Genomic DNA, 57,671 nt, shown 5'->3' with positions numbered 1-57,671 from the left:
AGTGCCGGCGGCAATCGCCTGATGGTCCTCAAGGCTGTTGCCGATGATGGGAAAAAGCGCGCGCGAGATGCGGGCGGTCTCCTCCGTCCGACAATGGGAGAGATAGCGGGCAAGCCAGGGCAGCAGGCGGGGCAGGTAGGACCAGCGCAGGAAAAGCGGACTGTCGGAATCGAGCAGCATGGCCGGCGCCTTGCGCGGCAGGCCGGGGACGGTGACCGGCACCACGGCGCAGGAGGCGAGCACGCCGCCATTGCCGTGCGAGGTGCCTTCGCCGGGCGCGGCGCGGTCGACAAGCGTGACGTCGTGTCCGTCGCGGGCCAGCCAGAGCGCTGTGCTCGCGCCGACGATGCCAGCGCCAATGACGACAATCCTCAACCGTTCGCTGCCGTGCCGCTGCACCAAGTCTCTCCCCAGCAGATTGTCACAAGTGTCACGTGGGCAGGCCGTATTGTCAACGATTTATCGACAAATTGTTTGTAATATTGCCGTCCAGTGGCATCTGACGCGGATGCGGGGTGGCCGAACCATGTTGAGGGGCAGTCGGGTAGAGCTCTTGACGCAGGGTTGCCGGCACGCCCTTTCTATGAAGTCCGGGCGGTATGCCTGACGGGAGGGTCGACATGAAAGTTGAAGGCGGCAAGGCGCTCTATGGCGCGGCGGTGGGGATACTGATGCTGGAGGCGCGGTTTCCGCGTATTCCCGGCGACATGGGCAACGCGCTGACCTGGCCGTTTCCCGTCCACTACCGGATCGTGCGTGACGCGACGCCCGACCGGGCGGTGCGGCAGGGCGCGCGAGGGCTTCTGGATGCGTTCATCGCCGCCGGGCGGGATCTGGTCGCCGACGGCGTCGACGGCATCACAACCAATTGCGGGTTCCTGTCACTCTTCCAGCGCGACCTGCAGGCGGCGCTGGGCGTGCCGGTGGCCGCGTCCTCGCTGATGCAGGTGCCGCTGGTCGACCGCCTGCTGCCTCCGGGAAAGCGGGCCGGCATCCTGACGATCTCGGCCTCCTCGTTGACGGCCGCGCATCTGGAGGCGGCGGGTTGCGCGCCGGATACGCCGGTGATGGGTACGGAGGGCGGGAGCGAGTTTACCCGCGCCATTCTCGACAACGAGACAAGCCTCGACGTGGAAGCGGCACGTGCCGACAATATCGAGGCGGCGCGCCTGTTCGCCTCGCGGCATCCGGAAGTCGGGGCGATCGTGCTCGAATGCACCAACATGGTGCCCTATGCGGCGGATATCCGTGCGGCGACCGGTCTGCCGGTTTACTCCATCGAGAGCTTCGTCACCTGGTTCCACTCCGGCCTCGTCCCCAGGCGGCATGGCTACGCCTGATGGAGAGTTGCCCCGATGCGGCTGCCTGCCGTAGCTTGGGGAGACGTAATCCAGGCGGGAATTTCATGACAGACAGTTCACAGGCCGAAAGCCAGGGCGAAGACGTTGCGCGCGGCGGTATCGGTCCGGTCGTTTCAGCGGCCCACCTGGCCTCCGGCGCCATGCCGGCGCTTTCCGAGGTCGAGTTCGCGGTGACCATGATGGTCAATGCCTATCATCGCTGGATGGTGCGCTGCATGGCGGCTGCCGGCGCCCCCGGCATGAGCCCGCTCGACACATTGGTGCTGCACTCGGTCAATCATCGCGGCCGGCCGAAGTCGCTCGCCGATATCTGCCTGGTGCTCAATATCGAGGATACGCACACAGTCACCTACGCCCTGAAGAAGCTGGCTGCGGCCGGTCTGGTGGAGACCGGCAAGCGCGGCAAGGAGAAAACGGTGGCGATCACCCGGGCGGGCGAGAAGACCTGCATGGAATACCGGCGGCTGCGCGAGGCACTGCTGGTCGGGCCGGTGAAAGGGCTCGGCATGGACGAGGTGGAACTGTCGCGGCTTGCCGCAACACTGCGCTCGGTTTCGGGGCATTACGACCAGGCCGCACGCGCCGCCGCCGCAATGTAGTCGGCATTCCCGATCGCGGCCGAGTGCAATTCTCAGGCGACGTTGCTGCGGCGTTCGGGTGCGGCCTCTTCCCCGGCGGTTGCCTCGGTTTCGGGCGAAATGCCGCCGGCAACGTCCAGGGCAGGAGGCTCCTGTTCCGGCAGTGCGGTTTTCGCCTCGCCAAGAGCGGGCGGCAACAGCAGCGCGTCGCGCTTTGCCTGCTGGGCCAGCGCTGCATTGTGGTGGGCGGTCTTGTCGGACAGGTCCATCGGCCGACCGAAGAGGAACCCTTGCACCTTGTCGCAGCCGGCGGCGCGCAGCAGGGTCACCTGGTCCTCGTTCTCCACGCCCTCGGCGGTGATGGTGACGCCGAGCGACCGTCCAAGACCGACGATGGAGGCGATGATCGCGTCGGTCGTCGGGTTCTTGCCGACCGTGGCGACGAAGGAGCGATCGATCTTGATCGTGTCGAAGGGAAAGCGGGACAGGTAGCTGAGGCTCGAATAGCCGGTGCCGAAGTCGTCCATTGCCACGGACGCCCCCATCTGGCGAATACTGGAAAGCGTTTTGACGACGGCCTCCGTGTCGGAGATCAGAAGACTTTCGGTGATCTCAATTTCCAGGCGCTCGGGCGCCAGGCCGCTTGCCTTCAGTGCATCTGCGACCCGCTGTTCCGTCTTGCCGGGACTGAACTGGGCCGGCGACACATTGACGGCAACCGTCAGCGAGGTATCACGCCAGCGGGCGGCTTCATGGCAGGCCCGGTTCAGCACCCATGAGCCGATTTCCTCGATGAGGCCCGCATCTTCGGCAATCGGGATGAACACGGTGGGTGAAATCGTGCCGCGCTCGGGGTGCTCCCAGCGCAGCAGGGTCTCATAGCCGGTCAGGCGCAGGTCCGAGAGCGAGAACTGCGGCTGGTAGAGCAGGCGGAACTCGTCCTGCTTCAAGGCGTTGCGCAGGTCCGCCTCCAGCATCTTGCGCTTCTGCGCATCGGCATCCATGTCGGGCGAGTACCAGACATAGGTCGACCTTCCGGAATGCTTGGCGCGGTAAAGGGCAAGGTCCGCGCAATGGAGCAGGCGGGACGACCGCCATGCGGCCTCCGTTGCCTGCGCGACGCCGATTGAGAGCGAAATCTGTATGTCCTTGCCGTCGATGCGGGTCGGTATCTTGGTCGCGGCGATCATCGTGGCGGCAAGCTTTGTGACGGCCTTGCGCGTGCTGTCGCGGGCGATCAGCACCGCGAACTCGTCTCCGGACAGGCGGGCCACCAGGTGGTCGCCGAAGACACTGGACAGCCGGTCGGCAATCACCTGCAGGAAGAGGTCGCCTGCGGCGTGACCATGCGTGTCGTTGACATCCTTGAACTTGTCGACGTCGATCAGCATCACGGCGATATTGGTCGCCTTGGCATGCGCCAGGCGCAAGGCCTCGTTGAGCTTGGTGCTGAACACCGTCCGGTTCGGCAGCCCTGTCAGGGCATCGTGATGGGCAAGGAACTGGATGGTCTTGCTGGCATGCAGCCGGTCGCGGAACCGGCTCCAGACGAAGAAGGCGGCAAGGCCCATGGCGGCGAAGACCATCGCCATCATCACCGCGATGCCGATGCGTATGACGTCGTTGAGGAACAGGCCGGTCATCTCCTGGTTATAGGAGAGGATCATCGCGCCCGTGACGGCGTGGTTCTCCCGGATCGGCACCGCCAGCAATGTTGTCCCGTCACGCCTGCCCAGATAGTTCGAGGGCACGTCGACAGGCAGTGCCGTGTTGCCCAGGACACCGGACAGAAGCCGGTCGACGCGCGGCATCATCTGCGCGATCTGCGGTTCCGGCAGGCGCGGCAGGATGGTGCTGGTGTCGACCGCAGGGGCCTTTTCGTCGAACCAGACGATTGCCACGGTGGCGACGAGCTCGTTGCCTTCCAGGTGGCCCATGAACTCCGTGACGGTCAATTCCGTCGAGGGCGGTGCTGGGTGGAAGCGAATGGCCGGTGCGCGTCGCGCGGCGCGGTCTCCCTCCAGGCTGTCGATGGAGAGGCGGAGGGGCTGTTCGGCGAGCGGCTTGGAGTTTTGTTCGGCCGCATCGATCCGGCGCTGCTGCATGTAGTCCTGCAGATCGCGCTCGATCCGGCGTGTCGCTTCCTGCGCATCGCGCGTGTAGATGGCCTGGGAGAAGAAAACATTGGCAGTGTGGATCGCCGCGGCAAAGCCAACAACGACGGTAAATCCCGTCAGAATTCCGAGAAGTGTTCGAAAGTTGCGCAAACCGCCCATCCTCGCGCGCTGCCTGTCTGGCCTTGCCGCCTTGGTCCTGTCGGATCATCGCATTACAAAGTTTCCAGACATTGAATCGTGACCGCCGTGGTGGTGTCCCTGCGGTGTTGCGCAAGCCGAAAATGACGGAGAAGCGTCCATGGTTGATGAACAGATGCGCAGCGAAACGGATTCCATGGGGTCGGTCGAGGTGCCGGCGGACCGGTACTGGGGCGCGCAGACCGAGCGCGCGCGCCATCACTTCGCCATCGGGCGGGATCCTTTTCCGCTGGAAATCATTCGCGCGGTCGCCGAGATCAAGCGTGCGGCAGCGGGCGCCAATGCGGAAATCGGCGTGCTTGACGGGCGCCTTTCCGAACTCATCCGCACAGCGGCCGACGAAATCATCGCCGGGCGGCACGACGGCGAGTTTCCGCTGCATGTGTGGATGACCGGCTCCGGCACCCAGGCCAACATGAATGTCAACGAAGTGATCTCCAACCGTGCGATCGAACTCGCCGGAGGCGCGCGCGGGAGCAAGGATCCGGTTCATCCGAACGACCACGTCAACCGGTCGCAGTCCTCCAACGATGTGATCCCGACGGCGCTCAACGTGGCGGCGGCGGTCATGATCGCCTCCCGGCTGCTGCCGGCCCTGGCAATCCTGCGTGAGGGGCTGGCGGGCAAGGCGCGGCAATGGCGTGATGTCGTCAAGATTGGCCGGACGCACATGCAGGACGCGGTGCCGATGACGCTGGGCCAGGAGTTCGCCGGTTATGTCGGCATGCTCGACGACAATGTCGAGCGACTTGCCTTCGCGCAGAAGGGGCTGATGCGGCTGGCGATCGGCGGCACGGCGGTCGGAACCGGACTGAACGCACCGGCGGGTTTCGACACGAAAGTGGCGAGCGAACTGGCGTCTCGTACCGGCCTGCCGTTCGAGGCGGCGGCCAACAAGTTCGCCGTGATGGGCGCGCATGACGCCATGGTGATGGCCTCGGGCACGCTGCGCGTGCTCGCGGTCTCGCTGCACAAGATCGCCAATGACATCCGTCTGCTGGCCTGCGGGCCGCGCGCCGGTTTTGCCGAACTGGTGTTGCCGGAGAACGAGCCCGGCTCCTCGATCATGCCCGGCAAGGTCAACCCGACCCAGTGCGAGGCCCTGGCGATGCTCACCATCCAGGTGATGGGCCTGGATGCGGCCACCGGCTTTGCCGGCGCAGGTGGCCTGCTCGACATGAATGTCTACAAGCCGATGATCGGAGCGAACGTCATCGAGTCCTGCCGCATGCTTGCCGACGGCATGGAACATTTCGCAAAGTTCGCGGTTGCAGGCATGGAGGCCAATGAAAGCCGGCTGCGCGAGACGGTTGACCGGTCGCTGATGCTGGTGACGGCGCTGACGCCGGAAATCGGCTACGACAAGGCGGCGGCCATCGCCCATCATGCCCATCACGAGGGGCTGACCCTGAGGGAGGCGGCGCTGGCGCTCGGGCATATCGACGCGGCGCGGTTCGACCGGATTGTCGATCCCGCCTCGATGACCGGCGGGATGCCGGATATCGGCTGAGGGCAGGTGGCGCTGCCTCGCGGCCCGGCGTGGCCGATTTCAGGGTGAATGTGCTAGAAGGCGATAACCGCGGTGGGGCGAGTCGGGATCGACACGCGCCTGCCGGCCATTTGAAAGAGGTATCCATGGACGGTCGGGTGGTGCTTGTCACGGCTGCGGGCAGCGGCATGGGCGCGGAAATCGCGCGCAAGGTCGCAGGTCTTGGCGCGCGCGTCGCGATCCTGTCGGCCAGCGGCAAGGGGGCGGCGCTGGCGGAGGAACTGGGCGGGCTCGGCCATACCGGGTCGAACCTTGTGGCCGACGACCTTGCCGCGTTCGTCGCGGCGGCGATCGAGCGCTACGGACGCATCGATGCGGTGGTGAACAGCGCCGGGCACGGCCCGAAGGGCGATATCCTGTCGATCACCGACGAGGACTGGCACCTGGGCATGGACTACTACCTGATGAACGTCATCCGCATGTGCCGGCTGGTGACGCCGCACTTCCAGCGCCAGGGCGCGGGCGCGGTGGTCAACATCTCCACCTATGCCACGTTCGAACCCGAGGCGATGTTTCCGACCTCGGGCGTCTTTCGCGCCGGACTGGCCGCTTTCACCAAGCTTTATTGCGACAAGTATGCTGCCGATGGCATTCGCATGAACAACGTCCTGCCGGGCTTCATCGACAGCCTTCCGGAGAAGGAGGACCGGCGCGAGAGGATCCCCATGGGGCGCTACGGCACGGTCAGCGAGGTGGCGGAAACCGTCGCCTTCCTGCTGTCCGACGGGGCCGGTTACATCACCGGCCAGAACCTGCGCGTCGATGGCGGCATCACGCGGTCGGTCTGAGGCTCCGGACAGGCGATGAACATCTGGTCTGCGATCAGTGCGGTGGCGGCGGCGATCGGTTCGGGCGGCGCCCAGATGGTCGACCGGATCGTGCAGTTCCTTGTCTCCGTCGGCGAAGGGCGGGGCGACCGGGCGGTTGCCTTCACGGTCGCGATGATCGCGCTGTCGGCGAAGATGGCAAAGGCGGACGGCGTGGTCACCGGCGACGAGGAGATCGCGTTTCTCGACGTCTTCGACATTCCCGCCGGCGAGGAGCGCAACGTCATCCGCCTGTTCAATCTCGCCAAGCAGGACGTCGCGGGTTTCGAGACCTATGCCGAACGGCTCGCGGCGCTGTTCCCGGGCGACGAGGACATCCGGGTCGATATCCTCGATGCGCTGTTCCACATCGCCAAGGCGGATGGCGTGGTGCACGAGTACGAAGTGGCCTATCTTACGAGAATTGCGGAGATATTCGGCCTTGACGCGCGTGCGTTCGACCAGGTCTTCGCCCGGCATGTGCGGGCCGAGGGGGATCCCTATCCGGTGCTGGGCATTGCGCGCGAGGCGTCCAACGACGAGATCCGGAGCCACTATAGGCGCATGGTCGTGGAGACCCATCCCGACCGGCTGATCGCGCGCGGCGTGCCGGAGGAATTCGTTCGCATCGCCAATGACCGCCTTGCCGCGCTCAACGTGGCCTATGCCAAGATCGCGGCCGAGCGCGGAATGTGACCGACGGAAGCAACATCCGGGGAAAGGAAGAGCGGCGATGATCGATGCGACGACACTTGCGGCCTATGTGGCGATTGTACTGGGCTTCGTCTTCATTCCCGGCCCGGCGACGCTGCTGACGGTTGCGAGGGCGACGAGTTCGGGAACCCGGGTCGGCATCGCGACCGGGGCCGGCGTCGCCGCCGGCGACCTGGTGCATACGGTGATGGCGGTGGTCGGCCTGTCGGCGATCATCGCGACCTCGGCCATGCTGTTCTCGATCATCAAGTATCTGGGCGCGGCCTATCTGATCTATCTCGGCATCCGCGCGCTGTTCGAACGGCCGGCGACCGACCTTGCCGCCGGGATGCGAACCATCGGCGTGGGGGCGGCGTTCCGCCAGGCCATCCTTGCCGAGGTGCTGAATCCGAAGACGGCCCTGTTCTTCCTGGCATTCCTGCCGCAGTTCGTGAAGCCCGGGAACGGGTCGGCGGTGGTGCAGCTCCTCGTGCTCGGGGTGCTGTTCGTGCTGATCGGGCTGTTCAGCACGGTCGTTTTTGCGCTGGCAGCCGGCCGGCTTGGCAACTTCCTGCGACGCAACCCCACCATCCTGAAGTGGCAGGGCAAGGTGGTCGGTGGCATCTACTGTGCGCTCGGGCTCAGGCTCGCCCTGCAGGACCGGTAAAGCCGACGGACGGACAGACAGGTTTCCATGAGCATCAAGACGGACACAGGGTTGCCGGCGCGGTTGCGCCCTTCACCGAACCACAATGAGCGACAGGGCAAGGTGTGCCTGCTCGTTCTTCACTATACCGGCATGAAGACGGCGGATGAGGCGGTGCGCCGGCTTTGCGATCCTTCCGCCGAGGTTTCGGCCCACTACGTGGTCGAGGAGGATGGCGGCATCCTGCAACTGGTGCCGGAAAGCCGGCGGGCCTGGCACGCCGGCAAGTCGTTCTGGAAGGGCGAGCGCGACATCAATTCCCGCTCGATCGGGATCGAGATGATCAATCCCGGCCATGAACACGGCTATCGCCCGTTCCCCGAGGCGCAGGTCGCTGCGGTGGTCGGGCTGTCCCGCGACATATGCGGCCGACACGGCATCCCGGCGGCCGGCGTGCTGGCGCATTCCGATGTGGCGCCGGAGCGCAAGGAGGACCCGGGCGAGCTGTTTCCCTGGGATCGCCTGGCGGCGGCCGGCATCGGCCTGCATGTCGCGCCGGAACCCGTTTCGGGCGGGCGGTTCTTCCAGGAAGGCGACAGCGGCCAGCCGGTGGAGGCGCTGCAGTCGATGCTGGCGCTCTACGGTTTCGAGATGCCGATCAGCGGGACCTTCGACAGCCGCACGCGGCTGGCGGTCGCCGCGTTCCAGAGGCGTCACCGGCGCGCGCGTGTCGACGGCATCGCCGACATGTCGACGATCACCACCCTGCACCGTTTTCTGCAGGAGGTGCCGAACCTCGGCTGACGCGGGGCGGCGATCGTGACAGCTTCGCGCAACCGGGGCAGATCCTCGCCGCCTGCGGGCCACGGGAGCGGGACACCGGCGCCATGAAGCAGCCGCATTGTCCGGCATGTGCATATTTTAGCCAGATTTTATCGATTTTTTTGTAACATTTCGTGATCGTCACGGCCGGATTTTCGTCTTACCGCACCGTCATACCCCCGCCCTCTCAGCAACGACAAACAGTCTTGAAGGTCGGTACATGACGATTTCTCTCGCGCCGCGTCTCGTTTGCGCGCTCTTTCTGGCTCTTACCGCCGCGGCATGCCAGACCGCGTCCGTTTCGACGACAACCGTCGATCCAAAGATCCTGGAGGCCGGCGGCCGCGCCGCGAAATACGATGCGATCATCCGTGCCGAGGCACGCAAGCACGGCGTTCCGGTGAAGCTGGCGCATGCGGTGATCAGTGTCGAAAGCAACTACAATGCCCGTGCACGCGGCCGCGCCGGAGAGATCGGCCTGATGCAGATCAAGCCCCAGACAGCGCGGGGCGAAGGGTTTCGCGGCAGCGCCAAGGCGCTTTACGACCCGAAGACCAACATCACCTACGGCATGCGCTATCTCGCCGGCGCCCACAAGAAGGCCGGCGGCGACGTCTGCGGTACGATCCTGCGCTACAATGCAGGCCACTTCGCCAAGCGCATGAACCCGATCAGCAGCCGTTACTGCTCGAAGGTGAAGCGGCTCCTGGCGCGGGGCTGAGGCCCCCGCCCGCACGCCGCTCAGCGTCCGGGCAGAGCGAGGGCGGCGACAGACGGGGAGGCGGGGATGTCTCCCTCCAGGCGCTCGTCCGGGGAAACTCCGGTGACGATCTCGGCCAGCGAGACCACGCCCGCCCAGACCGGCAGGCGATAGTCCTCCTCGTCATCGACGGGCGGTCCGTCGCGGCGCTTCATGGTGATCTGCTCGACATCGAGCGCCAGCACACCGGTGGCGCCGAACTCCTTCGCGGTCATCGGACGGACCTCGTCCCAGCGACCGGGCAGCAGGCGGTTTGTCAGCGCCACGAGCGCTGCCTCCTTTTCCGCCGCGTTGACCACATGCCGGGCCTGCGCGTGGACCACCACCGAACGGTAGTTCATCGAATGGTGGAAGGCGGAGCGGGCAACGACGATGCCGTCGAGCAGGGTCACCGTCAGGCAGACGGGTGCACGCTCCTCGATGCCCTTGACGATGCGCGTGGCCTTGGCGCCGTGGATATAGAGCTTGCGCCCGATCCTGGCGTGCAGCATCGGGATGACCATCGGCCTGGCATCGGCGATGAAACCGACATGGGCGATGCGGGCCTCGTCGATGACGGCCCATGCTTCAGACGGGTCCGTCACCTCGCGCTTGCCGACCCTGACGCGGGCGTGGCGAGGCAGGGTGGCGCGGTGCTGGCGTCCGATGCTTTTGTCGATTTTCGTCATGACTGGCATTCCCGTGTTTCCCGGCGAGGAATGTGCCATTAAACTGGTTCCAAGGAAGATCCACTTTCAGGATTATCAAAGGACCAGAAAATGCTCGACGGCATTCTGTCGCTTGACCGCAGTCTCCCGGTTCCCTTGCCCGAACAGGTCTATCGCGGCCTGCGAGGGGCAATCGGCGAGGGGCGTTTCTCCACTGGTACACGACTGCCGTCGAGCCGTGTGCTGGCGACTTCTCTCGGCATCTCCCGCAACACGGTCAACGCGGCCTATGAGCTTCTGGCGGCGGAGGGCGTCGTGTCGGTGCGTCCCGGATCGGCTCCGCGCGTCGCGCATCACGGCGCGGCGCGACCGCAGGGCGGGAGCGGAGAAGGAGGTGCGCGGGCAGTCGCACTCTCGCGGCGCGGGCGCGAGATGAGTGCCGATCCCTGGGCCGGCACCGGCCGGCGGCGCGGCGGCCGGCTCGAGCCCGGGTCGCCGGCGCTTGACTGCTTCCCCAAGGATCTATGGGCGCAGACGCTCCGGCGGGCGGCGCGCACGCTTCGCGGCGGAGCGATGTTTTACGAGGAGACAGCCGGATATCCGGCCCTGCGCGAGGCGCTGGCGGAGTATCTGACCCGCGAGCGGGGGGTGCGTGCCACACCTGGTCGGGTCCTCGTCCTGCCGTCGACGCAGGCCAGCCTGCAGCTCGTCGCGCAGTGCCTGGCCGATCCGGGCGATGCCGCCTGGATCGAGGATCCGGGCTATCTCGGCGCGCGCGCCGCGTTTCGCGCCGCCGGGTTGTCGGTGCAGCCGATGCCGGTCGACGGGCAGGGCGGCGATCCCTCGGCGCTTGCCGGCGGACCGTCGCCGAGGCTGATCTACGTCACCCCGTCGCACCAGTATCCGCACGGCATGCGAATGACGCTGGAGCGGCGTGCCATGATCCTCGATGCGGCACGGGCGCATGGCGCCGTCGTGCTGGAGGACGATTATGATAGCGAGTTCCTGTTCTCCGGCCGGCCGCTGGCGGCCATGCAGGGGCTCGGCGCGGATGGCGAGGTGATCTATCTGGGCACCTTCTCCAAGAGCATGCTGCCGGGAGTACGCGTCGCCTACATGGTGGTGCCGGAGCATCTCGCCGGTCCGCTGGCAACGGCGCAGCGGGTGTCCGGGATGCTGGCCAGCGTGGTGACGCAGGCAGCACTGGCCGATTTCATCGTGTCGGGCCGTTATCGGGCGCATCTGAAGCGCATCCAGGGGATCTACCAGGCACGTGGAACCGTTCTTGCCGGCGCGCTGCGGGCAAGCCTCGGCGGACTGGCAAGCGTCGCCGATCCGGTCGGCGGGGTGCAGCTTGCCCTGAGGTTTCGCGATCCCGTCGACGATCTCGAGGTGGCCAGGCGTGTCAATGCGCGCGGCTTCGGTGTTGCATCGCTGTCCTCCTACGGCATTCGCTACCGGCAGAGCGGCCTTGTCATCGGCTTTGCCGGACTGGCGGAGGGGGATGCGCGCGACTGCGCCTCGGCAATCGCGTCGGTGCTGGAGGAGGGCGACCTCGACAAGGCTTGACCGGGCCTGCCTGGACGCCTACCAGTCGCGCGTCAGCCGGCCGGACGGCCGCTCCCGCAAGCGCGGAAACGCCGCGGGGGAGGAAAGTCCGGGCTCCACGGAAAAACGGTGCCGGGTAACGCCCGGCGGGGGCGACCCCAGGGAAAGTGCCACAGAAAGCAAACCGCCCCGGCTTCGGCCGGGGTAAGGGTGAAAGGGTGGGGTAAGAGCCCACCGCGCGACCGGTAACGGAAGCGGCACGGTAAACCCCACCGGGAGCAAAACCGAATAGGGGCGGTGCGGGATCCGCAAGGGTCCCGGCCCTTTTCCAGGCCAGCCGCCCGGGTTGGTTGCGTGAGGCGTCCGGCAACGGGCGTCCCAGATGAATGGTCGTCGCGTGCGGCATTCGTGCCGCGCCATACAAAACCCGGCTTACAGGCCGGCTGACACTTTCCCCTCCCAGTCCTGAAGGCGGATTTTCCTCCGCTTCACGTGGCGCACGCTCCTTCCGGCGATGCCCCGTGGCGCCCGTTCGCGCGCGATGTTCTTGAAACCGTTGGCTTTCAGCCCGGCACCCCTCCCGCACGACCGGATTCGACACCTCTCGCAGGATGCAAAGCCATCGCAACCCAATTTTAAGCTTAACCGTGGATAACCTTTGGACGGTGTTTCGCACACCGTTCGGGAGGGGGCCGAAACCATTGGATTCCATTGACGCCCATGAGGTCCCATGCTATCCCAGATCATCCCGTTTCGAGTTGTGGCGACGGGGCTAAGGCGGCGCACGGATTCGGTTCCTGTGCCGGCGTGCGGTCGGGCCGCAGGCATGGCGCACGGCGCCGATGTGTCCAGGGATCGGGAGTCAGGTGGTGGCCGAACGCAGTGCGTTCGGCGGTGGGGCGAGAGAATCGATGTCCGGCTTCGTGTCGCACTACACAAATCGACTCGACGCCAAGGGGCGGGTCTCCGTTCCTGCCCCCTTTCGCCAGGCTCTCACACGCGACGGTTTCGAAGGTCTCTACTGCTTTCCCTCGCTGCATCAGCCGGCCGTGGATGCGGGCGGGCATCAGCTCGTCAGCGAGATCCAGAAGCGTCTCGACGGCCTGACCACTCTGACCGAGGACCACGACGCCCTGTCAACGGCGCTGTTCGGCGCGAGCGAAACCCTGAAGATCGACGGAGACGGCCGGGTGATGCTGTCCGACATGATCCGCGAGCACGCGGCAGTGACCGACCAGGTGACCTTCGTCGGGCAGGGTTTCAAGTTCCAGATCTGGGAGCCGGAGCGGTTTCGTGCGCATCGCGCCGATGCGATGAAGCGGGCGATGGCCGTCCTGTCCTCGCCGAAGCCTTCGGAGGCGGGGCGATGATGGCGTTGCCGAAGGGTGACGGCGCCCCGCGCCATGTCCCGGTCCTTCTTTCGGAAGTCCTTGTCGCGCTCGGCGACATCGAAGGCTGCACGGTGGTTGACGGCACCTTCGGCGCTGGCGGTTACACGCGCGCCTTCCTTGATGCCGGAGCCAATGTTGTCGCCATCGACCGGGACCCGAACGCAATCGCCGCAGGGCAGGGCCTTGCCGCCGGCAGCGCCGGCAGGCTGACCCTCGTCGAGGGGCGGTTTTCGGAGCTGGATGCGCATGCTCGGGCGAGCGGCCATGCGGGCGTGGATGCGGTGGTGCTCGATCTCGGCGTCTCCTCCATGCAGCTCGACGAGGCGGAGCGGGGGTTCTCCTTCCGCAGCGACGGGCCGCTGGACATGCGCATGGAGCAGCAGGGGCTTTCCGCCGCCGATGTTGTCAACCAAATGCCGCAGCGCGACCTGACCAGGGTGATCGGCATCCTGGGCGAGGAAAAGCGCGCGTCCTCGGTGTCGCGGGCGATTGCCGAGCGACGCAAGGAGCGTCCCTTCGAGCGAACATCCGATCTTGCCGCGGTCGTCGAGAAGGTCGTCGGGCGCTCCTTCAAGGGCAAGCAGATCCATCCGGCGACGCGAACCTTCCAGGCCCTGCGCATCTATGTGAACCGGGAGCTGGACGAGGTCGTCGAGGCGCTGGCCGCCGCCGAGCGGGCGCTGCTGCCCGGCGGGCGGCTGGTTGTCGTCACGTTCCACAGCCTCGAGGACCGGATCGTCAAGCGCTTCCTGGCGGAGCGCAGCAGGACCCGCGCGGGCGGGTCGCGTCACCTGCCGGAGGCGGAAGTGCCGCCGGCGACATTCGAGCTGATCGCCCGCGGCGCGGTCGATCCGTCCGAGGCCGAGGTCGCCGCCAACCCGCGCGCCCGGTCCGCGAAACTGAGGGCCGCGCGGCGCATCGACGCCCCGGCGCGCGAGATCGATCCCCGCGAACTTGGCGCGCCGCGCGTTGCCGCGCCCGGGCAGTGGGAAGAGGTGAGACCATGAGCCGCTACACGAACGTCATCCTTGCCGTGGGCGTGCTGGCAGCCGCCGCCGCCGTCTATGACATGAAGCACGATGCGGAACGCTCGGCCGAGCACGTGGCCGCATTGCAGCGCGAGATCGAGCAGGAGCGCGAACAGCTTCAGCTTCTCAAGGCGGAATGGAGCTTGCTGAACGATCCGAGCCGACTGCAACGGCTTGTCGAGCGCTACAACGAACACCTGTCTCTGGAACCGCTTTCGGTCGAGCAGATCACCCGGATCGAGGATGTACCGGTCAAGCCCGTGCATCTGGCCCCGATCGACAGCAACGCGACGCTCGGCGGTTATGCCGGGTCGGCGCCCGTGGTCCGATAGGAAGGACGATATGGCGGTGACTGATCAGCCCGTATCCTTCCTGCAGCGCCGTGTCGTCGGCGAACGGCATGTGCCGCGCGGACCCTCGACGCATGCGGTGCGCAGCCGGGTGCGCATGGCGATGGTCGTCTTCGCCATGGTTTACATGGCGATCGGCGGCCGGCTGGTGATGCTGGGTATGAGCGAGGAGGCCCGCTCGGTTTCCTATATCTCGGCGCAGGACAGCGTCGCCGCGTCGCGGCCCGATCTCGTCGATCGCAACGGCCAGATCCTGGCAACCGACATCAAGACGGCCTCGCTCTTTGCCGAGCCGCGCAAGATCATCGATGTCGACGAGGCGCTGGAGGGCATCGCCAGCGTGCTGCCGGAACTGGGTACGGATGCGGTTCGCAAGCGCCTCGCCAGCAATGCCGGCTTCATCTGGCTGAAGCGTGAGCTGACCCCGCGCCAGCGCACGATGATCCACGATCTCGGCATTCCGGGCGTCGGTTTCCTTGAGGAAAACAGCCGCTTCTATCCCGGTGGCCCGACCGCAAGCCATATCGTCGGATCGGTCAATGTCGACAACCAGGGCATCTCCGGCATGGAGCTTGCCGTCGACAAGGCCTGGCTTGGCGACCTGCAACAGCTCGGTTTTGCCAGCGACCGGCCGATGGAGCCGGTGAACCTTGCGGTCGATCTGCGGGTCCAGCATGTGGTGCGCGACGAACTGTCGAAGGCGCTGGAGCGCTACCGGGCAATCGCCGGCGTCGGCATCGTGCTCGATGTCGAGACGGGCGAGGTGGTGGCGATGTCGTCGCTGCCGGACTTCGACCCCAACGACCGCGCCCAGGCGCTGGAAAAGGATCGCCTCAACCGGGCGTCCGGCGGCGTCTTCGAGATGGGCTCGGTGTTCAAGGGCTTCACCGTCGCGATGGCGCTCGACAGCGGCCGGGTGACGATGAACGACAGCTTCGACGCGACGCGGCCCCTGCGCGTCGGCGGGCGCACCATTGACGACTTCCACGGCAAGCGGCGGCTCCTGTCGGTGGCGGAAACCTTCATCTACTCGTCCAATATCGGCACCGCCAAGATGATGCTGAGTGCCGGCATCGACGAGCAGAAGGCATTTCTCAAGCGGCTCGGCCTGACAACACGGACGCAGACCGACCTTCCCGAAGTCGCCACGCCCCTGCTGCCGCCGAAATGGAACGAGCTTGCCGCGATCACGATTTCCTTCGGCCACGGTATCTCGGTAACGCCGCTGCAGACGGCGGTGGCGACCGCCGCGCTGGTCAATGGCGGACGGTTGATCCCGCCGACATTCGCTCCGCGCACCCGCGAGGAGGCGGCTGCGCTGGCCGAGCAGGTGGTGACGCCGCAGACCAGCGAAATCATGCGCTACCTGTTCCGGCTCAACGTCCAGTCGGGCTCCGGCCGGCGTGCGGAAGTGCCGGGCTATATGGTCGGCGGCAAGACCGGAACGGCGGAAAAGATCGAGAATGGCCGCTACGTATCCAACAAGCGCCGCAATTCTTTCCTTTCTGCATTTCCCATCGACAAGCCGCGTTACGTTGTCCTGGTGGTGCTTGACGAACCGAAGTCGGAGCGCGAGGGGATCGGCGCGACGGCAGGCCTCAATACGGCGCCGCTGACGGCCGCCATCATTCGCCGCGCGGCACCGATGCTGGGTGTGCTGCCGAACTTCGGAGAGCGGACGGAGACGGTATCGATTTCCTATTGACCGGGCCGGCAGGAACGGGGTCGCACCGCAGTTCCCGCCAGGTCCTGATGACGATGCACAACGGATATTGGCGCTAGACATGCTGTTGAAGGACCTCACCGGCGAACAGGTGCTCGCCGCACCCGAGTTCGAAGTCGAGATCGCCGGATTGTCCGCGGACAGCCGCACCGTGACCGACGGGTTCGTGTTCGCCGCGCTGAAAGGCGCGCGCACGGACGGTACGCGCTTCATAGAGGCTGCCCGCGCTTCGGGCGCCGGCGCGATCCTGGTTGGCCAGGACACGCCGCTTTCGGCGCTCGGCAACGGCGCGGAAAGCTGTCCCGTCATCGTCAGCGACGACCCGCGCCGGACGCTGGCGCTGATGGCCGCCCGCTTCTACGAACGTCAGCCGGAAAAACTGGTGGCGGTCACCGGGACGAGCGGCAAGACATCGGTTGCCGTGTTCGTTCGGCAGATCTTCGCCCATGCCGGGTTCGAGGCCGCGAGCCTTGGCACGATTGGGACGGTGACAAGCCGCGGCGCCCGCTATGGCAGCCTGACGACCCCGGACCCGGTGTCCCTCCACGAGACGCTGGCCCAGCTTGCCGGTGACGGCATCACCCATGCCGCGCTGGAAGCTTCCAGCCACGGGCTCGACCAGCGCCGCCTCGACGGGCTTGAGCTGACGGCAGCGGCCTTCACTAATCTCGGCCGCGACCATCTCGACTATCACCCGGACGTCGAGCATTACCTTGCCGCAAAGATGCGGCTGTTCGACACGCTCCTCGATGCCGAGCGGCCCGTCGTGCTGGAACCGGCCGCGCCGTACGCATGGCGGGTGGCGGCCGCGGCGCGCGAGCGCGGGCACCGTGTCTTCACGGTCGGCGAGGGCGGCGAGGACATTCGGCTTCTCGACATCCGCCATGACGGCTTCGCCCAGATCCTGTCGCTTGAGACCGAGGCGGGTGCATGCGAGGTGCGGTTGCCGCTGGCCGGGCGCTTCCAGGTTTCCAACGCGCTGATCGCGGCGGGGCTGGCGATCTGTTCCGGTGTGCCGATCGACGATGCGCTTGCCGCGCTGGAGGTGCTGGAAGGCGCTCCCGGCCGGTTGGAACTGGTCGGCGAGACCGACGACGGCGCGCTTGTCTTCGTCGACTATGCCCACAAGCCGGATGCGCTCGACACCGCGCTGGCCGCGCTCAGGCCCTTCACCAAGGGGCGGCTTCTGGTGGTGTTCGGCGCCGGCGGGGATCGCGATCCGGGCAAGCGTCCGCTGATGGGCGCGGCGGCGCATCGGCAGGCGGACATCGTCATCGTCACCGACGACAACCCGCGCAGCGAGGATCCGGCGACCATCCGCGCGGCGATCCTCGACGGGGCGCCGGATGCGCTGGAAATCGGCGATCGCCGCGATGCCATTGAGGCCGCGGTCGGCATGCTGCAACCCGGAGACGTCCTTTGCATCGCCGGCAAGGGGCACGAACCCGGCCAGATCGTTGGCGACGAAGTGCTGCCGTTCTCCGACCACGAGGTGGCGCGCGCGGCGCTCGCCGCTGTTGCCGAAAGCGACCTGTTCGGCGCGCTGGAGGATGACGGGCTCGGCCTGGATCTCGACCTCGACGATGCACTGGAACAGGCGCTCGCCGAGACGTTCGAGCCGGAGACGGAAACGGAGGAAGGGGAAGAGGCAGAGCGGGCCGAGCTCCTGATCCCGGGCGGCGATGCCGCAGAGGTCGAGGTGCGGGACGCACCGGACGCAGAGAACGGGCCGGTCAAAAAGGCGGCATTTGCCGACGACGCCCTGCTTGACGAGCTCTTCGCCGAGGAAGATTTCTCCGAAGCCGAAGCCGAAGCCGAAGCCGAAGCCGAAGCCGAAGCCGAAGCCGAAGCCGAAGCCGAAGCCGAAGCCGAAGCCGAAGCCGAAGCCGAAGCCGAAGCCGAAGCCGAAGCCGAAGCCGAAGCCGAAGCCGAAGCCGACGAGTTCCTTGAGGATGCCCCCGGCGGCGAGATCCTCGACGGCGATGCGGATGCGGCCAGGGATGATACGGGCGCCGTCGACACGGACGAGATCGCTGCTGCCGGAGAACCGGAGCCGGGCGGAGCGGACGAGCCCCTTCCGGAGGCCGACGTCTTCGCCGAAGAGGCCGACGGTTTCCTCTCCGAGGACGAGGGCGAAGAAGGCGACGCAGGCGAGCAGGCAGGCGGGCGGGCGGAGCCCGTCGCGGCGACGATGTCGCCGCCAGCCGCGCCGATATTCACCGCTGTTCCCCGTGCCACCGCTCCCCGTGCCACCGCGATTTCGCTGTCAGCACCGGGCGAGCCGGTCGACGCGGAACCGGACCGGCCGCTGTGGCGCCTTGACGAGATGGTCGAGGCCACCGGCGGGGAGTTGCGCGGCACCGGTGTTTCCGACATTTCCGGCATCTCCATCGACAGCCGCAGCATTGCACCGGGCGAGGCCTTCGTGGCGATCGCAGGAGAGCGCTTCGACGGCCATGACTTCGCCGGGATGGCGCTTGCCGCCGGCGCCGGTCTTGCCATCGTGGCACGGGACAGGCTGGACCGACTGCCCGCGGACGGGCGCTATCTCGTCGTCGACGATCCGCTGGAGGCGCTGCGCGACCTGGGGCGTGCCGCGCGGGCCCGGAGCCGGGCGCGGATCGTGGCGGTCACCGGATCCGTCGGCAAGACCAGCACCAAGGACATGCTGAAACTGGCGCTCGACCCGTCGGGACGCACGCATGCCCCTGTCGCCTCCTTCAACAATCACTGGGGCGTGCCGCTGACCCTTGCAAGGATGCCGGCGGACACGGAGTTCGGCGTCTTCGAAATCGGCATGAACCATCCCGGCGAGATCACGCCGCTGGTGCAGATGGTGCGTCCGCATGCGGTGATCGTGACCACCGTCGAGGCGGTTCACCTGGAGTTCTTCGGCTCGCTCGAGCGGATCGCCCAGGCCAAGGCGGAGATCTTCCTCGGCCTGGAACCGGGTGGCCTGGCGCTGCTGAACCGCGACAACAACCAGTTCGACCTGCTGACCTATCTGGCGAAGGCGGCCGGCATTCGCCGCATCGCCACGTTCGGCCGCGCCGGACCGGCGGACGTCGAGGCCGAGCGAATTTCGGCGCAGACCGGCTGCACCTCCATTTCCGGCCATGTGTTTGGCAAGAAGATTGCCTACAAGGTGGGCGCTCCGGGCGAACATCTTGTAACCAACAGTCTTGCGGTGCTGGCCGCCGTTGCGGAACTGGGCGGCGATCTTGCCCGGGCCGGCATGGCGCTGGCCGCGTTTCGCGCGCCGAAAGGGCGCGGGGAACAGGCAAGCCTGCGCCTCGCCGAAGGGCGCGCGACGCTGATCGACGAGAGCTACAACGCCAATCCCGCCTCGATGCGCGCCGCGCTCGGGCTGCTGCGGGAGACGCCGATCGAGCGCAACGGCCGGCGGATCGCGGTGATCGGCGACATGCTCGAGCTCGGCGATGCGGAGAGACAACTTCACGCCGCGTTACGCGGGCCTGTTGCCGAATCCGGTGCAGATCTCGTTTACTGCGCCGGACCGCGCATGCACGCCTTGTGGGAGATGCTGCCGAAGCACCAGCGCGGGGCCTATTCGGAGGAAGCGGCCAGCCTCCAGTCGCTGCTGGTCGAGGATATCCGGCCCGGCGACGTGATCATGATCAAGGGATCGCTCGGCACGCGGATGGGTCCGCTGGTCGAAGCGCTCAAGCGCGAATTCCCCGTCGAGGACGACGGAGCCGAATAGGAACGCCTGATAGATGTTGTATTTCCTCGTCGAGTTTGCCGACCACTTCTCCGCGCTGAACGTGTTCCGCTACATCACGTTCCGGACCGGCGGCGCGATCATGACCGCCATGCTGTTCATCTTCCTGTTCGGGCCGATGATCATCTCGTCGCTCAGGCTGCGCCAGGGGCACGGCCAGCCGATCCGCGCCGACGGCCCGCAGAGCCACCTGCTGACGAAGAAGGGCACGCCGACGATGGGCGGGCTGATGATCCTGTCGGGCATGCTGGTCGCCACGCTGCTGTGGGCGGACCTGCTCAATCCCTATACATGGATCGTGCTCGGCGTGACCGTCGGCTTCGGCGCCATCGGTTTGTACGATGACTATCTCAAGGTGACGAAATCCTCCCACAAGGGGTTCAGCGGACGCAGCCGGCTCGGGCTGGAATTCGTGATCGCCGGTCTGGCGGCGTGGTGCGTGACCCTGCTGGAGGCGGGCGCCTACGGCACGTCCATCGGCTTTCCGTTCTTCAAGGACCTTGCCTTCAACCTGGGCATCTTCTTCATCCCGTTCGCCGCCTTCGTGATGGTCGGAGCGGGCAATGCGGTCAATCTCACCGACGGTCTCGACGGCCTGGCCATCGTGCCGGTGATGATCGCGGCCGCCTCGTTCGGCCTGATCGCGTACCTGTCGGGCAACGCGGTCTTTGCCGAATACCTGCAGATCCACCATGTCGCGGGCTCCGGCGAGCTTGCCGTCCTGTGCGGCGCGGTGATCGGCGCGGGGCTCGGCTTCCTCTGGTTCAACGCCCCTCCGGCGGCCATCTTCATGGGCGACACCGGCTCGCTGGCGCTTGGCGGCATGATCGGCGCCATCGCGGTTGCCACCAAGCACGAGATCGTGCTGGCGATCATCGGCGGGCTGTTCGTGCTGGAAGCGGTCTCGGTGATCGTGCAGGTGGCCTCGTTCAAGCTCACCGGCCGGCGCGTCTTCAAGATGGCGCCGATCCATCATCATTTCGAGCATCTCGGCTGGACCGAGAGCCAGGTCGTGATCCGCTTCTGGATCATCGCGGTGGTTCTCGCCCTGGTCGGTCTTGCCACCCTGAAGCTGAGGTGAGGCAATGATCGCGGTCAGCGGGTTCACGGGCAGGCTTGTCGCCGTCTTCGGCCTTGGAGGGTCGGGGATCGCGACGGCACGTGCGCTCATTGCTGGCGGCGCCGGCGTCGTCGCGTTCGACGACAATCCGGCGGGCTGCGAAACGGCGCGCGCGGCGGGGATCGAGGTTGCCGACCTGCGCCAGGCCGACTGGGCCCGGATCGCGGCGCTGGTATTGGCTCCCGGCGTCCCCCTGACCCATCCGCGCCCGCACTGGAGCGTCGATCTTGCCCGCTCGCACGGCGTCGAGGTGATCGGCGATATCGAGCTTTTTGTCCGCGAGCGCCGCGCGGCCGCTCCGGATGCGCCGCTCGTGGCGATCACCGGCACCAACGGCAAGTCGACGACCACGGCCCTGATCGCCCATGTGCTGAAGGCGGCGGGCCGGGACGTGCAGATGGGCGGCAATATCGGCGTTCCGATCCTCGAACTGGAAGCGCCGCGGGCCGGCCGTATCCACGTGATCGAGTGTTCGTCCTACCAGATCGACCTGGCGCCCTCGCTTGCGCCGTCTGTCGGCGTCCTGCTCAACATCACGCCCGACCATCTGGACCGGCACGGCACGCTTGCCGAGTATGCGGGCGTCAAGGAACGGCTGATCGCCGGCAGCCGCATGGCTGTCGTGGGCGTCGACGACAACCTGAGCGCGGCGATTGCCGACCGGGCCGAGCGGGCGGGAACCGCAACCCTGCGCATCAGCGCGCGCCATCCGCTGGCCGACGGCATCTACGCGCAGGGCAGCACCGTGTGGCTGGCGCAAGCCGCGACGCAGACGCCCTTCACCGATCTTGCCCCGATCACCTCGCTGCGCGGCGCGCACAATGCGCAGAATGCGGCCGCCGCGATCGCGGTGTGCCGCAAGCTCGATCTGTCGGATGCCGAGATTTGCAAGGGGCTGGAGAGCTTTCCCGGGCTTGAACACCGCATGGAAGTGGTGGCGCGCGCCGGCCGCGTGCTCTTCGTCAACGACAGCAAGGCGACCAATGCCGATGCGGCGGAGCGGGCGCTGGCAAGCTATGAGCGGATCTACTGGATCGCAGGCGGGCGCGCAAAGACAGGCGGGATCGACGGCCTGCAGCCGTATTTCGGACGGATCGCCAGGGCCTATCTGATCGGAGAGGCGGCCGAGGAATTCGCCGCCACGCTCGACGGTCACGTGGCCTTCGAGACCTGCGGCACGCTGGCCGCCGCGACCGCCGCCGCCGCGCGCGATGCGAGCCGCGATGCCCACGCCGAGCCGGTGGTGCTGTTGTCGCCAGCCTGTGCCTCCTTCGACCAGTTTCCCAATTTCGAGGCCCGCGGGCGGGCGTTTTCCGAGGCGGCACGGTCCGCCGCCTCGCGCCACGCCGGACAGGAGGTTGCCTGATGGTCAGCCGCGCAGATCGCAGTCCCTTCGCCGAATGGCTCTGGACCGTCGACCGGTATCTCGTTGCCGGCTTCATCATCCTGATGATCGGCGGGATCGTCCTGTCCTTCGCGGCCAGTCCGGCGGTCGCCGAGCGGCTCGGGATCGACAGCTATCATTTCATCAAGCGGCAGGCGATGTTCCTGCTGCCGGCACTGGCGCTGATGCTGGCGATCTCGGCGCTGAGCCCGCGCATGGTGCGCCGCGCTGCGCTGCTGCTCTTTGCGGTCGCGCTGGTGATGATGGTGGCGACGCTCTTCATCGGCATGGAGGCCAAGGGCGCCAGGCGCTGGATCAACCTGCTCGGCTTTTCGATCCAGCCCTCGGAGTTTCTCAAGCCCGCGCTGATCGTTCTGGTTTCCTTCCTGCTCTCGGAAGGCGGCCGCCGGCCCGAGGTTCCCGGAACGCTGTTCTCGCTGCTGCTGTTCATCATGGCGGCCGCCCTGCTTGTCGCCCAGCCCGACTTCGGCCAGACCATGCTGCTGGCCCTGGTCTTTGCGGCGCTGATCTTCCTGAACGGCCTGTCATGGATGGCAATCGTGCCGATCGGCACGCTCGGCGTCGGCGGTCTGGTCGCGGCCTATGTCATGCTCCCCCACGTGCAAAGTCGCGTCGACCGGTTCCTCGATCCGAGTTCGGGCGACACGTTCAACATCGACCGGGCGATCGAGGCCTTCGTCGCCGGCAGCTGGTTCGGCCGCGGACCCGGCGAGGGCACCATCAAGCGCGTCCTGCCGGAAAGCCATACGGATTTCATCTTCGCCGTCGCCGCGGAGGAGTTCGGCATCGTCGTCTGCCTGCTGCTGCTTCTGGTCTTCACCTTCGTGGTGCTGCGCGGGCTCTCGCACGCCGCACAGGACAGCGACCCCTTCGGCCGGCTGGCGACCGCCGGACTGATGGTGCTCTTCGGCATCCAGGCCTGCATCAACATGGCGGTGAACCTCAACCTGATGCCCGCCAAGGGCATGACCCTGCCCTTCATCTCCTATGGCGGCTCCTCGCTGCTGGCGACCGCCATCTCGATGGGTTTCGTCCTGGCCCTGACGCGACGACGTCCGCAAGCCTCACGCTCCGACAGCGTGATCGTTTCGCGGCTGTCTCCCGCCAGTCTGTCGTAGGCGAGGCGTCATGACCCGGACGTTTCTCCTTACCGCCGGCGGCACCGGCGGCCATCTCTTTCCCGCGCAGGCGCTGGCGGGCGAACTGGTCCGGCGCGGCCATGTGGTGGAACTTGCGACCGACCACCGGGTCAGCGACTACGGGTCCGACTTTCCCGCCCGCGCGGTGCATGTGATCTCCTCGGCGACGCTGGGCGGACGGTCGCCTGTGGCGCTCGCACGTACCGCCTGGAAGCTCGGCAAGGGCCTGCTGCAGGCGCGCGCGCTGATCCGGCGGTTGCGGCCCGATGCGGTGGTCGGCTTCGGCGGCTATCCGACCTTCCCGCCGATGTTCGCGGCCTTCCTCGGCGGCGTGCCGAGCGTCCTGCACGAGGCGAACGCGGTGATGGGCCGGGCGAACCGGATGCTTGCCGGTCGCGCGAGCGCGGTGGCGACAAGCTTCCCGCTCGTGGGAGAGGCAGCGGGAGACCACGCGGCCAAGTCGGTTCGCACCGGCAATCCGGTGCGCGAGGCGGTCATCGCGGCAAGCGGCATGGCCTATTCGGTACCGCGCGCCGGAGGACCCTTCGCCCTTCTGGTCTTCGGCGGATCGCAGGGCGCGCGGTTCTTCTCCCAGGTGATGCCGGCGGCGCTGGAGTGCCTCGATCCGGAGACGCGCGGTCGTCTCTCGCTGGTACAGCAGTGCCGCGCGGAAGACATCGACACTGTGCGCGCCGCATGCGACCGGCTCGGCGTGACGGCGGAACTCGCTCCGTTCTTTTCCGACATGCCGGCGCGGATCGCCGGCGCGCATCTGGTGCTGTGCCGGTCGGGCGCCTCCAGCGTCAGCGAGCTGGCCGTGATCGGGCGGCCCTCGGTGCTGGTGCCGTTGCCGCATGCGCTGGACAACGACCAGGGCCGCAATGCGGAGGTGCTGGCGCGCGCCGGCGGTGCCTGGCCGGTCGACCAGGCCGAACTGAGCCCCGAACGGCTCGCGGCGTTGTTTGCCGAGCTGATGGATGCCCCGGAGCGTCTCGCGCAGGCGGCGGAGGCTGCACGCGCTGCGGGCCGGCCGGACGCGGTCTCGCTGCTCGCCGATCTTGTCGAACATGTGGCCGCGAAGACGCCGCTGGACGCGCTTGCGGCACGCGAAACCCAAAACGGAGACGCATCATGAAGATGCCCCAGGACCTCGGTCCGGTTCATTTCATCGGTATCGGCGGCATCGGCATGAGCGGCATCGCCGAAGTGCTGCACATGCTCGGTTACACCGTGCAGGGCTCGGACCTTTCCGAGAGCGCCAATGTCAAGCGGCTGCGCGACAAGGGCATTGCGGTGAAGGTCGGTCATGACGGCGCCAATATCGGCGACGCCCGTGTCGTCGTCGTCTCCTCGGCGATCAAGCGCGACAACCCGGAACTGATCGCCGCGCGCGAGCGGTTCCTGCCGATCGTGCGCCGCGCCGAGATGCTGGCCGAGTTGATGCGCTTCAAGCAGGCGATCGCCATCGGCGGCACGCACGGCAAGACGACGACCACCTCGATCATCGCCGCCGTGCTCGATGCGGGCGGTCTGGATCCGACCGTCATCAATGGCGGCATCATCAACGCCTACGGCACCAATGCCCGCATGGGACAGGGCGACTGGATGGTGGTGGAGGCGGACGAGTCCGATGGCACCTTCGTCAAGCTGCCGGCGGATATCGCCGTTGTCACCAATATCGATCCGGAACATCTCGATCATTACGGCGACTTCGACGGGGTGCGGGACGCCTTCCTGCAATTCGTCGAGAACGTGCCGTTCTACGGTTTCGCGGTGATGTGCCTCGACCATCCGGAAGTGCAGGCGATGGTCGGGCGGATCGAGGATCGCCAGGTCATCACCTATGGCCAGAACCGGCAGGCAGACGTTCGTTTCTTCGACCTGCGCACGCAAGGGGCGGCGTCGGTGTTCTCCGTCGAGCTGCGCGACCGGGTCGCCGGCACCGCCGAGACAGTCGAGGACCTGAGCCTGCCGATGCCCGGCCTGCACAATGTCTCCAACGCGACGGCGGCGATCGCGGTTGCCTGGAAGCTCGGCATCTCGCCCGAGCAGATCCGCAAGGGACTGGCGGCGTTCCGGGGTGTCAAGCGGCGCTTCACCCATACCGGCTCGGTGGACGGGATCGAGGTCTTCGACGACTACGCCCATCATCCGGTGGAAATCCGCGCCGTCCTGTCGGCCGCCCGCGCCGTTGCGCCGGGCAAGGTGGTCGCGGTTGTCCAGCCGCATCGCTACACGCGGCTGGAAAGCCTGTTCGACGAGTTCTCCGCCTGTTTCAACGACGCGGACCATGTGATCTGCGCGCCGGTCTACGCGGCCGGCGAGGCACCGCGCGAGGGCATCGACCATCACGCGCTTGCCAACGGCATTCGCGCCAGCGGCCACCGCAGCGTCCACGCGATTGCCAGCGAGGACGAGCTTGCCGGTACGGTGGCGCGGATCGCGGAGCCGGGCGACTATGTCGTCTGCCTGGGCGCGGGGAGCATCTCGCAATGGGCCCAGGTTCTCCCCGAAGCGCTGGCGGCCGCACGCGGCGGTGCCGGGACATGAGCTTTCCCGATCTCATCGGCAGGCACGGGCTGGACCGCATCGGGCTGCGCGGCAAGCTGACGGCGAACCAGCCGCTTTCGGCGGTGACCTGGTTTCGCGTCGGCGGGCCGGCGCAGCTTCTGTTCCAGCCCGCCGATACGGAAGATCTGGCCAACTTCCTGTCGCACCTGCCGGACGAGGTTCCGGTGCTGCCGATCGGCCTGGGATCGAACCTTTTGGTGCGCGACGGCGGCATTGCGGGCGTCGTGGTCAGGCTCGGCGCGAAGGGGTTCGGCGCGGTCACGGTGGAAGACGACGGAGCGATCCGCGCGGGCGCGGCGGTGCCCGACCGGCGGCTTGCCGAGGCAGCGGCGGAAGCCGGGCAGGGCGGCTTCGCCTTCTATGCCGGTATTCCGGGTGGACTGGGCGGCGCCTTGCGCATGAATGCCGGCGCGCATGGCAGCGAGACCGCCGATGTGATGGTCGAGGTGAGCGGTGTGACGCGGGCCGGGGAGATCGTGCACCTGAGCCGTGCCGATATGGAGTATCGCTACCGGCACAGCGCGCAGCCCGGCGACACGATCTTCACCGAGGCGGTGTTTCGCGGAGAACCGCGCGAGCGCGAGGCGATCCGCGCCGAGATGGCCGACGTCCAGGCCCATCGCGAGGCGGCCCAGCCGATCCGCGAGAAGACCGGCGGCTCGACATTCAAGAACCCGCCGGGACATTCCGCCTGGAAGCTGGTCGATGCGGCAGGCGGTCGCGGGCTGCAGATCGGCGGCGCGCGGATGTCGGACATGCATTGCAATTTCATGATCAACACAGGCGAGGCCTCGGCCGAAGACCTGGAACGGCTCGGCGAAACGGTTCGCGCCCGCGTCCTGGAGACCAGCGGGATCGCGCTGGAATGGGAAATCAAGCGGCTCGGGCTGTGGCCTGACGGGGTCGGGATCTTGCCGTTTCTCGGCACACGACAGGAAGAGGAGGCATCCCATGGCTGAGCGCAAGCATGTCGCGGTGCTGATGGGCGGCTGGTCCGCCGAACGCCCGGTCAGCCTCTGGTCCGGCGAGGGTTGTGCTGCCGCGCTGGAGCGGGCCGGCTACCGGGTGACCCGGGTCGACGTGCAGCGGGATATCGCCGCCGTGCTGCAGGAGCTGAAGCCCGACGTGGCGTTCAACGCCCTGCATGGCCCGTTCGGCGAGGATGGCTGCATCCAGGGGCTGCTGGAGATCCTGGGGATCCCCTACACGCATTCCGGGGTGGCCGCGTCGGCGCTCGCCATGGACAAGCAGAAGGCCAAGGCGGTGATGAAGGCGGCCGGCATTCCGGTCGCAGAACACAAGGTGCTGCACCGGCTGGAAGCGGCCAAGGCACACGCCCTGCCGCCGCCCTATGTCGCCAAGCCGGTGCGCGAGGGCTCGTCCTTCGGCGTGCTGATCGTCAGGGAGAATGCCGAGCACCCGCCGCAGGAGCTCTATCGCGAGGACTGGCCCTATGGCGACATCGTCATGGTGGAGCGCTACATCCCCGGCCGGGAGCTGACCTGCGCGGTGATGGGCAATGTGGCGCTGGGGGTCACCGAGGTGATGCCGCTCGGCCACGGCTTCTACGATTTCGACGCCAAATATGCTCCCGGCGGATCACAACACGTCCTGCCGGCGGAAATTTCACCATTTGTTTACCAAGAAGTACAGAAACTCAGCTTAAGGGCGCATCAGGCACTCGGCTGCAAGGGCGTTACACGGGCAGATTTTCGCTTCGACGAACAGCGAGGCGGCGGCGGCGAGCTGATCTGCCTTGAAGTGAATACACAGCCCGGAATGACCCAGACCTCGCTTGTGCCGGAGATCGCCGCGCATGCCGGGCACTCGTATGAAGACCTGACCAGCTGGATGGTGGAGAACGCAAGTTGCGGACGATAAAGGCAAAACGGGGTGAGGACATGGTCCTGCCGATCGAGGCGGCGCTCGCGCCGCGCGGTCGCGGCGTGCCCCGATTGCATCGGCGTCCCCTGTGGCGCGCCGCCGGCTTTTTGCAGGACCTGCCCGAGTGGACGGGCACGGCCGGGGCGTTGGCGTTTCTCTCGGCAACGGTTTTTTACGCTCTGGTTGTGGGCGGCTACGCGCGCACGGTAAGCGAATCACTGACATCGGCCGCCGGATTCGAGATCGCGGCGGTCAAACTTTCCGGCCAGAAGGAAACCACCGAGTTCGAAATTCTCGAGGCGCTGGAAATCCAGGCCGGCACGTCGCTGGCGCTGTTCGACGCGGCGGCGGCGCGCGAGCGGCTGTCGCGCATCCCGTGGATCGAGACGGTTTCGGTGCAGAAGCTTTATCCGGGCACCCTGCAGGTCAGCATCGACGAGCGCGATGCCTACGCGCTGTGGCAGCGCGGCGACAGCCTGTCGGTGATCGACGCCAAGGGCCAGGTGATCAGCGACGATGTCGACGGGCGCTACGCCAACCTTTTGATGCTGGTCGGCCATGGCGCGCAGTATCGCGGGGCGGAAATCCTCGACGCGCTCGGCGCCGTGCCGGAACTGCGTTCGCGGGTGCGGGCCGCCCGGCTGGTGTCGGACCGCCGCTGGGACCTGCTGCTGGAGAACGGCATCACCGTGCGCCTGCCGGAACATGATGTGGCGCGCGCGCTGGACGACGTGATGCGCATGGACAACGAGACGGGTCTTTTGACCCGGGACATCACCGTCGTCGACATCCGGTTGCCCGACAGGGTGGTCGTGCGGCTGACGGACGAGGCGGCCCTGCGCCGCAAGGCCGAGATGAAGACACGCGGCAAGGTCCGACGGACGGGAGGCGACGCATGAGCCGCCAGAAAACCCCGATCTACCTGCCGCGCATGCGTCCGCTCCCCGGACGCCGTGCGGTCGTCGTGTCGGTTCTCGACATCGGCTCGACCAAGGTCTGCTGCCTGATCGCCAAGCTGAGCCCGCGCAACGACGACTGCGTGCTGCCGGGACGTACCCATGCGATCGAGGTGCTCGGTTACGGCTATCAGCGTTCGCGCGGCCTGAAGTCGGGCGTGGTGGTCGACATGGATGCCGCCGAACAGGCGATCCGCCTGGCGGTGGACGCGGCCGAGCGGATGGCCGGACTGACCGTGGAATCGCTGATCACCAACGTGACCTGCGGACGGCTGCATTCCGAGATCATCACCGCCAGCGTCGGCCTTGCCTCCGATGCGGTGTGCGAGGCGGATATCCAGCGGGTGCTTTCCGCCGGCAGTGCCCACTCGGTCGCCGAGGGGCGGGCCGTCATGCATGCCCTGCCGATCGCCTACACGCTCGACGGCAATCGCGGCATGCGCGACCCGCGCGGCATGATCGGGCGTCGGCTCGGTGTCGACATGCAGGTGGTGACCGCCGAAGTGGCGCCGGTGCGCAATCTGGAGCTTTGCATCAATCGCGGCCATCTGGCGGTCGAGACGATGGTCGCGACGCCTTATGCGAGCGGTCTGTCGACCCTGGTCGAGGACGAGACCGAACTCGGCGTCGCCTGCGTCGACATGGGCGGCGGCACGACGACGCTCTCGGTCTTTGTCGAGGGGCAGATGGTGCACACGGACGCGATCGCCGTCGGCGGCCATCACGTGACGATGGACATCGCGCGGGCGCTGTCGACGCGGCTGGCCGATGCCGAACGCATCAAGACCTTGCAGGGATCGGCCCTGCCCAGCGGTGCCGACGACCGCGATCTGATCATGATCCCGCCGGTCGATGCCGACGGGGACCTGCCGCACCAGATCCCGCGCTCGATGCTGACGCGGGTGATCGTGCCTCGGGTCGAGGAAATCATGGAGCTGGTGCGCGACCGGCTGACCGCCTCCGGCTTCGCCGGACGGGTCGGCAAGCGCATCGTTCTGACCGGTGGCGCGAGCCAGCTCACGGGACTGAGCGATGTCGCGCGCCGGGTGCTCGGCCGTCAGGTTCGGCTCGGACGCCCGCTCGGCGTCGCGGGCCTGCCCGAGGCGGCCAAGGGACCTGCCTTCGCCGCCGCCGTCGGCCTGCTGATCTATCCGCAGGTCGCACAGGTGGAACAGTTCCAGCCGCGCGGCGCGGGCACAAGGTGGACATTGGGATCAAGCACGCTGGCCAGGGTCGGCAACTGGATCCGCGAGAGTTTCTGAGGCGGGCAACTGCCTCGGAAAACGCCGGGCGCACTCCCGGCGGACGACGAGGGAACGAGGATTAGTGAAGGAGCCAGAACGGGTCCTTCAAGGGGTCGCGAGGAAGCCATGACCATCAACTTGAAAATGCCAGATCTTCAGGAACTGAAGCCAAGAATTACGGTGTTCGGCGTCGGTGGCGCCGGTGGCAACGCCGTCAACAACATGATCCAGGCCGGTCTGCTGGGCTGCGACTTCGTCGTGGCCAACACCGACGCCCAGGCGCTGGCCAGCAATCACGCCGAGCGTGTCGTCCAGATGGGCGTTGCCGTGACCGAGGGCCTTGGCGCCGGTTCGCAGCCCGATGTCGGCGCGGCGGCGGCCGAAGAGGTCATCGACGAGATCAACGATCACCTGTCCGGCTCGCACATGGTGTTCATCACCGCGGGCATGGGCGGCGGCACCGGCACCGGCGCTGCTCCGGTGATCGCCCGCGCCGCGCGCGAGATGGGTATACTGACCGTCGGTGTGGTCACCAAACCGTTCCAGTTCGAGGGCGTGCGCCGCATGCGCATCGCCGAAGCCGGGATCACCGAGTTGCAGAAGGCGGTCGACACGCTGATCGTCATCCCCAACCAGAACCTGTTCCGTATCGCCAATGCGCAGACCACCTTCGCCGACGCCTTCGCGATGGCCGACCAGGTGCTCTACTCGGGCGTGGCCTGCATCACCGACCTGATGGTCAAGGAAGGCCTGATCAACCTCGACTTCGCCGATGTGCGCTCGATCATGCGCGGCATGGGCAAGGCGATGATGGGTACCGGCGAGGCCTCGGGCGACCAGCGGGCCATGCAGGCGGCGGAAGCGGCGATCGCCAACCCGCTGCTTGACGAGACCTCGATGAAGGGCGCGCGCGGCCTGTTGATCTCGATCACCGGCGGCAACGACCTGACCCTGTTCGAACTCGACGAGGCGGCAACCCGCATTCGCGAGGAAGTCGATGCGGATGCCAACATTATACTCGGCGCAACCTTCGACGAGAGCCTCGACGGGATCATCCGCGTGTCGGTTGTCGCTACCGGCATCGACAAGGAGCTGCGCGAGGACGTCTCGCCGGCCGAGGCCCGCATGGCGGAACTCACCGAGCGGCTGAAGACGATTTCCGACCCCGCCCCGGCGGCCCGGCCGAAGCCGGCCGTCGCTGCAACGCGGGCGCCCGCCCCGATGCGTGCCGCCGCCGCGGAACGCATCGAGCAGGAACTCGAGATCCCCGAGCCGGTGCAGGCTTCGACCGACCCGGACGTGGAAATCGCGCCGTTCTCGCCGGCTCCCGGCATGATCGGCGAGGACGCTCCGCTGGCCGACTTCGACGAGGCGGACCTGGCCGAGCCGGTTGCCGATGCGCCGGCCGTCGAACCCTATATTCCCCCGGTTGCCGAAAGCGTCGCGCAGCCCTCGCGGATGCCCTCCATCGAGGATTTTCCGCCGGTGGCGCAGCGTGAGATGCGGGCGCATACCCGCGTCGAGGACGACGAGCACCATCACGGCGACGAGCGTCGCCCGATGAGCCTGCTGCGCCGTCTCGCCAGCGGCTTCGGTCGCCACGACGAGGACGAGGAAATGGAGCATGCCGCCGGTGCCGAGCCGGTGCAGGCCCCGCGTGCCCAGCAGCCCGTCGCCCCGGCCCCGCGGCCCGCTCCCGCTCCGGCGCGCGAGCCCCAGGCGGCTCAGCGTCCCGCCCAGGCCCCGGTCCGGCAGCAGGCCCCGGCCCAGCAGCAGGCTCCGGCCATGCGTCCGGCCGCTCCGCGCCCGGCAGCACAGGGCGCGGCCGGCCAGCTTGACCTGACCGGTCGTCCGGCTCCGCAGCCGCGTACCCTGTCGGAAGAAGACCAGCTCGAGATCCCGGCTTTCCTTCGTCGTCAGGCGAACTGACCGGGGCTCGTCCTCACGACCCTCCCTCAACGGGCGATCCGGCTCCTCACCGGATCGCCCGCCGTCGGGAGACTTTCCGAAATTTCCCATATTTTTCAATGTTATGAAATTTAATGAACCGTTACATATCGTAACAAAGCTTTATTTCTTATCCCTCATGCCCTGCCTGTATGGTCAGCCTGCGATTGATCAGGTGCGCGAATCGTGCATCCGCGCCCGGCAGCCTTGAGCACTAGGCATTTTCCGGTCCTGCATCGCTCGCATCAGGGTTTCTAGGCCATTGCAGACAGGACGATCTGGTGATGAAAGTAGGTTCCGACCGGCAGATGACACTTGCCGGATCCGTCTCTCTGCAGGGAATTGGCGTCCATTCCGGCAATCCGGCCGAAGTCACGCTGCATCCCGCCGATGCCGGCACCGGCTTCGTCTTCGTCAACCGTGATCCTGAAAGCGGCCGCGAGGTCGAACTTCCGGCGCATTGGCGCGCCGTTTCCGCCACCGCCCTTTGCACCGTCCTCGGCGATCCGAAGGCCGGTGGCGTTTCGACCGTCGAGCATCTCATGGCCGCCCTGCGCGGGATTGGCGTCGACAATGCCCTGATCGAGATGGACGGGCCGGAAATGCCGATCATGGACGGCAGTTCGGAGGCGTTTGTCACCGCCATCGATTCCGTCGGACTGCGCAAGCTTGCCGCTCCCCGTCGCTATATCCGCATCAAGAAGACCGTGCGCGTCGACCAGGGCAGTGCCTGGTGCGAGCTGCGCCCCTTCGACGGATGCCGCTTCGACGTCACCATCGATTTCGACGCGGCGGTCATCGGCCGCCAGTCGATGGTTCTCGATCTCGAGGCGGAGAACTTCCGCAACGAGCTCTGCCGCGCCCGTACCTTCGGTTCGGTGCAGGATGTGGAGAAGCTTTGGTCGATGGGCTTTGCCCTCGGCTCCTCGCTGGAGAACTCGGTGGCGATCTCCGAGGGTCAGGTCCTGAATCCGGAAGGCACGCGCTGGTCGGACGAGTTCGTTCGACACAAGATGCTCGATGCGGTCGGCGACCTTGCGCTTGCCGGGCTTCCCTTCCTGGGCCTTTACCGCTCCTACAAGGGCGGACACCGGATGAACCACGCCATTCTGGTCGAGCTGTTCGAGAAGGCCGGCAAGGATGCCTTCGAGATCGTCGAGCGCTCTTCGGACCGCACGGCTCCGCCGGTTCACGCCGACGAGCCGCGTCTTGCGGTTGCGCAGGGTGCTTCCTGAGCTGCTGCTTTGCGGCGCTCCGGATGCCGGCCCGTCCCGTTTGCGGCGGCGGCTTCGTCTTCGTGGCCATAAAAAAGCGACAAATGTCCCTCACACGGCGTGACGCGAGCGGGTTTTTTCCGTTACAACACGGCCTGATCGCGGTTTGATGGCGGGCGACGCGGAGCGGATGCTCCGGTCCTGTCCGCCGCCGGGGCAAGTGATCCGGCATGACAGCGCCCGGCAGGATCTGGCGGTGCGGCACGGAAGCGGCGTCAGCGGCCGGAGCGAGTTGAGGAGTGAGTTTACGTGATGGCGGCAGTGCCCATTTCCAACGCGGACGGATCGGTTTCCGGTCGACTGCGCAGAACGACGATTGCCACGCTTGCCGTTGCCGCGCTGATGCTCGGTGCCTGCTCCTCGACCGATGACGAAGATTTCGCGACCAACGACACACCGCCGGAAGTGCTGTTCAACGAAGGCCTGGCGCTGCGCAATGACGGCAAGCTGAGCGACGCGCGGTTGAAATTCCAGGAAGTCGACAAGCTTCATCCCTATTCGGAATATTCCCGCAAATCCCTGATCAACCTTGCCTTTCTGAACTATTCCCTGGGCAAGTTCCCCGAAGCGATCACAGCCGCCAAGCGCTTCACGACGCTGTACCCGGGCAATGAAGACAGCGCCTATGCGCTCTACATCATCGGCCAGTCCTACAACAAGCAGATCCCGGACGTCACGCGCGACCAGGAAATGACCCAGCGCGCGCTGGCCGCCTATGGCGAGCTGATCCAGCGCTATCCGGATTCCGAGTATGCCGAGGATGCCCGCACCAAGATCCGCGTCGCCCAGGACCAGCTGGCCGGCAAGGAGATGGAAGTCGGGCGTTTCTACCTGAAACGGAATCACCAGATTGCGGCGATCAACCGTTTCAAGGTCGTGGTCACCAACTACCAGACCACCCGTCATATCGAAGAGGCGTTGTTCCGGCTTGTCGAGACCTATTACGCCCTGGGCGTGGTCAACGAGGCTCAGACGGCCGCCGCCGTGCTCGGGCACAATTTCCCCGACAGCCAGTGGTACAAGGACGCCTTCAGCCTGCTGAAGACCGGTGGTTATTCGCCGAACGAGGATTCGGGCAGCTGGATCAGCCGCGCTTTCAAGGGCATCTCGCTGTAGCGTTTTCCCGGACGCAGGAATGATCCCGGCGCGGGACGGCTTGCGGGTTTCGTCATTCTGGGCGTTGCGGCGGGGCGCCTCCTGCGGCTACATCTGAAGCGTCATCCTCGCGCGGCGCGCTTTCCGGCGTTGCCGCATCAACCCGGTCCGGTCATCCGCTCGCATGCTCGCCGCGCTTGCCATTCGCGATATCGTCCTGATCGACCGTCTCGACCTGTCCTTCGGCGCCGGCATGTCGGTGCTGACGGGCGAGACGGGTGCAGGCAAATCCATTCTCCTCGACGCGCTCAGCCTTGCGCTTGGCGGGCGCGGCGACGCCGGGCTTGTGCGTAACGGCCAGTCGCAGGGGCAGGTGACCGCGGCCTTCGACGTGCCCATGGCGCATCCTGTGCGCGCGCTGCTGCGCGACAACGACCTGGAGGCGGACGGCGACGTCATCCTGCGCAGGGTACAGGCCGAGGACGGACGCAGCCGCGCCTTCATCAACGATTCTCCCGTCAGTGTCGCGCTGCTGCGCCAGGCCGGCGGCCTGCTGGTCGAGATCCACGGCCAGAACGAGGCGCGCGCCTATACCGACCCGGCCGAGCACCGGCGGCTGCTCGATTCCTTCGGCGAATGCGATGGCGACCGGGCCGCGGTCAATGCGGCCCATGGCGCGATGCGCAAGGCGTCGAAGGCGCTGGCCGAGCACGAGGAACGGATCGCGGCCGCGCGCCGCGAGGCGGACTACCTGCGGGCCTCGGCCGAGGAACTGGCGACACTGGCACCGCTTGCCGGCGAGGAGGAAGAGCTGGCCGCATCGCGCCAGTCGATGATGCAGGTGGAGAAGATCGCCGGCGATCTCGGCGAAGCCTTCGAGGCGCTGAACGGGACTGCTTCGCCGATTTCGGAAGTCGCCTCGCTGTGGCGGCGGCTGGAGCGCAAGGCGGAACAGGCGCCGCAGCTTCTCTCGGCGCCCGTCGGCTTCCTTGCCGAGGCACTGGACCGGCTGGAGGATGCAAGGGCCGGGCTCGAGGCGGCCGTGCGCGAGACCGAGTTCGACCCGCGTGCGCTGGAAGCGACCGAGGAACGGCTCTTCGCGCTGCGCGCGGCGGCCCGCAAGTATCAGGTCGCGGTCGATCAACTGCCCGACATCAAGGCGCGCTTCGAGGCGGATCTTGCCGCGCTCGATGCCGGCGAGGAGGCGCTTGCCGGCCTCGCCGAGGCGGCGAAGGCGGCGCAGGCCGACTATGACGCGAAGGCGCTCGCGCTGTCCGCCCGGCGCCGTCAGGCCGGGGCGGCCCTGGAGGCCGCGGTGGCGGGGGAACTGCCGGACCTGAAACTGGAGCGCGCGCGGTTCATCGTGCAACTCGAGACGGACGCGGCCGAGCGCGGCCGCGACGGCATAGACCAGGTCGAGTTCTGGGTGCAGACCAACCCGGGCACGAAACCGGGGGCGATGATGAAGGTCGCCTCGGGGGGCGAGCTGTCGCGGTTCCTGCTGGCGCTGAAAGTGTCGCTTGCCGACAAGGGATCCGCGCCGACCCTCGTTTTTGACGAGATCGACACAGGCGTCGGCGGTGCCGTGGCGGAGGCGATCGGCAACCGACTTGCGCGGCTTGCCGGCAAGGTGCAGGTGCTGACCGTCACGCATGCCCCGCAGGTGGCTGCAAAGGCCGGCGGGCATTTCCTGATCCTCAAGGAGGATGCCGGGGAGGACCGGGTCGCGACGCGCGTGCAGCGCATAGATGTCGATCATCGGCGCGAGGAGATCGCGCGCATGCTGGCCGGTGCAACCATCACCGACGAGGCTCGCGCCGCCGCCGACCGGCTGCTTGCCGACGCGCCGGACCCCTAGGCTTCCCGGCGCTGTCTCCTTGTGGTGGGAAAGCACGCCTTTGCGGTTTCCCGGCGGATTGATACACCCCATACTCCGGTGACGGATCGCGGGCGGCGGCAGGGCCGGCGACGCGGATCCCCGATCTTTCCGCCTGCCGGTCCGAGACGCCGGCCAACCAGCTGCGATCCCGCCATGCCCGATACAGACCTTGCCGCCCGCGCCGTCGAAGACCTGACGCTGGAGGAGGCCGCCACCGAGCTGGCACGGCTCGCCGAGGAGATCGCCGGGCACGACCGGCGCTATCACGGCGAGGACGCGCCGGTTATTACCGATGCCGAGTACGATGCCCTGAAGCGGCGCAACGATGCGATCGAGGCGCGGTTTCCGAGCCTGCTGCGCAGCGACAGTCCTTCGCAGCGTGTTGGCAGCGCTCCCTCCGAGGGCTTCGGCAAGGTCACCCATGCGATCCCCATGCTGTCGCTGGACAACGCCTTTTCCGACGAGGACGTGCGCGACTTCTTCGGCCGCATCCGCCGTTTCCTGAAGATCGATCCGCTGATGGGGGCGATTGCCGTCACCGTCGAGCCGAAGATCGACGGGCTGTCGCTGTCGCTGCGCTACGAGAAGCGTCGCCTGGTCACCGCGGCAACCCGCGGCGACGGGGCGGTCGGCGAAAACGTCACCCAGAACGCGCTGACGATCGAGGATATTCCCCAGCGCCTGCCGGACGATGCGCCGGACGTGGTCGAGGTGCGCGGCGAGGTCTACATGCGCCACGAGGACTTCCGCGCCCTCAATGCAAGGATGGAGACGCAAGGCGGCAAGGTCTTCGCCAATCCGCGCAACGCGGCGGCCGGATCGTTGCGCCAGCTCAACCCGGAGGTGACGCGCTCGCGCCCCTTGCGCTTCTTCGCCTATGCCTGGGGCGAGATGGGGGCCATGCCCGCCGACACGCAATACGGGATGGTGCAGACGCTCGGGACCTGGGGTTTTACCGTCAACGACCGCATGCGGCGCTGCGAGACCGTCGAGGAGATCCTTGACGCCTATCACGGCATCGAGGAGGAGAGGGCGCTGCTCGGTTATGACATCGACGGCATGGTCTACAAGGTCGACCGGCTCGACCTGCAGGGACGCCTTGGCTATGTCTCGCGGGCGCCCCGCTGGGCGGTGGCGCACAAGTTCCCGGCCGAGAAGGCCTTCACCGTGCTCAACGACATCGAGATCCAGGTGGGGCGCACGGGCGCGCTGACGCCCGTCGCCAAGCTCGAACCGGTGACCGTCGGCGGTGTCGTCGTTTCCAACGCGACGCTGCACAACGAGGATTACATCAAGGGCATCGGACAGGACGGCGAACCCTTGCGCGGCGGCAAGGAGATCCGGGTCGGTGACACGGTGCAGATCCAGCGCGCCGGCGACGTCATTCCGCAGATCGTCGATATCGACCTCGACAAGCGACCCAAGGATTCTGAGCCTTACAAGTTTCCCGAGGTCTGTCCGGCCTGCGGCAGCCATGCGGTGCGCGACACGAACCCGGCGAGCGGGAAGATCGACGCAGTGCGCCGCTGCACCGGCGGGCTGGTCTGCCCGGCGCAGGCCAAGGAGAAGCTGAAGCATTTCGTCTCGCGCCTTGCCTTCGACATCGAGGGGCTCGGCGACAAGCAGGTCGAGTTCTTCTTCGACCTGCCGATGGAGGAGGGAGGCATCCGCCAGCCTGCCGACATCTTCACGCTTGCCGAACGTGACGCCGCCTCGCCGCTGATCAAGCTCAGGAACCGCGATGGCTGGGGCGAGACGAGCGCCGCCAATCTCTTCGCCGCGATCGAGGCGCGCCGGGAGGTGCCGCTCAACCGGGTGATCTACGCGCTCGGCATCCGGCATGTGGGCGAGGGCAACGCCAAGCTGCTCGCCCGCCACTATCATGATTGGGAAAGCTTACAGGCAGCGATGCTTGCTGCGGCCGATTCCGGGTCCGATGCCTGGGCGGAACTGATGGACATCGACGGCATCGGCGAGACGGTGGCGCGCGCGGTGGTCGAGTTCTTCGCCGAGAGTCACAATCGCGAGGCGCTGGATGCATTGATGCAAGAGATCCGGCCGCAGGCGATGGAACGGGTCGAGGCCGATGCAAGCCCGGTCGCCGGCAAGACGCTGGTCTTCACCGGCAGCCTGGAGAAGATGAGCCGCGACGAGGCCAAGGCGCGGGCCGAGGCCATGGGCGCGAAAGTCTCAGGTTCGGTATCGAAGAAGACGGACCTCGTCATTGCCGGTCCGGGCGCCGGCTCCAAGCTGAAGAAGGCCGCCGATCTCGGCATCGAGGTCATCGACGAGGATGCCTGGATCGAGATGGCTGGCGGCTGACCAGGGGGGTTCGGCGCGGCTTTGCAGGGTTCCGGCCGGCCGCCCCTCCTAAGGACGGGCAAACTTGCTATATTGGTCCAAACAGCGAACAGATTCGCGGTGACCCGATCGCGACCAACCCGTCGAGACATGACAGTCAATGCCCGATTCCAATGGCGAGCGCTTCTCCACCTCCCACCACGCCTCAGGTCCCGGAGAGCCGGTGCCCGTGCGGCCGGCGGGCGGCAGTGGCATTGCCGCCCGGGCCCAGGCGGGCCTCGCGCGCCCGGCGGCGAACGCTACCTATCTTGACGGGCTGAACCCGGAACAGCGCGAAGCGGTGGAGACGCTGGACGGGCCGGTGCTGGTGCTTGCCGGTGCCGGCACCGGCAAGACGCGGGTTCTGACCACCCGCATCGGCCATATCCTTGCGACGCGGCGCGCCTTTCCGAGCCAGATCCTCGCGGTGACCTTCACCAACAAGGCCGCGCGCGAAATGAAGGAGCGGATCGAGCGGCTGATCGGCGACAGCGCGGAAGGGATGCCCTGGCTTGGCACGTTTCACTCGATCTGCGTCAAGATCCTGCGCCGCCACGCGGAGCTTGTGGGCCTCAAGTCCGGGTTCTCGATCCTCGACACCGACGACCAGATCAGGCTGATCAAGCAGATCATCCAGGCCGAGGGGCTCGACGACAAGCGCTGGACGGCACGTGCCTTCGCAGGCCAGTTAGATGGCTGGAAGAACCGCGGCCTGACGCCCGCCCAGGTGCCGGAAGGCGAGGCGCGCTCGTTTGGCAACGGCAAGGGCCGCTCGCTCTACGAGCAGTACCAGGAGCGGCTGTCGATCCTCAACGCCGCCGATTTCGGCGATCTCCTGCTGCATGTCATCACGCTGTTCCGAGACAATCCGGACGTGCTCGGGGAATACCAGCGCCGCTTCGTCTTCATGCTGGTCGACGAGTACCAGGACACCAATATCGCGCAGTACCTGTTCCTGCGCCTGCTGGCCCAGGGCAATGCGAATATCTGCTGCGTGGGCGATGACGACCAGTCGATCTATGGCTGGCGCGGCGCCGAGGTCGACAACATCCTGCGCTTCGACCACGATTTCCCCGGCGCCAAGGTGATCCGGCTGGAACGCAATTACCGTTCGACGAGCCATATCCTGGCGACCGCCTCGCATCTGATCGCCCACAATGAAGGCCGGCTCGGCAAGACGCTGTTCACCGACGTGGTCGATGACGAGGAAGAGGATGTCCGCGTCTCGGTGGCGGCAGCCTGGGATTCGGAGGAGGAGGCGCGCGCCATCGGCGACGAGATCGAGGCGCTGCAGGCCAAGGGGCACGGCCTCGACACGATGGCGATCCTGGTGCGCGCCTCGTTCCAGATGCGCGAGTTCGAGGACCGGTTCGTGACGCTTGGCGTCAACTACCGGGTGATCGGCGGACCGCGCTTCTACGAGCGCATGGAGATCCGCGATGCGATGGCCTATTTCCGCTGCATCGTGCAGCCGGCCGACGACCTTGCCTTCGAACGCATCGTCAACACGCCGAAGCGGGGGCTGGGCGAGGCGAGCCTGAAGATCGTTCACGCCTATGCGCGGGCGAACCGCATTCCCTTGATGCAGTCGGCCTCCGACATCTGCCAGACCGAGGAACTGAAGCCGAAGGCCCGCACCGCCCTGCGCATGCTGCTGGCGGAATTCGACCGCTGGCGCGACCTGATGCCGGCCATGTCGCATACCGAGCTTGCCGAGATCGTGCTCGACGAGAGCGGCTACACGGAGATGTGGCGCAACGACCGTTCGGCCGAGGCGCCGGGCCGGCTCGACAACCTCAAGGAACTGGTCCGTTCCATGGACGACTTCGAATCGCTGCCGGGCTTTCTGGAGCATGTCGCGCTGGTCATGGACCGGGACGCGCAAGGCTCGAACGAGGCGGTCTCCATCATGACGCTGCATTCGGCCAAGGGTCTGGAGTTCGACACGGTCTTCCTGCCCGGCTGGGAGGAGGGGCTTTTCCCCCATCAAAGGGCGCTCGACGAAAGCGGCCGAGCCGGGCTGGAGGAAGAGCGCCGGCTTGCCTATGTGGGTGTCACGCGGGCGCGCCGGCGCGCCAAGATCTGGTTCGCTTCCAACCGGCGCATCCACGGCATGTGGCAGAGCTCGATTCCGTCCCGCTTCCTCGATGAGTTGCCGGCCGACCATGTCGATGTGATCGCGCAGTCGAACAGCTACGGAGGCTATGGCGGCGGCGGCGGATACGGCGCCAGCCGCTTCGATACGCGCGATCCGTTCAAGTCGAGCTATTCGACGCCGGGCTGGCAGCGGGCGCAGAAGGCGCAGAAGGCTCAGGCCGGGGCGGACACGGGCGGTTTCGCCGGACGCATGGGGAGCGATCGCGCGCGCGGCGGCCCGCGAACCATCGAGGGGGAACTTGTCGCCCGCTCCGTTGCCGACGAGCCGTCGGCCTATACCATGGGCGAGCGCGTCTTCCATCTCAAGTTCGGCTACGGCGAGATCGTTGCCATCGAGGGCAACAAGCTGACGATCCAGTTCGACAAGGCCGGCCGGAAGAAGGTGCTCGACAGCTTCGTCGAGCGCCATTGACGGCGTATGGCGCCGGCCGGGGCCGCATTGCGACGATCCCGCGATATCGACCTGTTGACTGAAGCGCTGCGGGAGTTCGCCACATGCATTCCGTCGTCACCGCCATCGCCCTGATCGCCGTTGCCGGCGTTGCCGCGCAGTGGCTCGCCTGGCGCTTCCAGTTGCCCGCGATCGTGCTTCTGCTTGCGGCGGGCGTGCTGGCCGGCCCGGTGACGGGACTGGTGCAGCCGGACGTGCAATTCGCCGGCATCGTGCAGCCGCTGATCGCCGTCGCCGTGGCGATCATCCTGTTCGAAGGCGGCCTGACGCTGAATTTTCACCAGATCTCCGAAAGCGCCAAGGCGGTGCGCCGGATCGTCTTTCTCGGCGCGCCGATCGCTTTTGTGCTGGGCGCGGTCAACGCCTTCTACGTCGCCGAGCTCAGTCTCTGGCCGGCCCTGATCTTCGCCGGGATCCTTGTCGTCACCGGCCCGACGGTGATCATACCGCTGCTGCGACAGGCGAAGCTGACCCGGCGCCCGGCTGCGATCCTGCGCTGGGAGGCGATCCTGGCGGATCCGGTCGGGGCGCTGCTCGCGGTCTTCGTCTACGAAATATTCCTGGTCTCGTCCGGCCATCATGCGGCAGACGCGCTGGCCCTGCGGGTGGTCGCGGCGCTTGTCATCGGACTTGGCGGCGGCTGGTTCGCGGGCCGTGCGCTGGTGCGCGCCTTCGTTCATGGCCATGTGCCGGAGTTCCTCAAAATTCCGGTCATCCTCACCGTCGTGCTCGTCACCTATGCGCTGTCCAACGCGGTGCTGGAGGAGAGTGGTCTGCTGACGGTGACCATGCTGGGGCTCGCGCTCGGCAACTCCCGGATCGCTTCGCTCGGCGAGGTGAAGCGCTTCAAGGAAACCATGACGATCCTGCTCGTCTCGGGGGTCTTCATCATTCTCACCGCCTCGCTGGAGCCGGCGGCGCTGATATCGGCTCTCGACCTCAAGACACTGGCCTTCGTGCTCGTCCTCCTGCTGGTGGTGCGGCCGCTGTCGATCTGGCTGTCGACCATCGGGACGGGGCTGACCTTCAAGGAACGGCTGCTGGTCGGCTGGATCGCGCCGCGCGGCGTTGTCGCCGTCGCGGTGTCGGGTCTCTTCGCCGGGCTTCTCGCCTCGCGCGGCATCGCCGATGGCGAGCGCCTCGTGCCGCTTGCCTTCGCGGTGGTGGTGGCGACGGTGGTCGCCCACGGCTTCTCGATCGCCCCGCTTGCCCGGGCGCTGGGGCTTTCGACCGGCGGCGATGCAGGGCTGATGATCGTCGGCTCGGGCCGTTTCACCGTGGCGCTGGCGGCCAAGCTGAAGGAGCGCGACATTCCGGTGATGATCTCGGATCGCAACTGGGCCAGGCTGCGGCTGGCGCGGCAGGCCGGTGTGGACACGCACTATGGCGAGATCCTCTCGGAAGTGGCGGAACACACGATCTCGCTGACCTCCTACAGCCATCTTCTCGCGGCCACCGACAATGACGACTACAACGCGCTCATCTGCACGAATTTCGGCCCCGAGATCGGGCGCTCCAACGTTCTGCAGATCGGGCGCGACAAGGCCGAGACGCCGGAAAGCCGCCAGCTCATGGTGACGCTTGGCGGCCGCCCCTTCCTGGGGAGTGCCGGCGGCATCCATGCGCTCGACGCCAGGGTCGCGGAGAACTGGCGCATTTCCGCGACCACGCTCAGCAAGGAATACGACGGCGAAGCCCACGCCGCCGACCGGCCGGCGGATGCGGTCGCCTTGCTTGTCATCACCTCCGGCGGAAAGCTGCGGCCCGATGGCGGGGCGCGGAACGAGGCCCTGCGCGTCGGCGACACGATCGTCAGCCTGTTGCCGCCGGAAAAGGCGGGCAACTGACATCGGCCGGCCGTCGCGCTTTGGGGTGGTTGGCCATTGCGACGCGGCAACGGCAGGGCTATAGGCAGGCCATCGCGTCCAGCCGGAAGAGATCATGTCCACCATTCGTGTCCGCATCACCGCCCTAGAGATCGAGGCCAAGCGCATCTATGAGTTGCTGGTGCGCGACTTCGAGGACGACGGCAACCCGGTGACGGTGTTCGAATCCTCCGCCGACGGGCGCGAGTGGACGGCCGAGATCCTGCTGTTCGACATGAGCGAGACCGAAGCCGCCGCGCTTGTCCGCGACAGGCTGGGGGCGGATGCCTTCGCGGCGCCGGTCGAGGCGGTCGTTCTGGAGGACATCAACTGGGTGGAGAAGAGCCTGGAGGGCCTCTCCCCGGTGTCGGCGGGACGGTTCTTCGTGCATGGAAGCCATGACCGGGCGAAGCGCCCGCTCAACGGCATCCCGATCGAGATCGAGGCGGCGCTTGCCTTCGGTACCGGGCATCACGGCACGACCTCCGGATGCCTGATCGAGATCGACCGGTTGCTGTCGCGTCGCCGCTACAAGCGGTTGCTCGACCTGGGCACCGGAACCGGGGTGCTTGCCATCGCGATGGCTTTGCTTTCGCGCCAACCGGTGCTGGCCACCGACATCGATCCGGTCGCGACCCGCACGGCGGAGGCGAATGCCCGCCACAATCTCGCCGGCAGCCTGCTGCGAACGGCAACCGCGGCGGGCGTCGACCACCGGATCTTCGCCGAAGAAGGGCCGTTCGACCTTGTGGTGGCGAATATCCTCGCGCGTCCCCTGATGCGCATGGCCGCGGGCCTTGCGCGCCGGATGACGCCGTCTGCGACCCTCATCCTGTCGGGGCTGCGCGTGGAGGACGGTCCGCGCATCCTGTTCGCCTATGGAGCCCAGGGCTTCCATCTGGCCCGCCGGCAGAATCGCGATGGCTGGCTGACGCTGACGCTTGTGCGCGGACGCCGCGAGCCCTGAGAGCCGCAATCCGTCTTCGAAGCGCAAACCGGCCCAGAAACAAGACGGGTGCTGAAACGAAAACGGGCCCGGCGATCCGCCAGGCCCGTGTTTTACAGTGTTGTGCCGGTTCTTGCTCAGAACGCGGCGGTCAGCGATCCCTGACGCTCCAGCTCGGCGCGGTCGTAGCCGTAGGCGGCAAGCGTCGCGTCGTCGAGCGAGAGGAGGTAGCCGTTGACGTAACGGCGGGCCTGACGCTCACGCGCTGCGACCATCGAGTCGATGGCTTTGCGGAAGAGGCCCTTGGAGCCGTTGCGGGAAGCGCCGGCAATGGCAGTGGTGGTCGTGGTGGCAATGGCCATGATCTTTGTCTCCGGTTCGAGGTCTCTCTAAAAGAGCTTCCTCCCTCAAACTCTCAAGACAGAGTATGGGGGTGAGCGAGCCATGCGAAAAGTCCGATAAGTGCATGGCAGCGCTGCGAATGCTGCATGTGCGAATTCATAATATTGCAATGCAGCGGAGCAATTGCCGCATTGCGAAGCGCCGATTGCCCGCTGCGTGTGCAGAACCTGGGTCGAGCGGGCACAACGCCCTTTCGCCGACCCCTGTTTGGCGGTAGCGTTTCGCCATGTTCCAGTCCTTCGACAATGTCATCGACCCGTCCGTCGGCCCCGCGCGTTGCGCGGCCCTGCGGCAAGAGCTTCTCCGTCGCGGTCTCGACGGGTTCCTCGTTCCGCGTGCCGACGCGCACCAGGGGGAATATGTTCCGCCCTCGGATGCGCGGCTTGAATGGCTCACCGGGTTTGCCGGCTCGGCCGGGATGGCCGTGGTGCTGGCCGACACGGCGGCGATCTTCGTCGACGGCCGCTACACCATCCAGGTGCGCGAGCAGGTCGACACGCATGTCTTCCAGCCGCAGCACCTGATCGAGACGCCGCCGTCGGAGTGGCTGGCGGGAGAGCTGAAGGCGGGGCAGAAGCTCGGCTACGACCCGATGCTGCACACGATCAACGGCGCGCGCCGGCTTGGCGAGGCCTGTGCCTCGGCCGGGGCAGAGCTCGTTGCGGTCGAAACCAATCCCGTCGATGCGGTCCGGCACGACCGTCCGGCCGCACCGCTCGGTCTGGTGTCGGTTCATTCCGACGATCTTGCCGGCGAGGCGGCGCCTGCCAAGATCGCCCGCATGGCGACGGCCGTGGCGAGGGCGCGCGCCGATGCCTTTGTCCTGACGCAGCCCGATTCGATTGCCTGGCTCTTCAACATCCGTGGCAGCGACGTCTCGCACACCCCGCTGCCGCTGTCCTTTGCCATCCTTCCGGCGGAGGGGCGTCCTCAGGTCTTCATCGACGGCCGCAAGCTCACCAATGCCTCGCGCGACCATCTGGCGGAACTTGCCGGGATCGAGGCGCCGGCTTCCCTGCTTCCGGCGCTCGAGAAGCTCGGTCACAGCGGCGCCACCGTCATGCTCGACCCGGACTGGGCCGGGGCGGCCCTTGCCGCGGCCGTGAGCGAGGCGGGCGGCACGGTGCGGCACGGAGCGGACCCGATCACCCGTGCCAAGGCGGTCAAGAATGCCGCCGAAATCGCCGGGGCGAAGGCCGCGCACCTGCGCGACGGCGCCGCCTTCGCACGGTTTCTTGCCTGGTTCGACGCCGCCGTCGCGGCCGGCCCGCTCGACGAGATCGGCGTTGCCGAACGGCTGGAGGCGTTTCGCGCGGAAACCGGCAAACTGAAGGAAATCTCCTTCGACAGCATTTCGGCCGCCGGACCCAATGCCGCGATCTGTCACTACCGTGTAGATCGGCGCAGCAACCTGACGATCCCGGCCGACAGCCTGTTCCTGATCGATTCGGGCGGCCAGTACGAGGACGGCACCACCGATATCACCCGGACGCTTGCCGTCGGCACCGTTCCGGAGGAGCAGAAGCGCCATTTCACGCTCGTCCTGAAAGGGCATATCGCGATTGCCACGGCGCGCTTTCCCGTGGGCACGAGCGGTGCCCAGATCGACGCGCTGGCGCGTATCGCGCTGTGGAAGGCGGGGCTCGATTTCGACCATGGCACTGGCCACGGGGTCGGCTCCTATCTCTCCGTGCACGAGGGACCGCAGCGCATCGCCAAGACCGGCCATGCCGCGCTGGAGCCGGGCATGATCGTCTCCAACGAGCCGGGCTACTACCGCGATGGTGGTCACGGCATCCGCATCGAGAACCTGGAACTGGTGATGCCGGCCGCGCAGATCGAGGGCGGCGAGCGTCCGATGCTCGGCTTCACTCCGCTGACGCTGGCCCCCATCGACCGCCGGCTTGTGCTGGCCGGGATGCTCAGCGCCGAGGAGCGGGCCTGGCTCGATGCCTATCACGCGCGGGTGCTGGCGGAGATCGGGCCGCTGGTCGATGCGGGCACACGCGCCTGGCTCGAACGGGCGACCGCACCGCTGTGAGGCGCGGGGCCGCTTCGCCCTAGCGGTGTTCCTCGACCTGGTTGTTGATCAGCGCGGCGTTGAAGAAGCGCAGCGCCCGGACATGGCTTGCGTGTCCGATCACTTCGTCGGGGCGGGCCCGGTCGATCACCGGCAGGCGGTTGGTGCCGCTCTCGTCGAAAACGCGCAAGGCCGTCTCCAGCGTGTCGCCGAGCGTCAGGTAGGGCGCCCCCGCCTCGGTGTCGAAAGGCTGGCGCTCCTCGTCCTCGGCCAGCCGCTCGACGAAATCGGAAACATGGACGATGCGCACCAGCCATTTGTGCGCGCCTTCCTGCAGCATGACGCCGCGCATCTCCAGCTGCCAGTGGAAGTAGGAGCGGCCATGCACCGCCTGGGTCAGGCCGGTGGCGATGGAGACGGCGATCAGCAGCGCAATGGAGAGCGCATAGCCGCCGGTGAGCTCGAACACGATCATCGTCGTCGAGAAGGGGGCGCCCAGCACAGCGGCGGCCACCGCGCCCATGCCGAGGATGGCGTAGAGCCCGTGCGAGGAGGCGAGCTCGGGAAACGCCGCGGCGGCGATCAGGCCGAAGGCGCCGCCGGTCATGGCGCCAAGATAAAGGGCGGGAGAGAAGATGCCGCCGCCGAACCGCGAGGCGAGCGTGATCGAGGTCGCCGCCGTCTTGGCGACGAGCAGCACCAGCATCGTCGTCAGGGGCAATTGCTGCTTCAGGGCGGAGTCCGTCGCCTCGTAGCCGACGCCGAGCACTTCGGGAAAGACAATGCCGATGGCGCCGACGGCAAGTCCGCCCACCACCGGGCGCAGCCAGAGCGGCATGGTGACATTGCGCGCCATCCAGTCGGTGCCGATCAGCGCGAACTGGAAGATCACGGCGACCGCCGCGCAGGTCAGTCCGAGCAGGGCGAAGGCAGGGATCTCCAATGTCGAGGTGATCTGGTAGTGGGGAATGACGAAGGCGGCGACATCGCCGAACCAGGCGCGCGAGAGCAGGGTGCCGAGCACCGAGGCGATGACGATGGGAACGAAGGCGGTCATCGCATAGTGCCCGAGGATCACCTCGTGGGCGAAGAGGACGCCGGCGATCGGCGCGTTGAACGAGGCGGAAACGGCGCTGGCGACGCCGCAGGCCAGCAGGATGCGGCGCGACGCGTCGGGCAGGCGGAAGGTCTGGCAGATCGCCGTGCCGATGGTCGCGCCCAGATGAACGACCGGCCCCTCGCGGCCGGCGCTGGCGCCGCAGCCGAGCGACACCGTCGTGATGAAGGCCGAGGAAATGCCGGACCAGAAGGGCAGGCCGCGGCCGCCTTGCGCGCGCGCCTCGATCACATCGGCGACACCGCCGGCGCGCTGCTTTGCCTGGAGCTTCTCCAGATAGATGCCGACGAACAGGCCGCCCGTCGCCGGAGCCAGCAGGATCACCCACCAGGGCACGTCCGCGACCGCCGTCACCACGGTCTCGGCCGAGGTGCCGAGCCAGGTCCACTGGATGGCGCCGATGGCGAGGCGGAACAGGATCGCGGCAATGGCGGTCAGCAGACCGATCACGATCGCCAGCCCCCAGACGAGCGGAAGCCGGGTCGTGCGGAATAGCCGCACGTTGGGCTCGATCCAGCGCGCTGCCATTTCCGGCAGCCGCCGCAGCTGGGTGTACAGGCCGGTCATCGCTGTCGCCGCGCTGTCGTCCGTTTCCGGTCAGCGCCTGTTGATGGATATGCTGCGACCGGCCCGTTCCGGGCGGCCGAGCACGGCATGGGCATCCTTCATGTCCTGCAGGCGTTGCAGCACATCCTCCGGCCAGGGCGCCACCTTGCGCGCCTTGAGATCGACATGCAGCGACACCTGCTCGGAGGTCGCCGACAGGAAACCTTCGTCGGCGTGAAAGAGCTCCTGATAGAGATGCGCCCGTTTCCCGTCGAAATCAACGAGTTGCACGGTTGCCCGGACACGATCTCCCCCGTTCAGTTCGCGCAGGTAGCACAGGTGGGTCTCGGCCGTGAAAAAGGAGGCGCCGTTCCGGCGCGCGTAGTCCGGGCCGAGGCCAAGATGGATGAAAGCCTCGTCGAGACAGGTGTCGAAGAGAACATTGTAGTAGGCCATGTTCAGATGGCCGTTATAGTCGAGCCAATCGGTGCGAACGGTCTGGATGGAGCCGTGAAACGGGGCATTGGCTTGTGCGGTCGGGGACATGATGGGCCGGTCCGTGGATGCGGCATTCGGCCCGGCGCCGGAGCACCGCCCTTGAGGGCCGGAAGTCTTTGGCCGGGATTGCCGTTTTTGCTAGTGTGCGGCAAGCCTAGTCCGAGACCGGCGGCGAACGCAAACAGGGCAACCGGCTCCGGCCGGGCCGCCACCGCTCCGGCAGCCATATTTCGGGAGACAATTGATGAGCCTTGCAACGCTCCAGGCGCCGGTTAACCGCAATGACGGCGGCATCGAGCTCGTGGTCAAGATCCTCGCCCAGCGGTTCGGCGAGCGCTTCTCGAGTGCCGCGGCCGTGCGCGAGCAGCATGGCCATACAACGACGTGGCTGCCGAATCAGGCGCCCGACGGCGTTGTCTTCGCGCATTCGACGGAGGAGGTGGCGACGGTTGTCGGCATCTGCGCCGAGCACCGCGTTCCCATCATCCCCTTCGGCACCGGATCCTCGCTCGAGGGCCATGTCAACGCCCCGGCAGGGGGCATTTCCATCGACCTCTCGCAGATGAATTCCGTCATCAAGGTCAATGCCGAGGATCTCGACTGCGTCGTACAGGCGGGGGTGACGCGCAAGCAGCTCAACGAATACCTGCGCGACACGGGCCTGTTCTTTCCCATCGATCCCGGCGCCGATGCAAGCCTTGGCGGCATGGCGGCGACGCGGGCCTCGGGCACCAACGCCGTGCGCTACGGCACGATGAAGGACGCGGTGCTGGCGCTGACGGTGGTGATGGCAGACGGGCGGGTCGTCCATACGGGCGGGCGGGCGCGCAAGTCGGCGGCCGGCTACGATCTGACCCGGCTGCTTGTCGGGTCGGAGGGAACGCTCGGCATCATCACCGAGGTGACGCTGCGCCTGCACGGCATTCCGGAAGCCGTTTCCGGCGGCGTCTGTCCCTTCCCGGACCTCGAGACGGCCTGCAACGCGGTGATCATGACGATCCAGTGCGGTCTTCCGGTGGCGCGTATCGAGATCCTCGATTCGCACCAGATCCGGGCGAGCAACGCCTATTCCAAGCTGGAACTTCAGGAAACGCCGACATTGTTCCTCGAGTTTCACGGTACGCAGAACGGCGTTCGCGAGCAGAGCGAAATCTTCAGCGAGATCGCGCGTGACTGCGGCGGCGGCGACTTCGTTTGGGCGACCAGGGCGGAGGACCGGACGCGGCTGTGGGCGGCCCGGCACGATGCCTATTGGGCAGCGCTTGGCCTCAGGCCAGGCTGCAAGGGCGTTTCAACCGACGTTTGCGTGCCGATCTCGCGGCTTGCCGAGTGCATCGGAGAGACCTATCGCGACATCGAGGAGCACGACCTGCTGGCGCCCCTTGTCGGGCATGTCGGCGACGGCAATTTCCATGTGCTGGTGCTTGTCGATGTCGACAATCCCAAGGAGGTCGCCGTGACGGAAGCCTTCATCGAGCGGCTGAACTGGCGCGCGATCGAGATGGGAGGCACCTGCACCGGCGAGCACGGTGTCGGGCAGGGGAAGATGAAGTATCTTGCGCGCGAGCACGGCGCCGGGCTCGATGTCATGGCGGCGATCAAGTCGGCGCTCGATCCGGACAACATTCTCAATCCGGGCAAGATCGTACGGATTGACTGAGGGCGTCCGGGGCGGGGCCGGGGCCAATTTGGGAGAGAGATCCTGAACTCGATCTACATCACGATCGGCGTTGCCGTGATCGCGGTTCTTCTTGCGGCACTTGTCGGACCGTTCCTGATCGACTGGACCGCCTATCGCACGACCTTCGAGCGTTACGGCGAGCAGCTGCTGGGGCATCGGGTGGCGGTCATGGGCGAGGCGGAGATGCGCCTCCTGCCGACACCGACGCTCACCTTCTCCGACGTGCGGGTCGGCGAGCCGGAGGATCCGCTGCTGGCCGTGTCGCGCTTCGAGATGCGCATCGAGCTGCCTCCGCTGCTGAAAGGCGAAGTGCGGATCATCGACATGACCCTCGAACGGCCGGCGCTGCGGCTGTCGATCGACGAGGCCGGGCGGCTCGACTGGTTCACCGCGCGGGCGCGCAACGGCATGATCTCCGACGTCGATCCCGATCTCGTCATGCTCGAGCAGGCGAACATCCGCGACGGCAGCCTGACGGTGATCGACGCACGCAACGGCCAGAGCCACAGGATCGACGACATCGATCTGGTGGTGGCGGCGCGGTCCATGCTCGGACCCTACAAGCTCGACGGCATGGCAAGCTTCATGGGCGAGCGCGCCACCCTTGTGCTCGCAACGGGGCGCGGCGATGCGCAGGGCGGTGTCCGGCTGCGGGCCGGCATCACGCCCGTGTCGCTTCCCGTCGATCTGGTGATGGACGGCCGGCTGGCGCTGGCGGACGGCCGGCCGGGCTATGACGGCGACTTTACCTTCGTGTCGGTGACGCCGGCCGAACAGGCGGAGCGGGCATGGCGCAGCGAGGGCAAGTTCGCGCTGGATGTCGGCAAGCTTTCGCTGAGCGAAGCCACGCTTCGATACGGCCCGGAGGAGCGCCCGGTCACGCTGGACGGCGGCCTCGACCTTGCCCTTGCCGAACCCTATCGCTTCGATCTGGCAGCGACCGCCAAGCAGATCGACCTTGACCGGATCTCCGGGCGCGGGCCGCAGGAGCCGTTGAGTGTCGCGGAGGCCGGCAACATGCTTCTCGGCGCGCTGCGGGCGCTGCCGCATCCGCCCATCGACGGCACGGTTCAACTGGCCGTCCCGGCGCTCGTGTCCGGTGGCGGGCTTGCGCAGGATATCGCCCTGACCGCCGACAGGCTGGCCACCGGCTGGCGGCTGACGGAGCTTTCGGGTCGTCTCCCCGGTCGCACGGAATTCCTGGTGCTCGGCGATCTCGGCTTGCAGTCCCGCACGAGCTTCCGCGGCAGTTTCGCCGTCTCGGTCGCGCAGCCGGCCGTCTTCTCGGACTGGTGGCGCAAGGGGGCGGCGAGCGGTGTCGCGGCCACGCCTTTCGCCATGGAGGCGCGCGTTGACGCGGGTCCCGATGCCGTGTCGCTTACCGATCTTCTTTTCGAGATCGGCCCCGACACCGGGCGCGGCGCCGTCTCGTGGTCGAAGCCTGACGACGGGCCGGCGCTCTTCACCGCCGATCTCGATGCCAAGCGGATCGACGGCGATCAGGCGCTCAAACTCGCGCGACTGTTCCTTGGCAGCGAGGGCGGGCTGGTCGAGGGCGTTTCGCGGGCGGGAACGCAGTTCGACCTGCGGCTGTTCTCCGAGGAAGTCGATTTCGGGTCGTTTGCCGCCAACACGCTTTCGCTGAAGGCGACCTATCGCGACGATACGCTTGTCATCGACGATGCGAGCATCGCCGATCTCTCCGGTGCAAGGGTTTCGGCCAAGGGGAGGATCGATGCGCTGGCGACCGCTCCGGCGGGCGATCTCGACATCAGCATCGATGCGGAGCGTGTCGACGGTGTCGCCGCCCTGCTTGTGGCGATCGATCCCGAGAGCCGCGTCCTGCGGGAATTCAGCGCACGTTCCGATGCTTTCGCGCCGGCACGGCTGCAGCTGTCCTTCAAGGGCGAGGCGGCCGGAAGCGGCGCGAGTGCCGCGACCCGTGCGAGTGCCAGCATTCGGGGCGAGGCCGGTGGCACCAGTGTCGACGTCAATCTGGGGCTCGACGGACGCCTCGATGCCTGGCGGTCCGCCTCAATCGACTTCGAGGCCGGCTTCGGCGCGCGCGACGGGGCCACGTTGCTGGCGCAGGCCGGCATTCCGGTGCTGCCGGTCGCGGCGGTCGGCGAGGCGCGGATCGAGCTTGGCGGGGCGGGCATTCCCGACGACAGCCTCGAGGGACACACACGCATCTATCTTGGCGACGCCTCGCTGAGCGCGGTCGGCTCGCTGTCCCTGCCCGCAGGGGGCGGGGCGGAGTACACCGCCGATGTGGTGGCGAAGGCGCCGGACCTTTTGCCCTTCGCCCTCTTGACCGGGCGGTTGCCCTCGCTCTCCGCCTCGGCCGGGGCGCTCGACCTTGTCGCCGGGCTGGAGGGCAAGGGGGACGCCTTCAGCCTGACGGACCTTTCGGGCAGCATCGCCGGAACGCGGATCGACGGCGACCTGCAGGTCGACCTGAGGCGGGCGCTTGCCAGCCTCGACCCGCGCCTGCGCGGCTCCGTGAGCCTGTCCCGCCTCGACCTTGCCGAACTCGGCGATCTGGTGCTGGGCGCCGACCAGCTTTCGGCGACGTCGGACGGCTCCTGGTCGACCGCGGCCTTCGGCCCGCCGATCCTGTCGGGCATCGATCTTTCGCTCGACTTCGCGGCGCGCCGGATGAGCCTCCCCCCCGCGCCCGATGCGAGCGACGTCAAGGGCCGGATCGGCTTCAAGGACGGGACGATGTCGATGGAGATCTCGCAAGCCGGGTTTGCCGGCGGCGATCTCAAGGGCACTTATTCACTCAAGCGGACCGACGGCCAGGCAAGCCTTGCCGCGTCGATGCGCATCAGCGACGCGGAATTCGGCGAACTGGTCTGGGAGCGGGCCGCCCGGCCCGTGGCGACCGGGCGCATGGCGCTGAACCTGGATTTCGAGGGCACCGGCCGTTCGATCGCCGGCATCGTCTCGGGCCTTTCCGGCGGGGGCACCATGCGGGTCGAGAACGGCGAGATCCGCGGTCTCAATCCCGATGCCTTCGCCCTTGTCATCAGGGCTGTCGATGCGGGGCTGGAACTGGACGACGACGCGATCCGCGAGGCGTTTTCGAGCCATCTCGATGCCGGGCGGCTGCCCTTCGCGGCGCTCGAGGCAAATGCCTCGATTGCCGGCGGCGTCGTCAGGGTCAGCAATGCGCGTGTCGACAATGCCGACACGACCCTTTTCGGCAACGCCCAGATCGACCTTGAGAAGCTGGCCCTGCAAAGCGATTTCTCGCTGAAGGTGGATCCGGGCGAAGAGGCGGTCACCGGGGCGGAAGCCCAGGTCGGGCTGGTGTTTTCCGGTGCGCTCGAAGATCCCGACCGGAGCATAGACATTGCCCCCTTCACCGCCTTCCTGACACTTCGCGCCTTCGAGGAGGAAGTTCGCCGGGTCGAGGAGCTGCAGGCGGAGATCACCGAACGGGATCGCCTGATGCGTGAATTGCGGCGGACGCGCGAAGAGCAGCGCCGGAAAGAGCGCCAGGAAACGCTTGAGGAGCAACGCCAGAGCGAAGACGCCGCGCGTGCGGCGGAGGATGCCCGCAAGGCCGAGCAGGCGGCCCGCGAGCAGGCGGCCCGCGAGCAGGCCGCCAAAGAACAGGCCGCCAAAGAACAGGCGGCCAAAGAGCAGGCGGAACGGGCAGAGGCGGCCAGGGCGGAAGCTGAGCGGGCGGAAGCGGAACGGGCGCAGGCCGCGCAGCAGCGCAATGCGCGCAGCCGGAGCGGCGGCGGGGCAACGCCCGGCCAGCCTGCCCGGGAGACGCCGCCGGCGGCCTTTGGCGACCAGATAAGGCGAGCCCTGGAAGATCTGGACACGCGCGGCACGCTGACACCGCAGGAGCAGTCGACCGGCAAGCCCCTGCAACTGCTGCCGCCGCTCGACCCTCCCGTCTTCATCGGCGTTACGCCGGACCGGTAGGAGTAGCATCGCGAGGGAGCATGTGCCGCCTCGCGCCGGACACCGACGTTCGCGTCGCGTGAGGGCGGCCGGTCGGTCAGGGAGCGTCGGAGCTTCCCGGGACGGCCGGCTTGCGGCAATGGAGAAGCGCGGCGACGCGCAGTGCCGACGACAGGGAGGCCGGCATTTCGACCTGATCATGGCCGCGCGCGTCATCGATGCGCGCCACCAGCGCCGGCAGCGTCAGGCCCGCGTCCTCGGCCATCTCCTCGATCACGTCCCAGAATTCCGGCTCAAGAGCCAGGCTGGTCCTGTGTCCGTGCAGGGTCAGGGAGCGTTTGAGAAGCGTCACGACCGGCCGGGCTCATCGGTCGTGCCGGTGTCGCCTGCCGTGTCGTCTCCGCGCGGCTCCGGGCCGGCTTGCGGGTGTTCGCGCCTGTGGGCGTCGACATGGGCGGCGGATTTTTCCGCGGTGGTCCTGTCGAGAGCCTTTTCCGACTTGCTCCGCCCGAACTGCACGCGGTTCTCCGCCGCGCGGCTTTCCTTCTCGCGGCGCGCGCGTGCCTTGCGGGCCTGTCTCAGATTGACGATGTCACCCGTCATCACCGCCTCCGGGGCGTGTCTGGAGAGGATCAGGTCTTTTTTCGGAAGGAATCCAGCGAAACCACGTCGGCCCCGGCGTTCTCGTCCTTTGCCGCGTCCTCGCCGTCCTGCGTCGCATCGGCGGGCTGGTTGTCCGATTTGGGCGCGGAGCGTTTCGCAGCCGGCTGCTTGGTGTCGTTCGTGGCCTGCTCGACCTCGGCAAGGGTGGTCTCGGCGCGTTCCTGATCGCGGGCCGCGTCGACCAGTTCCTCGGGAAGCTCCTCGGCCGTCTTGCCGGGCTCGAACTCGAGCGCGAACTGGACGGACGGGTCGAAGAACCCCTTGATGGAGGAGAAGGGCACGAACAGCTTTTCCGGAATGCCGCCAAAGGACAGGCCGACCTCGAACGCGTGGTCGGTGACCAAGAGATCCCAGAACTGGTGCTGAAGCACCACGGTCATTTCCTTGGGGTAGCGCTCGTGCAGCCGCGAGGAGATGCGCACGCCCGGCGCGTTCGTGTCGAAGGCGATGTAGAAATGGTGTTCCCCTGGCAGGCCGATCCGGCTTACCTCGGTCAGAATCTTGCGGACAGCGCCGCGCAGCGCATCCTGGATGACGATATCGTATCGGATCAGGTCTTCGGCCATCGCTTGCAACAAACAGTGTGAGTCGGATTACGCCCAACATGGCGCGCGGGAAGCGAATTGGAAAGCGCCGATCGCACCTGTCTCGGGCTTTCACCCCGTCCTGTTGCGCTCTGCCCCTCATTGTGGCGGATTTTCGCGAAAGTCGCCATGCCGAAACGACAGGGCCCGGCTATCGTGGCGCAGGAAGAACGGGAGTTGGAGGCTGAAGTGGAGGCTTCTGTTGCCAGGTGCCTCCGAACCCCGCCTGAAGGTGCTACCCCACAGGGCTTAAAGGACTACCGGCACCGCATTACGCGGCGACAGCGTTGTCCATAGCATAGTTGTCATTTGCAACTATTGAGACGGCCCGATAACGGCGGAACCATGCCGAGCAAAAGAACGACCTTTACACCCTCGTCGATCCTATTTCGCCCCCGCCGAAACCCGCCAAAACCGCAGTTTCCTGCATGCATTCGCGGGCTTGGGTGGAGGCGCCGGGTACCGCCCCCGGGTCCGATAGGCTTATTCCGAAGTCCGTTTATCGCCATAGCCGGCTTGCACCGGCACCAATGAATATAGGCGCTCCACGTCCCTGTGAAAAGGGGCAAGCCGCACGGCAAAGGGAAAGCATCCGGTCGCAGGCTTGTGAGACGACGTCATTGGCGCGTGCGGCCGGCTTGCAGGTACAAGGGTTGCGCGGTTCATTCACGCGGAGAGAGCACCATGACCATTGCAACGCGCAGAAAGGTTCTCGTTGCCGCCCTCGGCCTGTCGCTGGTGGCTGGCGGGGCGAGCGCCGGCTGGTTCGGGCTTGGCGGCAGCGACGACACGGGGCGGGTGTTCACCGGCATTGTCGAGGGCGTTGCCGTCGGCGGCTACGACCCGGTCGCCTATTTCACCGAAAAGAAGCCGGTCAAGGGGTCGCCTGCGATCACCGCGACCCATGCCGGAGCCGAGTGGCGCTTTGCCAGCGAGGCCAACCGGGAGGCGTTCCTCGCCGAGCCGGCGAAATACGCGCCCGCCTTTGGCGGCTATTGTTCCTGGGCGGTGGCGCAGGGCAAGCTTGCCAAGGGCGACCCGCAGAACTGGGACATCGTCGATGGCCGGCTTTACCTGAATTACAACGACAACATCCAGACGAAGTGGCGCGCCGACGTGCCGGGCTTCATCTCCAGGGCGCAGAAGACCTGGCCGGGGCTGGCTGCCAAGTAGGGGAGCTTCGCTCTTCCTTCGGCTGAATAGCGGGCGAAACACTGCGCCGCATCTTGCCCGCGCGCCGCTTGCGGGCGACGATGAGCTCCCTGAGAATCGGCAAGCGGACGGCGACGGCGTGCGGCAATATCACGACTTGATGAAGCGCATCCTCGACGAGGGTGCGGAGAAGACCGACAGGACGGGCACGGGAACGCTGTCCGTCTTCGGCCACCAGATGCGCTTCGATCTCGCCGACGGCTTCCCGATGGTGACGACGAAGAAGCTGCACCTGAAGTCCATCGTGCACGAGCTTTTGTGGTTCCTCGCCGGCGACACCAATATCGGCTATCTCAAGGAAAACGGCGTCCGCATCTGGGACGAGTGGGCCGACGAGAACGGCGATCTGGGGCCGGTCTACGGCTACCAGTGGCGCTCATGGCCGGCGCCCGACGGCACATCGGTCGACCAGATAGCCAACCTCGTCGCACAGATCCGCCGAAACCCGGACAGCCGCCGGCTGATCGTCTCGGCCTGGAACCCGGCGCTGGTCGACGAGATGGCTTTGCCGCCCTGCCATGCGCTGTTCCAGTTCTATGTCGCCGACGGGCGGCTTTCCTGCCAGCTCTACCAGCGCTCCGCCGACGTCTTCCTCGGCGTGCCGTTCAACATCGCCTCCTACGCGCTGCTGACGATGATGGTGGCGCAGGTGACGGGCTACGAGCCGGGCGAGTTCATTCACAGCTTCGGGGATGCGCATCTCTACCTGAACCATCTGGATCAGGCGAAGGAGCAGCTTGCGCGCCCTCTCCGGGCTCTGCCGACGATGCGGATCAACCCGGAGGTGAAGGACCT

The 57,671-nt window shown here is 66.9% G+C and carries 45 protein-coding genes, 2 other RNA genes and 1 pseudogene (2 of these 48 running past the window's edge); 38 read left to right on the top strand and 10 right to left on the bottom strand.

Going from position 1 to position 57,671, the window contains the following annotated elements; translation table 11 throughout:
• Positions 1-399, bottom strand: partial view of an NAD(P)/FAD-dependent oxidoreductase gene (locus ACQY46_RS20605; protein WP_428697841.1) — the 5' end (the start) only. It extends 864 nt beyond the left edge of the window; the window shows 399 of its 1,263 coding nt (coding positions 1-399); the start codon lies at positions 397-399; its stop codon lies off the left edge, out of view.
• Between the two features lie 221 nt (positions 400-620).
• On the opposite strand from ACQY46_RS20605, the gene ACQY46_RS20600 reads away from it, so the two are divergent.
• Both ACQY46_RS20600 and ACQY46_RS20595 read left to right on the top strand, forming a co-directional pair.
• Positions 621-1,340 (top strand): aspartate/glutamate racemase family protein, encoded by a 720-nt coding sequence (locus ACQY46_RS20600; protein WP_428697840.1) that lies wholly within the window; start codon positions 621-623, stop codon positions 1,338-1,340.
• 65 nt (positions 1,341-1,405) lie between these two features.
• Positions 1,406-1,960, top strand: coding sequence for a winged helix DNA-binding protein (locus tag ACQY46_RS20595; protein ID WP_428697839.1), 555 nt, complete (start codon positions 1,406-1,408; stop codon positions 1,958-1,960).
• A gap of 32 nt (positions 1,961-1,992) precedes the next feature.
• Here the strand turns inward: ACQY46_RS20595 and ACQY46_RS20590 are convergent, their stop codons facing one another.
• A complete protein-coding gene (locus ACQY46_RS20590) occupies positions 1,993-4,206 on the bottom strand; it encodes a putative bifunctional diguanylate cyclase/phosphodiesterase (RefSeq protein WP_428697838.1) in 2,214 nt (737 codons plus the stop codon).
• 148 nt (positions 4,207-4,354) lie between these two features.
• Here ACQY46_RS20590 and fumC point away from each other — a divergent pair, with 148 nt between their 5' ends.
• The 6 genes from fumC (at position 4,355) to ACQY46_RS20560 (ending at position 9,491) form a co-directional block, all read left to right on the top strand.
• Entirely contained in the window at positions 4,355-5,764 is a 1,410-nt protein-coding gene (gene fumC, locus ACQY46_RS20585) for a class II fumarate hydratase (RefSeq protein WP_428697837.1), read from the top strand.
• 125 nt (positions 5,765-5,889) lie between these two features.
• A complete protein-coding gene (locus ACQY46_RS20580) occupies positions 5,890-6,591 on the top strand; it encodes an SDR family oxidoreductase (RefSeq protein WP_428697836.1) in 702 nt (233 codons plus the stop codon).
• Between the two features lie 15 nt (positions 6,592-6,606).
• The gene (locus ACQY46_RS20575; RefSeq protein WP_428697835.1) at positions 6,607-7,305 is read left to right on the top strand and encodes a TerB family tellurite resistance protein; all 699 of its coding nucleotides are present in this window, start codon (positions 6,607-6,609) and stop codon (positions 7,303-7,305) included.
• Positions 7,306-7,342: 37 nt separating this feature from the next.
• Positions 7,343-7,969: a LysE family translocator gene (locus ACQY46_RS20570; RefSeq protein ID WP_428697834.1), complete on the top strand. Its 627-nt coding sequence runs from the start codon at positions 7,343-7,345 to the stop codon at positions 7,967-7,969.
• 27 nt (positions 7,970-7,996) lie between these two features.
• Entirely contained in the window at positions 7,997-8,752 is a 756-nt protein-coding gene (locus tag ACQY46_RS20565; RefSeq protein WP_428697833.1) for an N-acetylmuramoyl-L-alanine amidase, read from the top strand.
• A gap of 238 nt (positions 8,753-8,990) precedes the next feature.
• Entirely contained in the window at positions 8,991-9,491 is a 501-nt protein-coding gene (locus ACQY46_RS20560) for a lytic transglycosylase domain-containing protein (RefSeq protein ID WP_428697832.1), read from the top strand.
• A 20-nt stretch (positions 9,492-9,511) separates the two neighbouring features.
• Here the strand turns inward: ACQY46_RS20560 and ACQY46_RS20555 are convergent, their stop codons facing one another.
• Complete coding sequence (locus ACQY46_RS20555; RefSeq protein WP_428697831.1) at positions 9,512-10,198, bottom strand: pyridoxamine 5'-phosphate oxidase family protein; 687 nt, start codon at positions 10,196-10,198, stop codon at positions 9,512-9,514.
• Positions 10,199-10,288: 90 nt separating this feature from the next.
• Between ACQY46_RS20555 and ACQY46_RS20550 the strand changes: the two genes are divergently transcribed.
• The 25 genes and pseudogenes from ACQY46_RS20550 (at position 10,289) to ACQY46_RS20430 (ending at position 44,253) form a co-directional block, all read left to right on the top strand.
• Positions 10,289-11,746, top strand: a complete 1,458-nt coding sequence (locus ACQY46_RS20550; protein ID WP_428697830.1) for a PLP-dependent aminotransferase family protein — start codon at positions 10,289-10,291, stop codon at positions 11,744-11,746.
• A 32-nt stretch (positions 11,747-11,778) separates the two neighbouring features.
• An RNA gene (gene rnpB / locus ACQY46_RS20545) (RNase P RNA component class A) lies at positions 11,779-12,176 on the top strand.
• A gap of 460 nt (positions 12,177-12,636) precedes the next feature.
• Entirely contained in the window at positions 12,637-13,095 is a 459-nt protein-coding gene (mraZ, locus tag ACQY46_RS20540) for a division/cell wall cluster transcriptional repressor MraZ (RefSeq protein ID WP_428697829.1), read from the top strand.
• Positions 13,092-14,123: a 16S rRNA (cytosine(1402)-N(4))-methyltransferase RsmH gene (gene rsmH, locus ACQY46_RS20535; protein ID WP_428697828.1), complete on the top strand. Its 1,032-nt coding sequence runs from the start codon at positions 13,092-13,094 to the stop codon at positions 14,121-14,123. Before mraZ ends, rsmH begins: the two co-directional genes overlap by 4 nt.
• Positions 14,120-14,476 carry a cell division protein FtsL gene (gene ftsL / locus ACQY46_RS20530; protein ID WP_428697827.1) on the top strand — a complete coding sequence of 119 codons (357 nt, stop codon included), beginning with the start codon at positions 14,120-14,122 and terminating at the stop codon, positions 14,474-14,476. Before rsmH ends, ftsL begins: the two co-directional genes overlap by 4 nt.
• A 10-nt stretch (positions 14,477-14,486) precedes the next feature.
• A complete protein-coding gene (locus tag ACQY46_RS20525) occupies positions 14,487-16,199 on the top strand; it encodes a peptidoglycan D,D-transpeptidase FtsI family protein (RefSeq protein ID WP_428697826.1) in 1,713 nt (570 codons plus the stop codon).
• Between the two features lie 79 nt (positions 16,200-16,278).
• Positions 16,279-17,751, top strand: a pseudogene (locus ACQY46_RS20520) (UDP-N-acetylmuramoyl-L-alanyl-D-glutamate--2,6-diaminopimelate ligase); the annotation flags it as partial.
• A 657-nt stretch (positions 17,752-18,408) separates the two neighbouring features.
• Complete coding sequence (locus ACQY46_RS20515; protein ID WP_428700531.1) at positions 18,409-19,941, top strand: UDP-N-acetylmuramoylalanyl-D-glutamyl-2,6-diaminopimelate--D-alanyl-D-alanine ligase; 1,533 nt, start codon at positions 18,409-18,411, stop codon at positions 19,939-19,941.
• Positions 19,942-19,954: 13 nt separating this feature from the next.
• Positions 19,955-21,040, top strand: coding sequence for a phospho-N-acetylmuramoyl-pentapeptide-transferase (mraY, locus tag ACQY46_RS20510; RefSeq protein WP_428697825.1), 1,086 nt, complete (start codon positions 19,955-19,957; stop codon positions 21,038-21,040).
• A gap of 4 nt (positions 21,041-21,044) precedes the next feature.
• Positions 21,045-22,445, top strand: coding sequence for a UDP-N-acetylmuramoyl-L-alanine--D-glutamate ligase (murD, locus tag ACQY46_RS20505; RefSeq protein WP_428697824.1), 1,401 nt, complete (start codon positions 21,045-21,047; stop codon positions 22,443-22,445).
• Positions 22,445-23,602, top strand: coding sequence for an FtsW/RodA/SpoVE family cell cycle protein (locus ACQY46_RS20500; protein ID WP_428697823.1), 1,158 nt, complete (start codon positions 22,445-22,447; stop codon positions 23,600-23,602). The genes murD and ACQY46_RS20500 overlap by 1 nt, the downstream gene beginning before the upstream one ends.
• A gap of 10 nt (positions 23,603-23,612) precedes the next feature.
• The gene (gene murG / locus ACQY46_RS20495; protein ID WP_428697822.1) at positions 23,613-24,758 is read left to right on the top strand and encodes an undecaprenyldiphospho-muramoylpentapeptide beta-N-acetylglucosaminyltransferase; all 1,146 of its coding nucleotides are present in this window, start codon (positions 23,613-23,615) and stop codon (positions 24,756-24,758) included.
• Positions 24,755-26,173: a UDP-N-acetylmuramate--L-alanine ligase gene (gene murC / locus ACQY46_RS20490; RefSeq protein WP_428697821.1), complete on the top strand. Its 1,419-nt coding sequence runs from the start codon at positions 24,755-24,757 to the stop codon at positions 26,171-26,173. Before murG ends, murC begins: the two co-directional genes overlap by 4 nt.
• Positions 26,170-27,153: a UDP-N-acetylmuramate dehydrogenase gene (gene murB / locus ACQY46_RS20485; protein WP_428697820.1), complete on the top strand. Its 984-nt coding sequence runs from the start codon at positions 26,170-26,172 to the stop codon at positions 27,151-27,153. The genes murC and murB overlap by 4 nt, the downstream gene beginning before the upstream one ends.
• Positions 27,146-28,075, top strand: coding sequence for a D-alanine--D-alanine ligase (locus ACQY46_RS20480; protein ID WP_428697819.1), 930 nt, complete (start codon positions 27,146-27,148; stop codon positions 28,073-28,075). Before murB ends, ACQY46_RS20480 begins: the two co-directional genes overlap by 8 nt.
• A 20-nt stretch (positions 28,076-28,095) precedes the next feature.
• Complete coding sequence (locus ACQY46_RS20475) at positions 28,096-28,977, top strand: cell division protein FtsQ/DivIB (protein WP_428697818.1); 882 nt, start codon at positions 28,096-28,098, stop codon at positions 28,975-28,977.
• A 32-nt stretch (positions 28,978-29,009) separates the two neighbouring features.
• Positions 29,010-30,296, top strand: coding sequence for a cell division protein FtsA (gene ftsA / locus ACQY46_RS20470; protein WP_428700530.1), 1,287 nt, complete (start codon positions 29,010-29,012; stop codon positions 30,294-30,296).
• A gap of 108 nt (positions 30,297-30,404) precedes the next feature.
• Complete coding sequence (gene ftsZ / locus ACQY46_RS20465) at positions 30,405-32,207, top strand: cell division protein FtsZ (RefSeq protein ID WP_428697817.1); 1,803 nt, start codon at positions 30,405-30,407, stop codon at positions 32,205-32,207.
• A gap of 302 nt (positions 32,208-32,509) precedes the next feature.
• Entirely contained in the window at positions 32,510-33,460 is a 951-nt protein-coding gene (gene lpxC / locus ACQY46_RS20460) for a UDP-3-O-acyl-N-acetylglucosamine deacetylase (RefSeq protein ID WP_428697816.1), read from the top strand.
• A gap of 291 nt (positions 33,461-33,751) precedes the next feature.
• Positions 33,752-34,615 carry an outer membrane protein assembly factor BamD gene (locus tag ACQY46_RS20455; protein WP_428697815.1) on the top strand — a complete coding sequence of 288 codons (864 nt, stop codon included), beginning with the start codon at positions 33,752-33,754 and terminating at the stop codon, positions 34,613-34,615.
• Positions 34,616-34,778: 163 nt separating this feature from the next.
• A complete protein-coding gene (gene recN / locus ACQY46_RS20450; RefSeq protein WP_428697814.1) occupies positions 34,779-36,452 on the top strand; it encodes a DNA repair protein RecN in 1,674 nt (557 codons plus the stop codon).
• 174 nt (positions 36,453-36,626) lie between these two features.
• A complete protein-coding gene (gene ligA / locus ACQY46_RS20445; RefSeq protein ID WP_428697813.1) occupies positions 36,627-38,795 on the top strand; it encodes an NAD-dependent DNA ligase LigA in 2,169 nt (722 codons plus the stop codon).
• 139 nt (positions 38,796-38,934) lie between these two features.
• Positions 38,935-41,382 carry an ATP-dependent helicase gene (locus tag ACQY46_RS20440; RefSeq protein ID WP_428697812.1) on the top strand — a complete coding sequence of 816 codons (2,448 nt, stop codon included), beginning with the start codon at positions 38,935-38,937 and terminating at the stop codon, positions 41,380-41,382.
• Positions 41,383-41,465: 83 nt separating this feature from the next.
• A complete protein-coding gene (locus tag ACQY46_RS20435) occupies positions 41,466-43,268 on the top strand; it encodes a cation:proton antiporter (RefSeq protein WP_428697811.1) in 1,803 nt (600 codons plus the stop codon).
• A gap of 94 nt (positions 43,269-43,362) precedes the next feature.
• A complete protein-coding gene (locus tag ACQY46_RS20430; protein ID WP_428697810.1) occupies positions 43,363-44,253 on the top strand; it encodes a 50S ribosomal protein L11 methyltransferase in 891 nt (296 codons plus the stop codon).
• 116 nt (positions 44,254-44,369) lie between these two features.
• Here ACQY46_RS20430 and ACQY46_RS20425 read toward each other — a convergent pair whose 3' ends face one another.
• Positions 44,370-44,594, bottom strand: coding sequence for a hypothetical protein (locus ACQY46_RS20425; protein ID WP_306030506.1), 225 nt, complete (start codon positions 44,592-44,594; stop codon positions 44,370-44,372).
• A gap of 266 nt (positions 44,595-44,860) precedes the next feature.
• Between ACQY46_RS20425 and ACQY46_RS20420 the strand changes: the two genes are divergently transcribed.
• Positions 44,861-46,675 carry an aminopeptidase P family protein gene (locus ACQY46_RS20420; protein ID WP_428697809.1) on the top strand — a complete coding sequence of 605 codons (1,815 nt, stop codon included), beginning with the start codon at positions 44,861-44,863 and terminating at the stop codon, positions 46,673-46,675.
• Positions 46,676-46,694: 19 nt separating this feature from the next.
• Here the strand turns inward: ACQY46_RS20420 and ACQY46_RS20415 are convergent, their stop codons facing one another.
• Both ACQY46_RS20415 and ACQY46_RS20410 read right to left on the bottom strand, forming a co-directional pair.
• Positions 46,695-48,338: a chloride channel protein gene (locus tag ACQY46_RS20415; RefSeq protein ID WP_428697808.1), complete on the bottom strand. Its 1,644-nt coding sequence runs from the start codon at positions 48,336-48,338 to the stop codon at positions 46,695-46,697.
• A gap of 30 nt (positions 48,339-48,368) precedes the next feature.
• Positions 48,369-48,863, bottom strand: coding sequence for a thioesterase family protein (locus ACQY46_RS20410; protein WP_428697807.1), 495 nt, complete (start codon positions 48,861-48,863; stop codon positions 48,369-48,371).
• Between the two features lie 196 nt (positions 48,864-49,059).
• On the opposite strand from ACQY46_RS20410, the gene ACQY46_RS20405 reads away from it, so the two are divergent.
• Together ACQY46_RS20405 and ACQY46_RS20400 are read left to right on the top strand one after the other, a co-directional pair.
• Complete coding sequence (locus ACQY46_RS20405) at positions 49,060-50,475, top strand: FAD-binding oxidoreductase (protein ID WP_428697806.1); 1,416 nt, start codon at positions 49,060-49,062, stop codon at positions 50,473-50,475.
• Between the two features lie 39 nt (positions 50,476-50,514).
• The gene (locus tag ACQY46_RS20400) at positions 50,515-54,438 is read left to right on the top strand and encodes an AsmA family protein (RefSeq protein ID WP_428700529.1); all 3,924 of its coding nucleotides are present in this window, start codon (positions 50,515-50,517) and stop codon (positions 54,436-54,438) included.
• A gap of 76 nt (positions 54,439-54,514) precedes the next feature.
• Here the strand turns inward: ACQY46_RS20400 and ACQY46_RS20395 are convergent, their stop codons facing one another.
• The 4 genes from ACQY46_RS20395 to ssrA form a co-directional block, all read right to left on the bottom strand.
• On the bottom strand, positions 54,515-54,769 hold the full coding sequence (locus tag ACQY46_RS20395; RefSeq protein ID WP_428697805.1) for a ribbon-helix-helix domain-containing protein: 255 nt from the start codon (positions 54,767-54,769) through the stop codon (positions 54,515-54,517).
• Positions 54,766-55,020 (bottom strand): DUF4169 family protein, encoded by a 255-nt coding sequence (locus tag ACQY46_RS20390; protein ID WP_428697804.1) that lies wholly within the window; start codon positions 55,018-55,020, stop codon positions 54,766-54,768. Before ACQY46_RS20390 ends, ACQY46_RS20395 begins: the two co-directional genes overlap by 4 nt.
• A 29-nt stretch (positions 55,021-55,049) precedes the next feature.
• Complete coding sequence (locus ACQY46_RS20385; protein WP_428697803.1) at positions 55,050-55,646, bottom strand: SspB family protein; 597 nt, start codon at positions 55,644-55,646, stop codon at positions 55,050-55,052.
• A 206-nt stretch (positions 55,647-55,852) separates the two neighbouring features.
• Positions 55,853-56,230, bottom strand: a transfer-messenger RNA (tmRNA) gene (gene ssrA / locus ACQY46_RS20380).
• Between the two features lie 118 nt (positions 56,231-56,348).
• Between ssrA and ACQY46_RS20375 the strand changes: the two genes are divergently transcribed.
• Together ACQY46_RS20375 and ACQY46_RS20370 are read left to right on the top strand one after the other, a co-directional pair.
• Positions 56,349-56,837: a YHS domain-containing (seleno)protein gene (locus tag ACQY46_RS20375; protein ID WP_428697802.1), complete on the top strand. Its 489-nt coding sequence runs from the start codon at positions 56,349-56,351 to the stop codon at positions 56,835-56,837.
• Positions 56,838-56,955: 118 nt separating this feature from the next.
• Positions 56,956-57,671, top strand: partial view of a thymidylate synthase gene (locus ACQY46_RS20370; protein WP_428697801.1) — the 5' portion only. Its footprint extends 79 nt past the window's final position; the window shows 716 of its 795 coding nt (coding positions 1-716); it begins with the start codon at positions 56,956-56,958; its stop codon lies beyond the right edge, outside the window.

This window comes from Stappia sp. (assembly GCF_965276915.1).
Classification (GTDB): Bacteria; Pseudomonadota; Alphaproteobacteria; order Rhizobiales; family Stappiaceae; genus Stappia.
Note: the sequence above shows the minus strand (reverse complement) of the source record. Positions and strands in the feature narration are given on the sequence as shown.

What these genes read in the sequence shown, in the direction of transcription:
- ACQY46_RS20515 (WP_428700531.1), top strand. Translation starts at nt 18,409, where the DNA reads ATGTCGCCGCCAGCCGCGCCGATATTCACCGCTGTTCCCCGTGCCACC.
- ACQY46_RS20390 (WP_428697804.1), bottom strand. Translation starts at nt 55,020, where the DNA reads ATGACGGGTGACATCGTCAATCTGAGACAGGCCCGCAAGGCACGCGCG.
- ACQY46_RS20580 (WP_428697836.1), top strand. Translation starts at nt 5,890, where the DNA reads ATGGACGGTCGGGTGGTGCTTGTCACGGCTGCGGGCAGCGGCATGGGC.
- ligA (WP_428697813.1), top strand. Translation starts at nt 36,627, where the DNA reads ATGCCCGATACAGACCTTGCCGCCCGCGCCGTCGAAGACCTGACGCTG.
- ACQY46_RS20575 (WP_428697835.1), top strand. Translation starts at nt 6,607, where the DNA reads ATGAACATCTGGTCTGCGATCAGTGCGGTGGCGGCGGCGATCGGTTCG.
- ACQY46_RS20405 (WP_428697806.1), top strand. Translation starts at nt 49,060, where the DNA reads ATGAGCCTTGCAACGCTCCAGGCGCCGGTTAACCGCAATGACGGCGGC.
- ACQY46_RS20455 (WP_428697815.1), top strand. Translation starts at nt 33,752, where the DNA reads ATGGCGGCAGTGCCCATTTCCAACGCGGACGGATCGGTTTCCGGTCGA.
- murD (WP_428697824.1), top strand. Translation starts at nt 21,045, where the DNA reads ATGATCGCGGTCAGCGGGTTCACGGGCAGGCTTGTCGCCGTCTTCGGC.
- ACQY46_RS20415 (WP_428697808.1), bottom strand. Translation starts at nt 48,338, where the DNA reads ATGACCGGCCTGTACACCCAGCTGCGGCGGCTGCCGGAAATGGCAGCG.
- ACQY46_RS20475 (WP_428697818.1), top strand. Translation starts at nt 28,096, where the DNA reads ATGGTCCTGCCGATCGAGGCGGCGCTCGCGCCGCGCGGTCGCGGCGTG.
- ACQY46_RS20435 (WP_428697811.1), top strand. Translation starts at nt 41,466, where the DNA reads ATGCATTCCGTCGTCACCGCCATCGCCCTGATCGCCGTTGCCGGCGTT.
- ACQY46_RS20565 (WP_428697833.1), top strand. Translation starts at nt 7,997, where the DNA reads ATGAGCATCAAGACGGACACAGGGTTGCCGGCGCGGTTGCGCCCTTCA.
- ACQY46_RS20570 (WP_428697834.1), top strand. Translation starts at nt 7,343, where the DNA reads ATGATCGATGCGACGACACTTGCGGCCTATGTGGCGATTGTACTGGGC.
- mraZ (WP_428697829.1), top strand. Translation starts at nt 12,637, where the DNA reads ATGTCCGGCTTCGTGTCGCACTACACAAATCGACTCGACGCCAAGGGG.
- rsmH (WP_428697828.1), top strand. Translation starts at nt 13,092, where the DNA reads ATGATGGCGTTGCCGAAGGGTGACGGCGCCCCGCGCCATGTCCCGGTC.
- ACQY46_RS20560 (WP_428697832.1), top strand. Translation starts at nt 8,991, where the DNA reads ATGACGATTTCTCTCGCGCCGCGTCTCGTTTGCGCGCTCTTTCTGGCT.
- ftsZ (WP_428697817.1), top strand. Translation starts at nt 30,405, where the DNA reads ATGACCATCAACTTGAAAATGCCAGATCTTCAGGAACTGAAGCCAAGA.
- murC (WP_428697821.1), top strand. Translation starts at nt 24,755, where the DNA reads ATGAAGATGCCCCAGGACCTCGGTCCGGTTCATTTCATCGGTATCGGC.
- ftsA (WP_428700530.1), top strand. Translation starts at nt 29,010, where the DNA reads ATGCGTCCGCTCCCCGGACGCCGTGCGGTCGTCGTGTCGGTTCTCGAC.
- ACQY46_RS20555 (WP_428697831.1), bottom strand. Translation starts at nt 10,198, where the DNA reads ATGACGAAAATCGACAAAAGCATCGGACGCCAGCACCGCGCCACCCTG.
- murG (WP_428697822.1), top strand. Translation starts at nt 23,613, where the DNA reads ATGACCCGGACGTTTCTCCTTACCGCCGGCGGCACCGGCGGCCATCTC.
- recN (WP_428697814.1), top strand. Translation starts at nt 34,779, where the DNA reads ATGCTCGCCGCGCTTGCCATTCGCGATATCGTCCTGATCGACCGTCTC.
- ACQY46_RS20410 (WP_428697807.1), bottom strand. Translation starts at nt 48,863, where the DNA reads ATGTCCCCGACCGCACAAGCCAATGCCCCGTTTCACGGCTCCATCCAG.
- ACQY46_RS20500 (WP_428697823.1), top strand. Translation starts at nt 22,445, where the DNA reads ATGGTCAGCCGCGCAGATCGCAGTCCCTTCGCCGAATGGCTCTGGACC.
- ACQY46_RS20425 (WP_306030506.1), bottom strand. Translation starts at nt 44,594, where the DNA reads ATGGCCATTGCCACCACGACCACCACTGCCATTGCCGGCGCTTCCCGC.
- ACQY46_RS20595 (WP_428697839.1), top strand. Translation starts at nt 1,406, where the DNA reads ATGACAGACAGTTCACAGGCCGAAAGCCAGGGCGAAGACGTTGCGCGC.
- ACQY46_RS20480 (WP_428697819.1), top strand. Translation starts at nt 27,146, where the DNA reads ATGGCTGAGCGCAAGCATGTCGCGGTGCTGATGGGCGGCTGGTCCGCC.
- ACQY46_RS20550 (WP_428697830.1), top strand. Translation starts at nt 10,289, where the DNA reads ATGCTCGACGGCATTCTGTCGCTTGACCGCAGTCTCCCGGTTCCCTTG.
- ACQY46_RS20385 (WP_428697803.1), bottom strand. Translation starts at nt 55,646, where the DNA reads ATGGCCGAAGACCTGATCCGATACGATATCGTCATCCAGGATGCGCTG.
- mraY (WP_428697825.1), top strand. Translation starts at nt 19,955, where the DNA reads ATGTTGTATTTCCTCGTCGAGTTTGCCGACCACTTCTCCGCGCTGAAC.
- ACQY46_RS20525 (WP_428697826.1), top strand. Translation starts at nt 14,487, where the DNA reads ATGGCGGTGACTGATCAGCCCGTATCCTTCCTGCAGCGCCGTGTCGTC.
- murB (WP_428697820.1), top strand. Translation starts at nt 26,170, where the DNA reads ATGAGCTTTCCCGATCTCATCGGCAGGCACGGGCTGGACCGCATCGGG.
- ftsL (WP_428697827.1), top strand. Translation starts at nt 14,120, where the DNA reads ATGAGCCGCTACACGAACGTCATCCTTGCCGTGGGCGTGCTGGCAGCC.
- fumC (WP_428697837.1), top strand. Translation starts at nt 4,355, where the DNA reads ATGGTTGATGAACAGATGCGCAGCGAAACGGATTCCATGGGGTCGGTC.
- ACQY46_RS20440 (WP_428697812.1), top strand. Translation starts at nt 38,935, where the DNA reads ATGCCCGATTCCAATGGCGAGCGCTTCTCCACCTCCCACCACGCCTCA.
- ACQY46_RS20375 (WP_428697802.1), top strand. Translation starts at nt 56,349, where the DNA reads ATGACCATTGCAACGCGCAGAAAGGTTCTCGTTGCCGCCCTCGGCCTG.
- ACQY46_RS20420 (WP_428697809.1), top strand. Translation starts at nt 44,861, where the DNA reads ATGTTCCAGTCCTTCGACAATGTCATCGACCCGTCCGTCGGCCCCGCG.
- ACQY46_RS20600 (WP_428697840.1), top strand. Translation starts at nt 621, where the DNA reads ATGAAAGTTGAAGGCGGCAAGGCGCTCTATGGCGCGGCGGTGGGGATA.
- ACQY46_RS20430 (WP_428697810.1), top strand. Translation starts at nt 43,363, where the DNA reads ATGTCCACCATTCGTGTCCGCATCACCGCCCTAGAGATCGAGGCCAAG.
- lpxC (WP_428697816.1), top strand. Translation starts at nt 32,510, where the DNA reads ATGAAAGTAGGTTCCGACCGGCAGATGACACTTGCCGGATCCGTCTCT.